The following is a 41,572-nucleotide window of genomic DNA, read 5'->3' on the forward strand; positions in this document are numbered from 1 at the left end:
CAAATAAAATCGGATTCAATCCGAAAAAGAAGACAGTTGTATTTTCAACAGAAATTAATAAATTTATAACCCTAAATACTCCTTAAGGATTTATTCCAAAATGTCCAAGTTAGTTTGAAGACGTACAATGCCGATGATTCGGATCCGTATTATGACAATCAACATTGTGTCCCGGCGAAATTTTCATGGCTTCGGCTCTTGGAGAAATGTAAGGAATACCCTTCGCTCCCGCACGATTGTATCGTGTGTGAGATAAATAAAAACCCTCGCAACTTGCGAGGGCTTTGTGTTTTATATTTTTAAGTTTAGAAGCTATAATAAAAGCATCGATAGTAGCAAATATGCAAACATCCAACTCTTTTATTTTTTTTAAGTATCAATTCAAAATTCTACTCCGAAAACTTAAAAACAAACTCATTTCGAGGATCTTTCTTATAAGCATCTTTTTGAGTAATAGGCGAGATACCGAAAAGAGAAGAATAGGTTTTTACTTTTACCGTTTTATTATCCGGATAAAATTCAAGAATTCTGAGCCAGCCATCACCTCCGTTGCCATTACGGTGACCACCGCCTTCACTCTGCATATCAAAAAGCATCTGGTTTACGTTTTTCCCATAATTGTTGGGATCAACACGGAAACCTTCTCCGGAGATATGACCGCTTAATACCAATTGCATATTCTGAGAAGGCTGTATCAGTTTTTCCCAGATCTGTTCGCCGTTGTTAGACTTTGGAAGGGTAATGGTCTTTGATTTTTGAGGCACATTATCCACCAAAAAGGGTTCATACATAAACCATGAATTTTTTTTATTGGTTCTCATATCCTTTTCATTCAAAAAAGCATGGGTTACCAAAACTGATCGGTGGTTTTTGTATTGAGGCATATCAAGAACTTTTTTTGCCCATTCTAAAGTTTGATTTCTGGGTGCAAATTCCAGACTGAAAAACAAATAGTCTAAACCATTTAAATTTTTAAGCTCTAAAACAGAATTTTCCATACTCGGAGCTCCTGCATCATTAAAAAAGTTTTGAGCTAAATGTTTTTGGTTTAAATTATTAAAATTGGAAGGAAAGAATTCATTATAACGCGAAAATCTTCTGCCTTCGTCATTAATGCTGAAATCATGATTTCCCGTTGCTGCAACATACGGAACTTTTCCATTGAGCCTTCCCAAAATTGACTGCACCGATTTCCATTGATCATCTGCACTTTGGTCTCCGTCATATCCTTGATTGAGAATGTTGTTATGTTCCACCAGATCGCCGACCTGGCAAACCATTTTAATATTGAGTGAAGAAATGTTATCCTCAATCCACCTTACCATCAGATCCAAAATAGGCTGGTTTTTGTTCCATTTTACGTAATTTTGTGTATCAGGAATGAGAATGATGCTCCACGATTTTTCATGATCTAATGCAGGAGCCTGAAATTTTTCTTGTCCGAATGCTATTGCAAAAACAAACAGCAGTAGCAGCGATATATTCTTTTTCATAATTAATATCCGGGATTTTGTTTTAAAGAAGGGTTTGCATCCATTTCCGATTGTGGGATCGGCCAGTATTCATCTTTGTTTATTCTGTAAACCACTTCCTGAGTTGTAAAATACGTTGAAGCCTTTGAATGATTGTAGATCGGGTTTGCGCTTTCATCAAAACCTGTAATTGCAGCTTTTGTCCAGCTGTTTGCATTACGGTTCAGGTATAAATAGCCGTTCATCACATTATTTGCAATACCCCAACGTCTGATGTCGTACCATCTCAATCCGTCGTTTGCCAATTCTACTTTTCTTTCATAGCGAAGTGCTTTTCTTAATTGAGCCTGAGACATTCCCGTACTTAAAGGCGGCATTTTTGAACGTACTCTAATTTGATTAATCACATCATACACCGAATTATCCAGCTGATTCAATTCAATTTTTGCTTCCGCGTAAATCAACATCAATTCCGGCAATCTGAAAATCCCGACATTTAAATCTGAATTTCCGCTGACTGAGGTAGAATTAAAATCAGCGATGTCAACTACTTTTCTCCACAGATAACCACTGAAAGAACGATAGGCATTCGTAGCGTCGGCATTGGCAACCTGTGTTGGAGCTCCGGCTGACCAATAGTTATTTACTTTTGTGAAAGAAGTGTTCGGTTCAAATTGATAACCTAAATATCTTGAATGCGGTCGTACGGCGAACATATCAAGACGCGGATCTCTGTTTTTAAAAGGATTGGCTTCATCATACAATGGTGATTCCAATATGGAAAGTCCATCGGTCATTTCATAAGAATCAATGAGATTCTGGGTAGGACCCCAATAGCAGACTCCTTTTCCTAAACGGGAAGCCGCATAATATTGCTGATTATGCAGATATCCGGGAACATTCATATTGTATTCTGCAACCCAGATCCATTCTTTGCTGCTGGAAAAACCGGTATGACCGAAGATATTGCTTGGATCAGGCTCTCCAACAGTATGATCTTTACCTGCATAATTCACAGAAGCATTGAAAGATGTCAAACTATGAACTCCCGCTGCCAAATCCAAAGCCTGTTTGGAAGTAAGAGCGGCATCTGCATATTTTTTAGAATACAATTCGATTCTTGCCTTTAACAATAAAGCCGCAATACGGGAAGCACGTACATTTCCGAATTGGGATTGCGATACCGGAAGCTGAGGCGCAACTGCTCCAAGTTCATCAATAATAAATTGCTGAATTTCTGTAACAGATGTTCTGGCAACATTAGCATTTTCAAGCGTAACGGCGGATTTTATTAAAGGAACATCACCGTAAAGCTCAATGAGCTGAGAATAAGCATAAGCACGGATAAATCTGAGTTCAGATCCCAGTTCAGTTTTTTGAGCGGCAGTAATTCCTGAAATTCCATCGAGCTTATCGAGTACCGCGTGGCATCTTGCAATGGTTTTATAATGAATTTCCCATGGTTTTATGGTTAATGCATTAGTTGTCGTAATAGAGCTTGTAATGGGAGAGGTGTAATTGGTTCCCGGTCTTGCGTAACCGATGTCTGTAATATTATCCATCACATGCCAGATTGGGGTACTTGCGGCATCCAGAGTGCTTAAATTTCTATACGCAGCAAAAAGTCCCATTTTTCCTTCATCGTAAGAAGCCGGGAAAGTGCCGGATGTTGGTCCGTTGAGCGGTTCTAAATCCATATCGGAGCTTGAGCACGACGTGATTATGAGCAATAAAAATATTTTTAAAAAGTTTTTCATTTTTTTTAGATTAAAATTTAACATCAATACCGAATGAGATTGTTTTTACCTGTGGATAATAATTTCCGCCACCCAAAGCAACACCGTCGGAACTTGCTGCGTTGTAATTGATTTCCGGGTCGTATCCTTCGTAGAATTTTGTGAATGTCAGAAGGTTTTGTCCGTTCAAATAGATATACATACTCTGCAGAAAAGTATTTTCTATGAAAGATTTAGGCAATTCATACCCGATTTGTACGTTTTTTAGACGCATATAGGCTGCGCTTCTCATCCACATCGTTGAATTTTGTGTGTTATTTGTTGAGGTTAAAGAAACACGCGGAAATTGAGCATCGGTATTTTCGGGTGTCCAATAATCGAGTTGCCAAGGTTTCACGGCACTTGAATTTACGGCAGGAATGACATAATGCGAATCCAGATAACCATCAGCTTTTCCAACTCCCTGAATCAATCCGGATAATCTGAATCCTTTCCAGGAAAATCCCATATTAAATCCGTAAGTGTATCTTGGAACGGTACTTCCGATAATGGTTCTGTCGGCATCTGTAATTTTTCCGTCTCCGATCGGGTTTCCGTTTGCATCAAACGCTCCGGCTATATCTTTGTATCTGATGTCTCCGGGTTTTAAAGTTCCAAATTGGGTTGGTCCTGCATCGATCTCCGCCTGATTTTGGTATAAACCATCAGCAATAAATCCATAAATGGAATTTACGGATGAACCGACCTGTTGACGAAGAATTGTTCCGGAAGACTGGCCTTTCATGTCTATAATTTCGTTTTTGACATCCGAAAGATTAAAACCGATATTCATTTTAAAATCTCCCCATTTTTCATTGTACTGCGCACCAATTTCCCAACCTTTGTTGCTAACTGTTGCCGCATTTTGAACCGGGGCTTCCAAACCTGTAAGCTGAGAAGTGTTTAATCTTAAAAGAATTCCGTCTGTTTTTTTATCATAAATATCAAAAGACACATCTAATTTTCTCCATAGAGAAAGATCAACACCAACGCCCGACATGGTAGTTTCTTCCCATTTCAGATTAGGATTAGACATGATTAATTGCTGGATCGTCTGATAAACCACTCCATTCATAGAAGTCCCTCCCAATGATAAAGGCTCTGAAAACGGATAATATGACGAACTGATATTCTGATTTCCTAATTTACCCCAAGATCCTCTGAATTTTAACTGACTGACTGTTCCTCTCAAACCTTCGAAAAAGTTTTCTCTTGAAACCACCCAACCCGCAGAAAATGATGGGAAAAATGCCCATCTGTTTTTACCGATAAACCTTGACGTCCCATCATATCTTACATTGGCTTCAAATAAATATTTTTGATTGTAATTGTAATTTAATCTTCCAAAAGCGGAAACCAACAACCATTCGTATTCTGCTCCTGCATTATCTTTGGTTTCATTATCTGCTCCCGCATCCAGAACTTCGTAATTGTCATAGAGAAAATCTCTTCTGTATCCGGAGAGTATTTTCTCATTATACGTTTCCCTTGATGCTCCTGCGAGAAGCTCAAAACTATGTTTGCCAAAATCTTTTTTTGCATTAGCCTGAAACTGGTAAGTTCCGTAAAACTGTCGTCTTGCGGATTCTGTAAGCTCTGTAAAAGTGTTTGCAGCACCCGCTTCAGTTCCGTCTTCGTAATAGGTTGGAACACTTTTTCTGAAAAGATGAATGTTGGTTGTGAGATAGCGTGGAGCAACAAGACCTTTTAAAGTAAGCCATTCTGCAGGTTTATAAGAAACATTCAGATTTCCGATCAATTCTACATTGTTTTGTTTACGGTTTCCACCATTTTCGATAAAACCTACAGGGTTGATTTTTACCCAACCGTCGGAATAATTATTCCCATAGTAAATCGGGATATTCGTGGGCATTCTTCCGAGATAATTCCAGATTGTGCCTTCATCGGCAATCTGCTTTCTATCTTTGTTGACGAATGATAAATCCATTCTGATGTTCCATTGATCATTGGGTGTAATATCCATATTATTACGGAAAGTAAACCTGCTAAAATCAGTGTTTTTAATGATTCCATCCTGTTGCAGATAGCCAAATGAGGGTGCAACACTTATAATCCCTGACTTTGCTGATAACGATAAATAATGATCCTGTAGAAATCCGCTGCCCTGAAGGATTGCTTTCTGCCAGTCATAATTATTTGGATCTTTGTTGTATGCCTGCGTAAAGGCATTTATTGCATCGTCACTGTAGATCTTTGTCCCATTATCGTTCATACTTGCATCATTAAAAACTTTCATGTAGGTAAGACCGTCTGTAACTTTGGGTATGGCAGTAGCCATTTGCCATCCCGAGTACATTCTATATTGTGCGGAAAGTTGATCTCCCTTTGCTCGTTTTGTTGTAACGAGAATTACTCCGCTTGCTGCTCTTGAACCATATATTGCAGAAGAAGCGGCATCTTTCAGCACGGAAATAGATTCAATCATATTAGCATCAACATCATTGATATTTCCTGCAACACCATCAATAATCACCAAAGGATTGCTGTCTGAACCTCCAAAACTATTGATTCCTCGGATTCTGATATTTCCTGCATCGCCGCCCGGAGCGCCTGTTTGTGTCGTCACCGTAACACCCGGTGCAAGTCCCTGTAAAGCATTGCCTGCTGAAACTATTGGCTGTCCTTCTGCTACCGAACCTTTTACAACGGCTACCGAACCTGTGATAATCGATTTTTTTTGGGTTCCGTACCCGACAATCACAACTTCGTCTATTTTTTTCTCCTGTTGGCTTACCGTATCTTTTTTAGTTTCTAAATCATTTTTAACAAACGAATTTTTAGAAACCAGCTTTCGTAAACTTACCGTGTTGTTCTGAATCTGATAGTCTAAAGGAACATTCTTCTTCAGATAATCTAAACTTTGCTGTAATGATGAATAATTGATTTTGCTTTCATCCACCCAAATGTTTTTAAAATCTGAGGCAGAATAAAAGAATTTTGTTTTGGTAGATTTTTCTAATTTTTTAAGTATTTTAACTAATGATTCCTGCCTCTGATTGTTGCTTACAGGTGTATTTACCTGAGTTTGGGCAGAATTGAACGCAGGTATTCCCATTGCCATGAGTAAAGCAATAGAAATTGCAGTTTTTTTCATAAATTTGATGAATTAATTTATTATTCTTTAGCGAGTATTTTGAATTAATTACAGCACTGATAACGCCACATTATTGGTGCTTTTTTATTTTTAATCTAGGATTATTTCAGTTTCATTTTTAAAAGTAGTTTTTAGGTTGAACGGATAATTTATGATGGAAAGAATTTCATTCAGATTTCCGGAGAACGATCCTGAAACCTGGTTCTTAGCAATTGTATTGGGATATTTTATTTCTACACCATATGTATTTTCTATTACATTAATGGCATCTTCGAAAGTTGCATTTTCAAAAGTAAAAGGTCTTGCCACGCTCGTTGCATAATAATGCAAATCACTACTTGTCGGGGAAGTACTCCAGTTTTCATGAGGGAGAAGATAGGTAAGCTTACCGTTGTGGTTAATTTTCACTTTTCCTTCAAGCAGTTGTACTTTTTTCTCTTCGGTGGTTTGGTCTACCAAAAATTTTGTTCCCAAAACTTCAACATTAAAATCACCGGCATTCACAATGAAAGGTTTAGATTTATCTTTTTCAACCGAGAAAAAACCTTTTCCTTCGAGTGTTACATTTCGGTATTTTTTTCCAAAATCTTTATCTAAAGACAATTTGCTGTGAGGTTCGAGGGTAATCATACTGTTATCGGGTAATCTGAAAGTTTTAGGAACTTCATTCGTCTGCATAGTAATTTCCGGTACGACTTTTTTCGTTTCGTTTAATGCAAAATCTTTATAAAAAAACATAATTCCGAATAAAGGCACTAAAACAGCTGCAGCGATCCAATAGAATTTTTGTCTGTGAGTTCGCTTAATTCTGCTTTCAATTCCCCTCCAGATTCTGGAATCGGTTACGGAATCTATTTCCTGTTTTTCTTCGGAAACGGTCTTCCAAATTTTCTCAAAGTGTTTTTGCTCATCTTTCATACATTTATAATTACGCAGCTACATAAAAATATCCACCCCGAAGAGATGGATTTAATAATTTGTTTACAGTGCTTAATATTTGGTTAAAACAGATTCAGGTTTGCCTTGATGTACCGGATGACTTTATTAACCTGCTTTTCTACGGCTGTTTTCGAGATGTTGTTTTCTTTTGCGATCTGAGAATAGCTTATTTTATCCAGCTTATTTAGGTAAAAAAAAGATCTGCTTCTTTCGGGAAGGTCTTCAAGAAGATTATGTATTTTTCGAAGTTGTTCTTCTTTAAATTCATGATCGGTTTTTTCGGTATCGGCTTCATCTTTTATCAGGCTTTCATCCGAGAAAGTGAAAAGCATTTTATTTTTCCTGTAAAAATTAGCGACTTCCTGTTGAGCTGTTTTGAAGATAATAGATTCTAAAGTTTGAGCGTTTTTAAGAGAGGAAGAATGTTTCCAGAGATGCACAAAAACCTCCTGAACAACATCTTCTACGTCTTCCATATTCGAGATAAACTTCCGTACAAAAAAGTACACCTGGTGTTTGTACTCTAAATATATTTCTTTAAAATAATCCATTATAAAGAACCACATTGTTTCAATGCAGGCAAAAATAATCAATTCGAAGCAGGCCAATATCAAGTATATATTAAATTTAAAACTGATGAATTTTTCTTATCACTTTCTTCAGTAAATACAAATTATTATTCTTCTTTTTTGTATTATTACAAATTAATGAAATGACTTTTAAAATTGTTTCAGATGAAGAAATTCGTAAGGCTGAACTTCAATTAGATTTAAACGAACTAAAAATTACAGGAGCAGGACATTAATTTTATTTAAAAAAACATGAATACAGATTCCCATTACAAGCTAAAACACTTTATTCCGTGGACGCGAACTAAAATCTACCAAATGCTTGTTTTAAGCACAATTCCTACTCTTATTTTTTACTTTTTTGGCTGGACGTGGCTTGCAATTCCCTGGGTTCCCGTAGCATTATTGGGTACAGCGACAGCCTTTATCTCCGGTTTTAAAAATACTCAAACCTATAACAGAACATGGGAAGCAAGACAAATTTATGGTGCAATAATCAACAGCAGTCGTGCTTTAGGAATTATGGTGAAAGATTTTGTACGATCTGGCGATAAAGCAAAAGAATCTGAGCTTCACAAAGAAATTATCTACAGACATTTTGCGTGGCTTACTGCAGTGAGGTTTCAGCTAAGGGAAACGAAAAGCTGGGAAAATGTGAAAACCAGAAGCTATTATAAAGAATATCTGCAGTATTATAAAGTCCCGGAGTGGGAGACTAAGCTTTCTGATGAGCTTAAACCTTTTCTTTCTCAAGAAGAATTGAAGTATATCTTAACGACAAAAAACAGAGCAACACAGATTCTTGCCTCTCAGTCTGACCATTTAAGAAAACTGAATGAAGAAGGTTCTATCTCAGATTATAATTATGTGGCTTTAGAAAACCAGCTGAAAGATTTGTACGATCAGCAAGGGAAATGTGAAAGAATAAAAAACTTTCCTTATCCAAGACAGTTTACGAGCGTTAATTTGTACTTTACCAATATGCTTTGCTTTTTACTTCCTCTGGGTTTTATCGGTGAGTTTGCAAAGATGACAGAGAAGTTTGGAGAGCATATTATCTGGTTTGCGATTCCGTTCAGTGTTTTTATAGGGTGGGTTTTTCTTGTTTTGGAGCAAATCGGGGAGAGTTCAGAAAATCCTTTTGAAGGAAATCCGAATGATATTCCGATTACGCAGATCAGTAGAAATATTGAGATTGATCTTCGGGAAATGCTTGGTGAAACAGATCTTCCGCCTGCATTACAACCGGTCAACAACATTTTGATGTAGCGAAATTTAAAAATTGTATTTGAATTTGCAGTTTATTAATCAAAACTGAATAAGTTTCGTGAAAATAATAGAATTGATAATCTGTAATTTATAATTATTTTGAATAAAATTCATACTTAAAGTTTGCAGATATTGAAAAAAGCTATATATTTGCAACCACAATAATCGAGGGTAATACTTCAGAATATTGTGAAAAGATTCGGTAGTTCAGCTGGTTAGAATGCCGCCCTGTCACGGCGGAGGTCGCGGGTTCGAGTCCCGTCCGGATCGCAAAAGTTTTACAATTTTAACTTTAATAAAATTGATCCGGTAGTTCAGCTGGTTAGAATGCCGCCCTGTCACGGCGGAGGTCGCGGGTTCGAGTCCCGTCCGGATCGCAATCCTGTTTCATTAAGAAACAGGATTTTTTTTGCAAATACATTTTTATTTTCTTCCTAAGTTTTGTATTTGATCCTTTGGATTCCTGATCCGTATTGATTATTAATCTTCTTATTAAACCAAATTTTTTTTACGCTTAAAATTGTTTTTCAAAGGTACAATCAGAATTTTTTATGATTTTATAATTTTTGCGTGCTTCGTTTGTAGGATGATTAGTAAAATATCTAGTATTTATTTAATTGTTTGAAAATGAATTGTTTGAAATTATATTTTATTGCAATTTTTACAAATTTTTACGTCATTATTTATAAATGATTCCGACATGTACTTGCCAATAAAATTTTGTGATAATATATTTGCCATAAATAAATGAAACACCAAATCATTACATAATAATTTTCATCATTCAGTTTTCATGTAGAACATCAGGGTTCATATTATCTAGGGAATGAGCCCTGTTCTCTACAATTAATGAAAATACTATTAAATGAATATGAAATCAAGATAGACACCAACATTTACATTTTATTAATAGAAAAACAGAATCTTCGAGAAGATTCTGTTTTCATTTGTAGCAGAGGCGTTAAAAGTCATCAGCATATTGCTGTTTAAATTCATAAATATTCTAATTTGATATTCTATTGTTTCTAAATATTTTTTATTCACCGATGTTAGAATTTTGAGAGTTTGTTATAATTAATTTAACAAATATTTATTCATAAGGAAACATTGGCAGGTAACCACAGGATAGCCAGACTACTCATTAACTATACTTTTATGAAAATTAAAAAGGATGATTGTTGTCATTCTTTTCTAATTTTTGACCCGATTCTTTAATGGAACATATAAAACAAGTAAAAAATTTTTAAACCAATCACAACGTATACATGAAAAAGACGATAATTACGCTCGGTCTTTTAATCGGTACTGTTAACTTAGTATTCGCACAGGAAAATCAGACGAACGGTGTGGCTAAGGATACAACGAAAAAGACTAAAGATATTGAGGAAGTAGTCATTATTGCTTACGGAACTCAGAAAAAAGGAGAAGTTACCGGTTCTGTAGGAAGGGTAAATGCCGAAAGTTTCAAAGATCGCCCGATTGCCAGAGTTGATCAGGCTCTAACCGGACAGATTGCAGGGGTAAAAACCCGTTCTACAACAGGAAAACCCGGTGAACCTTTAGAGATCAGAGTTCGTGGTTCAGCTTCAATATCGGCAAGTAATTCACCTCTTTACGTAATCGACGGGATGGTTGCCGATGATATGGCCAATGTTTCTCCCGATGATGTGCAATCGATTGAAGTATTAAAAGATGCCGCTTCTAGCGGAATGTACGGTTCGAGAGGTTCAAATGGAGTTGTGATTGTAACTACTAAAAAAGGAGCGTCAGGAAAACCTACATTCTCATTCTCCCAGTATTATGGTGTTCAGACCATCGAAAAAAAGCTCGATATAATGAACAGTGCAGAGTGGATTGATTATGCGACAGAAGCCATCAATAAAAGATGGGAAGCTTTAGCCCCCGGGAATTCCGCATCCGACAGCTATGAAAAAAGAGCAAGTTATTTCAACTTAGCAAATACCTACGATTATAATTTAGCCAATATCACCTATATGATTGATCCTAGATGGGGAACCAATCAGGTGGCATATATCGATTGGCAGGATGAGTTTTATCGTCCGGCAGCCATTCAGAACTATCAATTAGCAGTAAGAGGCGGAAATAAAAATATGAAATATGCTATTTCGGCAGCTTACTTTGATCAGGAAGGATTGGCTTTGAATACGGGTTTCAACAGATTTAATCTAAGTGCGGCGATCGATGTTAATATTTCAGATAAATGGAAAGCCGGAGTTACCTTGCGACCAAGTTATTCCCAAAGTTACGGAGCTGCAGTAGACGGAAAAGATAATGCAGCGCACAAAATGCTTTCAATGGTTCCTGTAGCAGAATTATCTGCAGGACTTTACACCAACTTCTGGAAAAACCTTCAATACAGATGGGCAGGTTCTACACAAAGTCCGATAGGTATTTTAGAAAATACAACAAATGATACGGATGAATTTCGTTTATTATCCAGCTTATATATGTCTTACGACATTACTCCGGATTTAAATTTTAAAATTTCGGGAGGGGCAACGAATAATTTCAATACCAATACAGGTTATATCCCAACATTTAATTTGGTAACAAATATTCCGGGACAGGTAAGTATTGCGAGCCGAAGAACGGTAAATTACAACAGATATTTAGGAGAAGCTTTATTAAACTATAAAAAGACCTTCGGAAATCACAGCATTGCTGCTCTTGCGGGTTACAGTGCAGAAAATTACAGAACAACATCACAGTACAACCGTAACAAAGGCTTTGCGAATGATGATCTTAAAACATTCAACTTTACGCAATCTGCATCGGTGTTAAATTCAGAATATACCGCTTCAGAATGGATGTTGGTTTCAATGTTTGGTCGTGTGAACTACGACTACAAAAAGAAATATATGTTATCAGCAAGTGTTCGTAGAGATGGATCTTCAAGATTTGGCTGGAATAATCTTTGGGGAACTTTCGCCGCATTTGGTGGAGCCTGGAAGATCGATGAAGAAGAATTTTTAAAAGATACTAGTTGGCTGAGCAACCTAAAACTGAGATACAGTTGGGGAGAAAACGGAAACAATTCCATCGGAGATTACCGTGCTTTCGGAACATTGGCAGGCGGAAATTACTCTTTTGGAGGAAGTTTATCAAACGGTTTGATACCCAATACGATAGAAAATCCTGATCTAACCTGGGAAAAAACACAATCATCAGATTTTGGTCTTGAACTGGGATTATTCAACAGAATTAATTTAACGGCAGATTATTATATTAAAAAAACCAAAGATCTTCTTCTGCAGGAACCGATACTTGCAACAACAGGCTATACAACGATGTGGAGAAACGTAGGCTCTGTTCAGAATAAAGGTCTGGAATTAGAATTAAATACAAAAAACTTAACAGGAGCATTCAAGTGGAATACTTCTGCAAATATCTCATTCAACAGCAATAAAGTACTGCAATTGGGAAGCAATAATAAACCAATTCCTACAGGCTTTAGCGACCTTACCAACATTATCCAGGTAGGTGAAGAGCTGAACTCTTTTTACCTTTATGAAGCAATAGGAGTATTGTCTACAGCAGATATCAATAATTCAGCTGTTGCAAAAACCAACGGTGCAATTGCCGGAGATGTGAAGTACAGAGATTTTAACGGAGATGGTAAAATTGACGAAAATGACCGTCATATCATCGGTAGTCCGACTCCTGATTATTATTGGGGTTTCACCAATACATTTTCTTTTAAAGGATTTGATCTTTCATTATTCTTCCAGGGACAAAAAGGAGGCTATAGCTATGCTTTATTAGGTCGTGCAATCGATCGCACCAGTATGGGGACTACAAACAATGTGATGGGCAACTGGGCAAACCGTTGGCGTTCCGATGAAAATCCGGGAGACGGAAAAACTCCAAGATTGGACGGAACTACAGGAAGCCTTTTAGATACAAGATGGTTGTATGATGCCACTTACATTCAGCTGAAAAATGTGACGTTGGGTTACAACTTCCCACAGGAATTGGTTGAAAAACTGAAAATATCAAACCTGAGACTCTATGTAAGTTTAGAAAATGTATGGCGAAAAGATCATTATTACGGAGGTTACAACCCTGAATCTGTGCAGTCAGACGGTACCGATTACGGAGCATATCCTAATGCGAAAGTATATATGATGGGTTTAAACTTTAATTTCTAAATTTTTAAAAATGAAAACAACTAAAATAAATAAATACCGATTACAATTTAATATGAAAAACATTGGTAAAATGTTAATCTTCGGAGCATTAACTTTAGGTACAGTAAGCTGCGAAGATGATCTGATGCTGGAACCTGAAAACAATATTACCCAAACTTCTTTCTATACAACTGAACTTCAGATTCAGCAGGCGGTTTCCGGAGTATATTCTGCAATGATCAATGCGTCGTCAAGAGGCGGTTTTGATGTTAATTTTTATTTACTGGCATCAGAAGTCCGTTCCAATAATTACAATGCAATTTTACAAAATGGTAACAGAGATTATTACGCAATCAACCGTTTTCAGGATACTTCCTCTACCGAAGAAATGCAGGTGCTTTGGGAAGATGCGTATCAGATGATTACGTATGCAAATAAAATCTTATCCAGAATTGATGAAGTTCCTTTTGCCAATACTGCAACTAAAGAACAATATCGCTCAGAAACCCGTTTTCTACGTGCTTATGCCTATTTTGAACTGATGCGTAGTTTCGGTAAAGTTCCTTTGGTTACAAAACCGGTGAGCCCGGAAGAGGCTGCGCAGATCCAGAGAACAGATCTGGCAACGCTTTATGATTTCGTGACTTCAGAAATTGAAGCTTCGGTAGGTGGTCTCAAAGATATTTATGACAACGCAAATAAAGGCCGTGTGACAAAATCTGCTGCTCATGCGATGTTGGGAAGAATTTATCTTACAGGATCGGGTTATCCTTTAAATAACAGTTCTTACGTTGCCAAAGCTAAAGATCATTTGTTTACGGTAATTCAGGGTGAAGGTCAGTTTGTAACTTTTGCACCTACTTATGCTGATTTATTTAAAAGTGCAAACGATAACAAGTACCATATTTTTGAAATACAGCATATCAGCGGCGGTTTGTCACAAGGCTCTTATCTTCCGAGCTATGTTTCTCCGAATTTTGGTACGGCAGATCCGTTGTACAATGCTCAGAGCAGTTTATACAGTGCAAGTGAATTGGGTGTTTCGCAATCACTCATTAATGCATATGAACCGGGAGATCTTAGAAAAGCTGTTACAGTTAAAACCCAATTTATAGCCGCTAACGGACAGCCGGATAATGCTAATTATTTTATCAAGTTCAGAGAGCCGGGAAAAGTGATTACCAACAGATACGACTGGCCAATTAATTTTCCGATCATCAGATATGAAGATGTTCTTTTGATGTATGCAGAGGTTTTAAATACGCAGGGAAGTACAAGTGCTGCAGTTCCGTATGTGAACAAAATTCGCCAGAGAGCTGGTCTTACTCCGCTTTCAACATCAATTTCGGCATCCGATTTTACAACAGCTCTTCGTAAAGAAACAAGAGTAGAATTTGCAGGAGAAGGCGTTTACTGGCACGATCTGGTACGTTGGAATATCGCAGTAAGCGTAATCAATCAGGCTGCAGCCGACCTGAATTACAATTATACCATCACAACGAACGATTATCTGTATCAGATTCCTCTTTCACAAATTCAGTTGGGAGGATACGAACAGAATCCTTAGAACTTACAGTTATTTTAAAATTATATTTTAGTCAAGAAATCTTCCGGAAACGGAAGGTTTTTTGTTTTTTCCCACCTTGGTGTAAAAATTCGCGATATTTTTTTAATTTTAAAGGATAATAATTTTGCACAGATGAGAAAATTTATTCTTATTTCCATTTTTAAAGCGTGGTTGTTTTCATCAGTCATTTCTATACTCTTACTGTATTTATATTTGGATGCTATAAAAAGACCTGAAGAAAAATATCGTCATATGTGCGATATGAGTGGTCTGGCTTACGGATTAATTATCATATGGCTTTTATTTCTGAGCCTGTTTTCTTTTTCTGCTTTATTGAGCTGTAGAAAAACTTTTCAGAAATCTGCTTCAAAATTTTTGTGCTGGTTTTTGTTGCCGTTCTTATTTTGCATCGTATTTTTTATTGCCTTTTCAGAAAGTGGTTTCGATAAAGAAAACATAATTCTTTCATTGATTTCATGTCTTCCTTGGTTTTCTTTTTGGGGATTTTACTATTATCAGTTTAATAAAAAATTTAAAAGTGATGAAAATGTATAAAGCTCTTTTTATTGTTGTCTTATTTTTTGCCTTTCATATCAAAGCCCAGCCATTTACTTTAAAATCGGTTGGTGAGAAAAAACCATTCAGTCTGGAAATTTATTACGGAACCAAAGGGAAAGGAGCTTTTGTACAGTATAAAGGCCAGAAAGGAATTATTCCTTTAAAAATAAAGAGCTACAAAATCGATGACAGTCAACGGGAATACGGTCAGCCGGATTTCACTTCTTATGTTTGGGATGAAATTGTAGACGGAAAAGTGAACGGAACCTATTATCTATCAGAAGGACTTCGGGATGTTTTTGATGTAAAATATATCAGGAAAAGCGACAGCAAGGTTTTTAAACTCGAATTTCATGAAGATAAAAGTGAAGAATATGATGGGGTAAACCGCCTTTTCTTACATCATGCGATAATCTCGTATAATACCTTTTATAATAATTTATTGACGATAAAATATTCTGAAAACGATCAATTTAAAACTGAATTACCGGATATCGACAGTCCTAATTTTTCCCGCCATGCAATCATTGATGATTATAATTTTGATGGCTATGATGATATTTCTTTCTCAATTCCCGATGCAGGAATGGGAGTTTACAGAACCTTTACCGTTTTTATTTTTGATCCTGCGACAAAAAAGTTTAAAAAGTTGAAAGAGCCGGATTTCAGTAAAGCAAAATGTTCTTGTTTTTGTGATCTTAAATTAGATAAAGTTAAAAAAGAGGTTTCCAGTGCATGCAGAGGCGGTGCAAGATGGTGGAAAGATGTTTATCAGTACAAAAACGGAAATTTGGTTTGGCTTCGGTCTGGAGAAGCAGAATAAAAAAAGCATTACCATCTTTCGAAAGTAATGCTGTTCTCAGTTTTCGTTTGAAAACGTTATTTCATGATTTTATCGGTAATGGCAGTTTTAATTCTACCACTGTTATTTATGATTTTTATTTTAAAATTGTTTTCTTTTGACGAACTGTTTACTACATAAAGTTCGTTTTTAAAATCGATTTTTGTTACAACAGAATCGTTTTTCGGGAGAACTTTTGTTTGGTTCTTATTAGTTACATACTTCAGATCATCAGTTTTGGACGTGTTATATAAAACCACATTTAGATTTTCTTTTGATGAATTTTTGATCTGAAGGTTTTTCTGTGCAGGAATTGGCCACTGATTTCTGTATAAATGTCTCCCTTTTGAAATCTGGAATGACGATAAGATTAAAGTTAAAGCAAAAACCGCTGTAGCAGAGTAAACTGTTGTCTTTTTCATTGTTTGGTAAATGTTTTGATTTGAATTAATTCAATATTTAATGAATTATTGCAAATATATAATTTCTTTGATGAAATGAAAGATATTTTATGTAGATTTAATCAAGACTTATAGAATTAAAAAAACGTAACCATGAGAATTTAGGTCTGATATTTGTAAGTCTTATCAAACTCAAATGAACCATCGTACTTTATGAAAAACATGACTTTGAAAAGATCAATCATTTACACATTATTTTTCGCATTGTTTCTTACTTCCTGTAAAAAGGATGAGGTCGCAAGCAGTGATCCGCAAACTCCATCTTCAGAAGAAATTGCAAAAAATACGTCTGATCCGGATTCTATCAAAACAAAACCGGTTGAAGAATCTGCACCGCCAATGATGCAGGAAAATGGCTTCTACAATGCTTTTGCCATTCCGAAAGATAAAAAGCTGAGAGATTCGCTGTATGCAGTTTTCAGTAAAAAATATAGTGAAAGAGAGCGATATGCAATTTTGGCATTAAACCGTTTAGATTCAAAAAGCAAATGGAATTCTGATACCCTAGTTGTACCCGCAAAAATAGATACGACCTTAATGGCATACTCACCTTTCCCATTACAGCTTGATGTTTTGAGTGATGTGAAGAAATTTGTGATATTTTCGTATCCGATTCAGGCTTATGCCGTGTATTCGAACGGGGCATTGGTAAAATGGGGACCGACAAGTATGGGGAAAAAATCGGCTCAGACTGATCGAGGATTAATGTTTGCGAATTGGAAAAAGAAACTGGCAATTTCCACCGTCAAAAGCGAATGGAAACTTCCATATAATTTTAATATTCACAACACCCACGGAATCGGATGGCATCAGTATGATTTGCCGGGTTATCCTGCATCACATTCATGTTTAAGATTATTGATGAAGGATGCAATCTGGCTATACAATTACGCCGATACCTGGATTTTGAATCCGGGTGGAGCAACAACGAAGGCAAAAGGAACTCCGGTGATGGTTTTTGGTGATTATCCGTGGGGAAAAAGAAAACCCTGGAGAAACCTTCTAAATGATCCTAATGCCAACAATATTTCTGTGGAAGAAATGACGAAAATGATTCAGCCCAATGTTGAGAAAATGATTTTTGAGCAGACCAATCGTGAAAAAGTTGCCGATTCGATCCAGACAGCAAAAGCTTCAGAAGCAGCGGCTGTTCAGGAAACTGAAGTTTCAGAAAATTAAATGGTTTTTTCAAATTTTAAAGTAGATTCCTCCGCAAATTTGCGGAGTTTTTTCATTTCGTCTTTTGCTTTACTTTGCCCAAATCTCGCAGCAGCGTAAGTCGCAGCAATAAAAATAAGCATCAGAAAAGAAGCGTTCAAAGCCCATGGATATTCATTGCTGTTAATTTGATTTTCTACATAATACATGGTAAAAAAAGTCATCCACATAATGGTAAAAAGGAAATAGAGAAACATAAAAAAAGTCCATACTGCCGAACTTGGTCCGAAAACTCCTCGGATGACGGTAATTTCTTCATCAAGCTCTGTTCGAAGTGCTAAACACGGCTTCCAATAGTTGTCATCTTTGGTCAATACAGAAATTGTCGCCACTTCTTTATTTACATTTCCTGTAAATTCGTCTTTGTGTTCTGCCAGATAATTTTTCAGATTTTCCGCATAAGATTCTTTGCTGAGATGGGTGTACATTTTAAATCTAGGTCTGTTTCTTATTTTATCTAAGGTGGTTTCTTTGGTTTCCATATTTTATTCTTGATAAGGGATTGGGTCTTCTAATGTGAAGGAGAATTTCAGTTCCACGCCTTTTCTATCAATAGTCATGCTAATTGTTTTGCCTTCTTCCGATTTCATCATTTCCATGATCTTGTTTAAGGTCATATCAGCGGTTTTTCTTCCGTTGATAACGATTAATTTATCGTCTTTTTTGAGTCCGGCTTTGTAAGCTGGAGAATCTTTTCGAACTCCGGCGATTGAAAACAATGGTTTTAAAATAAATTTATACTGCAAATTACTATTGTATAATTCACCGTTTCCGGCGGTGGATTTTTCGTTTAAAGTTCTGAACGTTAAATAATCTTTTTCCCATTGAAGCCCGTCTTGCTTAAAATCGAGTCCGCTCATATTAAAATGAAAAGGATCATCATAATTTCTGTTTTTTCTGAGATATAATTTTTCCTTCTGATAGTCGAAAGCTACGGTGAATCTTCTCATAATATCGCCTCCGAGAGAACCTTTCCTGTCTTTCACCAAGTTTAGATGCTGAATAGAATATTCATCGGGCATTGCAGTCAAAGGTTTTTCAAATTTAAAATCACCTAGATAAAAATTATGGATGCGGCTTCGTTTTCCATAAATATCACCGTTGAAACCTCTTCCCAAAAAATCTTCAATATTAGGACGATTGTAAACAAAATCTTTTATCAGAGTCGGAAATAACCAGATTGCATCACTATTGCCAAGATCAATCAGAAGTTTTGATGTTTTCTTTTCATTGGTCATTTCTACCTCGGTATCAATGTAAGGTTTACTTTTTTCAATAGAAATAGGCAGTTCATCAAATTTTTGAACTTTTTTTAGAAATAACTGTTGATCTTTAAAAACAGTAATTTTCTTTGAGCTGTAATCGATGATTACGGGATAATCTTTAAAAAAATGATAACCTAAAATACCGTTGACGGGAATTCCAACATGTGGAGAAATATTAAAATCTTCATCCAGAATAATGTAAAGCATTAATGAACTATTGACGATGTGGTTTCCGATCTTGGCAATATTACGGTCAGATTTAAAACCTTCAATGCTTGCATTTCCTCCCAATCCTGAAAATTTCATTTTTTCCATTGAGGGAAGTGTCATTTCTTTATTTTCTAAACTGAAAATTGTGTTTTCGGCGACTCCGGTATCCAGAAGAAATGTGAGCTCAACTCCGTTTACAGTCATCGGAATAAAGATCAGATTATTGATAAACTTAAAAGGAATAACAACTTTTCTGGCGTTTTTTATTTCAAAATTATTCTGGGCATTCATGAAAATGCTCAAAAACAAAATTGACATTAAAAACCATGATTTCATTTACTGAATTTAGTAAAATATATCACATGTAACAAAAAAAACATTCTTCGGAAAGAATGTTTATTATTTTGAAAATCTTAAATAATGTTATTTTGAGAAGAATTCCATCAGATCGATATAGTTTTTCTGATTGACTCCATGACCGCTCATATATTCTCTGAATGTAAAATATGCGCTCAGATCATAAAGCATGTCTGCTGCTTTTCTTCCCCACTCCAAAGGAATAATGGCATCATCGGTTCCGTGAGAAACGAAGAAACGCAGATTTTGAAGCTTCTTTTTGTCTTTTACAATGTCAGTAAGCAACTTTTCTTCAGGATAACAGCTTAGGCAGGCCACTTTACTGAATAAATCAGGATATTGCAAAGCTAAGGCATAACATAAAATCCCACCCTGGCTGAAACCGCACAAATGTGTTTTACCAGTCGTAAGACCATAGTTGTTTACAATTTTCATGATGTTTTCAGTAACTGCCGCTAATGATTCTTTTGCCTGATCGATGTCAATAAATTTTTCAGGGTTATTAAAATCGATATCATACCATGAGTATCCTTCAAACTGAGTGGTTTTTGGAGCTCTGAAACTCACGATGATCCAGTCTTCCGGAAGGCTTTCTCTGAAACTGAAAAGATCCTGCTCATTGCTTCCGTAACCATGAAGCATAAATAGGATGGAAGTATCGGGTGTAATATTTTCGGGTTCTCTTACAATGTAATCTAAATTCATACAGCAAATATAATTATTAATGAATGATTTTTTAATTGATAATTAATGAACTTAAAATATTTGAAATCTATATAAACAACTGCGTAAAAGTCTTTTGTTGATTTGATATTATTTAGAAATCTTTATTGGAAATTTTACATAAAAGTTATTTTTATATTGATAAAAAACCTATATTTGAAACATTAAAAAATCTATTTGGAGAAATGAAGCAATTTTACAAATCAAAAAATTTACTTAGACTTTCATTTTTAGCAGTGATATTACTTTCAGTGGCTTCTGTTTTTAATTCTTGTAAAGATGATGAAGAAGATGAGTTTCAGGATCACCTGGTACAATTTGAAGCAAAAATAGTTAACGGAGGTACGGCTCCAACTCCTCCTGTGAGCACTTTCAAATCCATTGTAAGTCAGGTAGGAATTAAGCAGGAAACTTTATATGATTCTCCTGGTTTGGTATGGACGAGCGGTGAGTTTTTTGTAAACTCAAGCCAGTCGCAGTTGAATTTAGCTGCAAATGCAAACCTTCTAAATGCTGATTCTAAACTGATCGTATCCATCTATATCGATGGTGAGATTGCAGAAACAGATACCATCGAAGGAAGCGGAACGAAAGAGGTTGCAGTTGCACACAGCTTTCTTGAATTATAATTGAATAAAATTATATATATAAAACCTCCGGATTTTTCGGAGGTTTTTTTGTTTAGATACTTTCCTTGTGCATAATTCCCCATTTTTCCAGTTCTTCAATGACGGGTTTTAATTTGTAACCGATTTCTGTTAATTCATACTCAACTCTGGGCGGAACTTCTGCGAAAACCGTTCTTGTAATAATTTTATCTTCCTCCAATCTTCGCAATTGGAGTGTGAGCATTCGTTCTGTTATGTTTCCCAGGCTTTTTCTTAATTCGCCAAATCTCAGTTTTCCGTTGATTAAATAACTGCAAATAGCGAGAGACCATTGTCCGCCTATCATTTTTGATGCATAGAGTTCCGGACATTCGTCTGTGAGCGCTTTTTTGTTGGCAAAATTGGTTGAGGTTTCTTTTATTTTAGTCATACTTACATTTTTTATAGTACCATACAATGGGTTGCTAATATCGTAAATGTAAGTTACGGCTATTATTTTTGTAAAAGAAATTTTAAAATATGAAAACATTAATTATAGTAACACACCCTAAAATGGAGGAATCTTTAATCAATAAAAGATGGGTGGAAGAATTAAATAAATATCCTGAAAAATATAAGGTTCATCAATTGTATGAAAATTATCCTGATGAAATTATTGATATTAAAAAAGAACAGGAACTAGTTGAAGCCTATGATAAAATTGTTTTCCAGTTTCCGTTTTACTGGTTCAGCAGTCCTTCTTTGCTTAAGAAATGGTTTGATGAAGTTCTTTTGCACGGCTGGGCTTACGGAAGTAAAAGCGGATATAAAGTGGGTGGAAAAAAGGTTGCTTTGGCAATATCTGCAGGTGTGTATAACGAAGATTTCAGTGCTGATGGAAAGTATAGACATACGGTGATAGAATTTACGAGACCGTTTGAACTGAGCTTTGAGTATGTGAAAGCCGATTATCAGAAGCCTTTTGTTTATTATGGTCTGGAGCATAATGTTTCTAAAGAATGGATTGAAAAAAGCGTTCCTCTTTATTTGAATTTTATCGATAATCTGTAAACATTCATCTAAAGTAAACTGTCGATAATCTTTTGTCGACAGTTTGCTTTATCTTTGTTTCATTTTAAATCAATAAAACCTAAACTTCATTTGAAGAATCTTAAATATTATTTAGCTGCCATTTTTGCTTTTGCCATTTGGGGTACATTTAGTCTGGTCTTAAAGCCATTACATGATTATGCTTCTTTAGACATTCTTTTTTACAGGGTTTTCAGCTGTGCGGTTATTATGTCGGTGGTATCATTGCTATTCAGACGAACGAAGCTGAAAGAGAATCTGAAAATTTTCAAAGGTTTTGACAAAAAAAATAAGCAGAAAGTAATCGGATTAAATATTCTGAGTAGCATTTTGCTCACCGGAAACTGGTTTTCATTTATTTATGTAATGAATCATATCAGTGTAAGAGCAACTTCTGTTGCCTATCTTGTTTGCCCGATTATTACAACGATTCTGGCATTTTTTATCCTGCGAGAAAAGCTTACAAGATTACAATGGCTCTCAGTCTTTCTGAGTGCGGTTGGTTGTGTTTTGCTCTCGTATTCGAATTTGATTGATATGGTTTACAGCAGTGTTATTGGGGCTACTTATGCATGTTATCTTATCATTCAAAGTACCAATTCTAAATTTGATAAATTTTTGATACTGAACTTTCATATGATTTTAGCATCATTTATTTTATTGCCTTTTTTTCCAGCCTATTCTGGGCCGATCCCGTCAGATTTTCAATTCTATCTGTATGTCGAAATTATCGCTGTAATGTATACAATTGTTCCGTTATTACTAAATCTGTATGCTTTATCGGGAATAGCTTCTTCTAAAGTTGGAATGATTTTAAATATCAATCCGATTATTGCATTTATTTTGGCGGGAGCTGTTTTTCATGAATCACTCGGACTTTTACAGATCATATCGTATTCAATTATTTTTATTGCAGTTATTGTGTTTAATGCAAAAGAAATTTTCAGGTTGAAAACTGAGGAAGCTGTTTAAGTTTAATTATAAAAAATAGTCTCCTGACAAACAGTTGTCAGCAGTTTATATTAACTTTATCGTAAAATTTGTTACAATGAGTTATTGTTCAGCGATTGAAAGAATGCAACCTGAAAGCAGGAAAGAACTGCATAAAAATTACCACGATAATCACTACGGATTTCCGATTCATAATGACAATGAGCTTTTTGGAAGATTAATTATGGAAATCAATCAGGCTGGTTTGAGCTGGGAAACTATTTTAAAAAAAGAAGGAAGTTTCAGAAAAGCTTACGATCAGTTTGATATTAAAAAAGTGGCTTCTTATTCAGAAGAAGACAGAGAAAGATTACTGAATGATCCCGGGATTATAAGAAATAAATTAAAAGTAAACGCTGCGATCGAAAACGCAAAAACCATTATTCAGCTACAACAGGAATTCGGCTCGTTTGAAAAATGGCTCGAACATCATCATCCAAAGACTTTACCGGAATGGATGAAACTTTTTAAAAAGACGTTTAAATTTACAGGCGGAGAAATCGTGAATGAATTTCTGATGAGCATTGGTTATTTAAAAGGAGCTCATGCAGAAGGATGTTCTGTGAATGATGAAATTCTGAAACATAATCCGATGTGGAAAAATTTAGGTTAGGGTTGAGTTTAATTTTCATCTAAAATTTTGCAAAATTTTAGATTCTTTTATTTGTAGTTTTAATTTCGGCGGCGGCTTTGCCGCCGCCGAAATTAAAACTATCTAAGATTTCTTACTGTAACATCAGGTTTTTCACCCTGTGGAACGATAAAAATTGCATCATCATTAATCGTGTCTCCCACATCAAAATAATAACTTCCAATAACAGGAAGAATACTGGTCGTCATTTTTCCAGATTTATCATAAGCAGAATATGAAACATTAATGGTCTGCGCTTTCATTTTAAGCTGAATTTTTTTTGAAGTCAGCTTTGCTCCTGTTGCGTTGATGCAGTCCAGCTCTACAATTCCGATATTCGTAACGATTTGCGGATAAGAAGTTAAACGGATATTATAAGATTTATCAGAATTATTTTTAACGGAAGCCGAAACTTTATATCGGTCAAATGCTTTTCCGTGAACATCAATGCTTTCTTTATTGGTGAGGTTGAAGCTTACCTTCATTCCGTTTACATCAATACTCTCACCATCGGAAATTTTTTGAGCCTGACAAAAATTACTGAAACTTAAGAATGTAAGAACAAAGAATAAAAGAATTGAACTTTTCATAGGGTTTTTAGTTTTGTGGTTGGTAGTGTAAAGATAATGAAATAGTTTCATTTTTTTTTATATTAATTCCATAGTGTGATAAAAACGAGTAAATCACTTTTAAACATTGTCATTCCGACGAAGGCGGAGTCTCAAAGTATTTATTACAATTGGCTTTAAATTTCTTTTAAATTAGTGTAGAATTTAACCGTTTTTATGCTTCGAATAACCCAATTCATACTATTTGTTCAAAATCAGATTAATTCTCCTTTCCGCCTCTTCTTCAGAAATTCCATCATAACAATCTCTCACGAAACGGTCGTCATGAGAATTATGCGGAAGAACCAATGGTCGCCCCAAAGAATTGTCTACTTCTACATTTGTTGGGATGGAATCATAGTCATAATCAGGCAAATAATTAGCTAACCATCCGAAATAAACAGCAGTAAATTCTTTATTATCATAGTTATCAACATATTCATTAAAGCTTTTTTCGCCTAGAGAAACCCAGACTCCGTATTCAAGATTTTGGCAACCATCAATCACGTTCTGTATGAGAACTGCTCGTATAAAATAAAAGGTTTCAGTATCACATCTGATGATACAAAAATCAGAAGTTAATTCAGAATTTTTCTTTTCTTCATCAGAAAGATCCATATACAGAGATGGTGAATCATAGGCAATTGCGGGCCATTCTTCTTTTTCTTCGCCACAGCATGAGCAGATGTATTTCATATTTTAATATTTCTCAATTTGACTTTTCAAACGTTCAATTAACATCGTAATAATTCGTTTATTAAAAACCTTATTGTCAGAATTATAGATCTTCATTTCCTCTAAAATAAACATACCAATCGTCATTCCAATAAGAGTGTTTTTTAATACCAAATCGTTTTGTAGACTTTGTTCAATAAACATATATTTCTTCGGTGTAGATAACAAATTAAACTCTGCATTTTGTCGAGTTGCATAATTTGTAAAAAACGAAAGATACAAATCATTCTGTAATTTTAAAATAGGACGTAAAGTCTGGTTTTGAAACTTTTCTTCCAAAGTTGTAGTTTCTGAAATAGGAATGTTTAAAGATTCTCGTAAATCGATTTTGGTTGCTATCATTTATATTGATTTCAATTATTTATAATGCAGATAAAAAGTTATAATTTTAATATCAAATACATTCCATTTTATTTTAAGGATATGAATGATGGAAATTGCTCAAAATATAAGAATTGATAGAATACTAATGATAAAGAATTGCTTTTTTAATCTTTTGTAGCATAATAATGGTCAACAATAAGAAAATTCTTTCTGCTAAATAGGCAGATATAATCTTTTATGAAATGAAATAGCAATCTGTATTGATGGATTCATGTTTCGAAAAATATAAAAGTAATAAATAAAATAAAATTTTATGTTCTTATAATTATCTCTCCTTCTTTTTGTTGGAGGAAATTGTTCCCGCCATTTTTCTTTTTACCTTTTATATACTTTAAGCCACCAACTTTAAAATTCAATTTTACTTTGGGTTTTATGGTGATTATAATCAATCCATCTTTTGCCATATCTCCGCCCAAAGTTGGCGCATTTTCTTTGTTTAGAAGTCTGATTGATTTGATGTTTTGGCTTTTCAGTATCTCATCAGTAAATTCCTTCACAAGATAATTATCAACAATATCTAAACGATAACTATAAAATTGTTTTGAATAGACAGTTATTAGAATTGAATAAGGCTTTTCATTCTGAGTTCTTCCATTTAAGTGTAACAAATCTTTACGGTTAAACTTCACTGTATCAGAAAGAATTTTTTGTTTTAAGCTATCAATAAATGGTTTAACCTTTTCATTTTCTATTAAATTCGACGGTATTATATTAGTTCTTGTTTGTGCAGTATATTGAAAGCTATAGCATAAAATCAAAATAAAAATTAGAATTCTACTTTTCAAACGTTTGTATGTCATAATTTATATAATTATTTAATTAAATATAATGATTTTGTTTTGTAATATGATCACCCCACCGTCGGCGTATCCTCTTCCTTCAAAATCTTTTTCTCTTTCATGGTAACCATCATGCGTTCGTATTTATATTTCGTCCAGTCGAATTGGTTGAGGAAATCGAGGGCGGCAACAAATCCGGCATTGAAAAGCTGTTCTTTTTCCTCTCTTTTCATAAAGAAATTCAGCCAGTTGCTCGTTCCGCAGTTGACAGTTTTTATGCTGTAGAGATTGTAGAATGAGTTCTTGGTGAGGAAAGATTTATCGTTGAAACCACGCAAAGTATCAATGATATTTCCGGTGTAGGAAAGGGGAGTTCTCATGATTTGTTCGCTGGTTTTTCCTTTTTCCTTCAGTATGTCAGACTCGCTTGTGAGCTGTACACCGAATAGCGGAAGTCTCGGATAAAAAATATCGTGCATGTGAAAGACATCAATCGGAAAATTGGAAATACTTCCGCCATCGATAAAAATCCCGACAGGATAAATGTTTTCTTTGGTGGTATTCATCCAGAATTTCCAGGCGTATTTTACCGAATCATCGTCTTTGTTGATGAGCTTTTGCATCGGTTCGAAAAAGAAAGGAACAGACATCGAGGCACGAACAAATTCTGCCGGACTAATATGTTTTAATTCTTCCTCAGACCAATATAAATTGGCCATCGTAGGAAGCTCAACTTTTATTTTGGCATTGATGTCGGTTGTAACGACAATATATTCAGATTTGAGCTGATAAAACGGATTGTTCTTATAATAATCATTGTTTTCGACGCTTTCAAAGTATATTCTATATCGGGTTTCATCGATGTGCTCGAGATTATTCATCTTGATTTCTTCAATTCCGTTAAGAGCGTTGGTGTAAAATTCCATACCGTTGCCGTAACGGTAATTAAGATTGAGTTTATGGTCTTTCTGAATAAATTTTTTGTTGAGTTCAGCCACCGTTTTAATTCCGAAATCATCCAGCACTTTTTTCATTGTTTCTTCAAAAACATTTCCGGGATTCAGTCCGCTGTTGCTTTTTGTGAAATTGTGATAAAGTTTTTTGAGGATTAAAAGAATGATAATCAAAGGAACAAGCGGAATCAAGAAGTAAAGTTTGGCTTCACGTGTGGTTTCAGAAGATAAAATAAATGGCAAAGTGACCAATCCAATTGTGAGAACAATAGCGATGATCAAACTTATTTTAAAGAAATTTTTGTTGTTGAGCATTGCATGAATGGTACTTTTTACATAGCTTTTTCCATCCATAAAATCTGCAAAATTCCAGTTAAATAATATTTCTTTGATGATTTCGCTTTTGGCTTCTTCTTTGGTTTTGCAGGCAGCAATCAGCATGGTGTTGATGGCTCCTGCGCTGGTTCCGGCAACTTTCAGAAAACGGATTCCAAAAATTTCCAAGCCGTACAAATAACCAACCAACGCACTTCCCCAAACTCCGCCTCCTTCCTGTACAAATTCTATATATTGATTTCCTTCAGCATCCAGAAGGTCAGAGAATTCTCTGTTCGAAATATTTTCGTGCAGTGCTTTCAATTTTTCTTTGGATTCCTGAGAAAGTACATTTTCATCAAGGATTTTTTGGAGGGTTTCGGGTTTCATGATTTTGGTTTGGTGTTTTGTTGGTTAAGCGCAAAGGCGCAAAGTTTTTGGTGAAATTATTTTGTTATAAGGCGCAAGAAAATCAAAGATTTTCAAAATATTCTCAATCAATTTATCTTGATAAAATCCTTGCGCCTTAATAGTTTTAAGTTTTATAAATTTCCTTGTGTCTTTGCGTTTAACCTATATAATTTTTCTCTCGCAGATTGAGCTGATTTTGCAGATAAATGAATGAAAAAAATCTGCGTTATCTGTTAAATCTGCGAGAATATCTTACCATTGCTTTCTTCTGGCATAAATAAAAGTAATAATCACAATTAATCCCATTACACCTAAAGTATAAAAATATCCTTGCTTGGTATGTAATTCAGGCATATTGTCGAAGTTCATACCATACAAACCGGCAATAAATGTGATGGGTAAAAAGTAAACCGAATAAATTGCCAGAACTTTCATCACCTGATTCGCTTTTTGATCAGACAACGCCAGAAACATTGAAATAAGGTTGGTAATCTGAATATTTAAATGATCAAAATCGGCAACAACATCTTTGTGCTTATCTTTTAAATCTACAAATTCAGAATCGGGAAGATTGAGCAGTTTAAACTTATCAATAGCATCGGTAGAAACAGTCAAAACCCTCGAATTCAAGCCTGATTTTCTTTTTAATTTATAAAGCCTGCGAATCTGATTGGTGTGATTGGTATTTTTAAGGAAGATTTCGTTTTCGATATTATCCATGGTTTCAAATAAACTCAAAGATTCATCGTCAAAACTTTTCATGATGACCAAAGCGATTTTTAAAGCGATTTTTTCCGGAGAACAAACTTCCTGATGTAATGAAAGTTCTTTCTTGGTTTCAGAAATACTCAATGCCTTCATTCTATGAATCGTAATAATCGTATTATCTAAAAGGAAAATTCCGATTTTGGTACTGATGTCGCTTATCGTGTTCAGGTTTTTTCTTTCCAGTTCGGTACTTTCACGCAAAAGGAAAAATTTCACATTTCCATCTTCCTCATACTTGGGTAAATGATTGGGATCTAAAGTATCTTCAAGAAGGAGATTGTTGATTTCGTAGCGTTCGTGAAGGTATTTCATATCTTCTGCAGCAGGCGCTTCCACGTCTATCCATTCGCATCCCGAATCTCTGTAAATTGTTTCTATTGGCATAAAGTAAATTTACTGTAAAAATTGAAATTGTATGTATTAAATAAATTTTATCTTTACCAAAATTAGAAAATCGATATGATTAAAAGTACAATAAAGGGGATCGGATTTCACGTTCCGGATCATGTTGTTACCAATGATGATTTAGCGAAACTGATGACCACCAATGATGAATGGATTACCGAGCGCACCGGAATTAAAGAAAGGAGGCACAGAGAAAATAGAAATGATGCGCAGGAAACTACAGCATACTTAGGTTTCAAAGCTTCAGAAAAAGCATTACAGCACGCTGGTTTATCAGCAAAAGATATCGATTATATTGTTTTTGCAACACTTTCACCGGATTATTATTTCCCTGGATGCGGCGTTTTGTTGCAGGATATGTTAGGGTGCGATACCATCGGAGCATTGGATGTAAGAAACCAATGTTCGGGCTTTGTCTATGCGATGAGTGTTGCGAATGCTTTTATTAAATCAGGAACCTATAAAAATATTCTGGTTGTAGGTGCTGAAATTCATTCTTTCGGACTTGATTTTTCTGATGAAGGAAGAGGAGTTTCCGTGATTTTCGGAGATGGAGCAGGAGCGATTGTACTTTCTGCAACGGAAGATGAAAACGCGGGAGATATTTTGGCCGTAAATATGCATTCTGAAGGAAAATTTGCCGATGAATTATGCACTCAGTTTCCGGGATCTAAGTTCGGTTGGAGTGACAGAATGAGAAAAGAACCGGAGAATGTGACCAATAAAGAAGTTTACCCGATCATGAACGGAAATTTTGTTTTCAAACATGCCGTAACAAGATTCCCCGAAACCATGCAGGAAGCTTTGGATAAAGCCGGAAAAACGATTGAAGATCTGGATATGTTTATTCCGCATCAGGCAAATTTGAGAATTGCTCAGTTCGTACAGCAGAAATTTGGATTGCCTGATGAAAAAATCCACAATAATATTCAGAAATACGGAAACACAACAGCAGCTTCTATTCCGATTGCTTTGAGTGAAGCGATAGAATTGGGCAAAATCAAAAGGGGAGATTTGGTTCTTCTTTCTGCTTTTGGAAGTGGGTTTACCTGGGGAAGTGTTTTGTTTGAGTATTAGAATAAAAAAAATGCCACGAATGCACGAATGAAATCTTTATTTTAAATGAATAATTCGTGCATTCGTGGAAAAAAAAATCCGAGGAACTAATTTATTCTTCGGATTTTCTTATGTTTTTAAATTAAAGATTAAAGGCTCTTCAATAGCTTTTCGGTGTCTCCAGTATCTTCACCAGCAGCTTTCCCAAGCTCCACTGATTTTTGTGCCCAGATTTTAGCGTTTTTCTTATCACCGATTTTATTGTAAAGGTTCGCTAAAGTATCTGTGTTGGCATAGCTTTCTTTTTTCGTTACAGATTCCTGTGCCCATTTTACGGCAGTTTCCAAAGAAGATTTTGTCGTAACGTTTTCAAAGAAATTCCATGCTAAAGAGTTTAACTGATCTGCATTTAAAGCCGAAACATCCTGATTAAGCTCAAGTGTTAGCTTTTCATAAGTTGCAATGTCCTTATCTTTCAAAGCTCTGCTAGCTTTTACTCTTTTCAGAAGGTTTTCAGATTCATCTTTTGTCATGAATTTTTGAGTTCCAGTAAGGAAATAAGCTTCATCCAACTTTTTGGTTGTTGTATTGTAAGCTTTTGCCATTACTGTATTCACTTTTACATTTTTATCCATTGCAGCATATTGTTGCTCAGGAAGCATTTTTGTAATATCAGCTTTTCTTTCTGTAAAAACCTTGTAAGCTGCACCATCCGTGCTCTTCATTGCCTGAAAAAGAAGACCAAGGTTATCCTGATTAAATTCAGGTTTAGCAGCAAAATAACGCTCGATTACCTTATTAGAAAAATCGGTGTCATTATAAATAGTAAGATTGGCAAGATTTAATAAAAATTCAGGATCTTTTTCGCCTTTTTCGAATTTTTGTTTCAAAGCAGTCAGTCTTTTGTTTGGATCTCCTGCATCCATTGCAAACTGGATGAAATCTTTTTCTTCAACATATCCGATGGTTCTGTGAACTTCTTCACCGTCTCCGTTGATGAAAAGATAGGTAGGAAATACTTTTACATTGTATTTTTTGGCCAGATCAATTCCTTCACCTTTTTCCATGTCGATTTTTGCATTTACAAAATGTTCGTTGTAATAATCACCAACAGGTTTTAAAGGGAAAATATTTTTCACCATTAATTTACATGGTCCGCACCAAACGGCATAGGCATCAATAAAAACAAGTTTGTTTTCTTTCTTTGCTTTTGCTAAAATAGTTTTGAAGTTGCTGCCTTCTTCAAATTTAATTCCCTGTGCAAATGCAAGTGCTGCAAAGAACAGGAGTGATAATATCGCTGTTTTTTTCATGAATTTTTTTTGTTGGATACAAATGTAATAATTAAGTTAAATAATTATTCTCTTTTTGATGAAAATAAGATAAAAGCATTAAAAATTATCCAAAAATAAATCCGTAGTAATTTATGCTACGGATTGTTTGTTACCTTGAACCTCCCACTTGTGTATTGGGTTTTGTTTCTTTACTGCTGTAATCTGTCGGTGATGCTGCCGTGTCTTTTAAACTTTTCGGGGTGTCAGTTTCCGGAGTTGTGGGTTCAGAATTGGCTACGGCAGAATCTCCCAGATGATTTCTTAATGAATCTTTGTTGTGTTCTGCTTTAAATTCTTCTCTGTTTTCTTTTTTGTCGGCACAGCTTCCTAAAGTGACTAAAGCTATAATTGCTCCTATTCCTAATTTTTTCATAGTTAAAATATAATGGTTGATGTATCAAATATAAAAAATCTGCTGAAATTTTCAGCAGATCTTGTGTTATTCAAAGCAAATTGCCTATCGCATTGGTGTTGTTGCTGTATCAACAGGCATTTTCATGGTATCCGGACTTTGCATTGGTGTGGAAGTTGCGGTTGTGTCAACTGTTGTAGTTGTTACATTCATTGAATCTTTTTCTGATGACATTGAAGGTTCTTTTGAACCACAGCTTGTCGCGACTAAGCCTAATATGAAGGCTGTTAACATTAATTTTTTCATAATATTTTATTTTTATGGTGGAATTAATGAAACTCAATTATCATTCCAAAAACTGTGATGTTTTTATTAAAAATGAATAAAATTTGTTAAAAAATGCTCTTTTGTAATTTTTTGTCGTAGTTCTACTACATGAAATCGTAGAATTACTACAAATTTTTAAATTTCGTTCTCAAAATATAAAATGTACTTGTAGAGGTTCTATCTTTGAACCATAAAATCAAACAAAAAATACTAACGAATTAAAATTTACGCATCATGGCAGCAAATTCAAGAGGAATCTTAAAATTCAACGGCGGTGAAGGACAAAAATTATTGAAGCTGAACTACAGCGTTTCAAGATCTACGGATGTTTCGGGACGTGTAGCATCAGATCCTTCCAATGCGATCATCAAATTAACGGTTGAGGCAACAGAGAAATCTGACATTCTTGAATCATTGTTAAACGGAAAATACAAACCTACAACAGGTGAAGTTACCTTCAACAAATCTCACGAAGAAGGAACATTGATTACTTTGAACTGGGAAAACGGTTATGTGATTCAGCACGAAGTAGATTTCGACGCAGTAGACGAAAACTCAATGCTGATCAGCTTTGTAGTGAGTGCAGAAAAAATCAACTACGGAGGTGGAGCTTATGAAGGACTTTGGCCGTCAAGCTAAAATCATTAACGCTTTTAAGTATTGATTATACAAAGTAAGAGGCTGTCTTTTGAGGACAGCCTTTTTTGCTATTTAATAGTAGTGTATAATTTTAAAACTGTTAGAGAATGTTTGAAATGGAAATGATCATTCTTATTTTAAATAAAATGGTGAAAAAAATTGCTAATCTCCACTTGTTAATATATGCTAATTTTTCCTAAATAATCTTAATGAATTTTTCGCTTAAATGTGAAAATTTCTGCTGAATGTGTTTGTGAAGTACTTTAAATAAAAGGTTTTTTATGATTTTACTGTGTAGTCGTAGTTTTACTACAACAAATCGTAGTATTACTACAAAATATGAGATTTCCATAATTTGTTCGTTATAACGGAATCAATGGCTCTATCTTTGAATCAAACAAATCACAAAATATTAATTAATTAAAATTTACCATTATGGCAGCGAACTCAAGAGGAATCTTAAAATTCAACGGAAGCGAAGGACAAAAATTACTAAAGCTTAATTACAGCGTTTCAAGATCTACAGACGTTTCAGGACGCGTAGCTTCAGATCCTTCCAATGCAATCATCAAATTAACTATTGAAGCGACAGAGAAATCTGACATCCTGGAAAGCTTACTTAATGGTAAGTATAAACCAACTTCAGGTGAAGTTACATTCAACAAGTCTCACGAAGAAGGAACATTGATTACTCTGAACTGGGAGAACGGTTATGTGATCCAGCACGAAGTAGACTTCGACGCAGTAGACGAAAATTCAATGTTAATCAGCTTTGTAGTAAGCGCAGAAAAAATCAATTATGGAAATTCTGCTTACGAAGGTATTTGGCCGGGAGTATAATTTCCTGCTACAATAATGCAAAATGTGTATGGGTAAAATTATTCATACACATTTGTATTCTACAGTAATTTCTTTCTTAAAGTTAATTTTTCACTACTCAAAGCTTTATTCATGAATCAGAATGACGTTCAGGAATTTCTCGATTTTGGTGCGTTTAAATATGCTTGGTACAGAAATGGAAGGTATTCTGTAAATGTGAAGTCATACCTCACTTTAGGCAACGGAAAAGCCAACGAAACGGAAACTGAAGAAATCTGGGAAATCGTTCCCGGAGAATACAGACACCTCGAAATTTTTATTTCAAATAAAAAGTACATTCATTTTGATTCTCAGATGAAACCTTTTTATGAAATTATCGATCAGGTAAATTCTGCAACAAGTCATCTTTCTGTCTTTTTAGACGAAGATAAAATCATTGAAAAAGTAGAAAATGAAAACGAAATTACCGAAAAATGGGAGGAGATAAAACGCAAAGAACTGCGTTTTTTACAGCTGGTGAAAGATTCTTATAACGAAATTATCGGCATTTACGATAAAGAATTTGAAAGAATTGAAGATAATATAAAAGCAAATCTTCTTTACCAGATCATATTTTATCCGTTTCCGGAAGCCGGAGTTAATTTTAAAAATGAAGGTGAATTTAAAGAAAGAGAATTTCTTTCAACACTTTTTCCGGGTGAGAAAATTGTTTACAGTTCAGATTATCAGTTTCAGAACGATAAAGATCATTACCGGATGAATGTAAAAGGAAAAGTAAAAAGCCACACCGGAGATTTTGAAGAAATTTATGCTTCGAAATATCAGAAAGCTTTAGATATTCCTTTAGATTATGATTTGATGATGGAAGGAGAATATCATTATAATCATGATTCGGTTTTATCAGAAGTTATTTTTCATGTGAAAGAGAAGCTTAATGATAAAATGTTGTATGTCTGCAGATATCATATTCAATTAATACAATAAATATGAGCCAACTGTATATCGCACAAGAAACTCCGCTGATGTGCACAAGCGGAAGACGTTTGATTGGGATCGGGGTCAGCTCGCAATCTACTGTTTACCTGAAAGGTGGTTCAAAATTGGTTGCTACCGAAGAAGACCGTTTCAAAGATAATTTTATCTGTCCGCAAATGATGGTTGCAGGAGCTGTTGCCGGAATTGGAATTGCCGCTGCATTTGGTGGTGGTTTATTCGTTCTTGCAGCAGCAGCATGGGCAGGAAGTGCACTCATTGACGACTGTCTGAATATTTGCTCATTTCTTACAAAAGCAAGCGACTGGAGTAATACTCATCCAAAAGTAAGAGTAGAAGGCAAAAAACCGCTCCTTCAGAATTCTACGTTAAATTGTTTTTTAGGTGGAACGGTGAAATTTCATCTTCCCACAGCGGCGCAGATTGAGGAGCTGAGTAATGCTGCAGCAATGGCCCAGGATTCTTATAATGATAATTCGGATGATGCTGCACAAATAGGAGATTATACAAGAATCAATACAGATAATCAAGATGAGCTGGATGCAATTTTTGGTGCCGGAAATCTTAAAACAGAAGATTTTGATACCAATGAAACCGACGGATTCTTTGCATCTCTGTATTATAATGAAAAAACAAATAAATATTTTGTCGCTTTCCGTGGTTCTGAACCAAAAGGAGCACAGTTTTATCACGACTGGTTTATAGAAGATGGCGGACAGGCATTCGGTTTTCAGACTCCCCAAATTCAAAAAACAATGGATTTAGCTGACAAAATGGATGAGGCTACCAACGGAAATGTTGCCTTCACAGGACACTCTCTGGGCGGAGGAAACAGTGCAATGGCTTCCTACTACACAGGATTGCCGGCTTACACTTTCAACACAAGAGGCGTTCATGATAATACGCTTAATTATTTAGACGAACATGGTGCTGTGGGATCAACTTCAAATATTACAAATTACAGTACTAGTAACGATATTCTTAATGCTCTTCAGAATAACAGAGAAGGTCTGTTATCCACCCTTGCAATTTCAAGAATTCCCGGACTGAATAATTTAGCACTTTTCGGAGGTTTAACAGGTGCAGTTCCTCGTGCATTAGGAGAACAAAACGAAATTTTCGGATACATCCCGGATAATGAAGGAATGAATCTGAAAACCTTCGGAAGCGGTCACAGTGCGTATGCAGATGCCGTTGAAGCGATGATTGCGACAATTAATATGAATGTAATTGCAACAAACTCATAATTCATGAAAAAAATAATTTTTTTAATCTTTTTTACCATGACCTTATTTTCCTGTCAGGACACCAGATCCAGAAAAACTCAAAATAAAGAACAATATCCTCCACAAAAATTATTTGAAGGTGCACAACTTGATGCTGCTCAGAAAATTTTTAATGAAGATCATTCTGGTTTAGGAAAGGAATTAAAAGATAATCCGAGTGTGGTGAACCAACTGAGTGATGTGAAAAGCTACGGATATACTCTACTGATGTACGCCTCTATTCTTGAGAATCTTGAAGCAATGAAAATTCTTTTAGATAATGGAGCTGACCCAAATATTGTTATTCCTCATCGTTTTATGACTCCATTATCACACGCTGTAGGAACAAACAATGATGAAATGGCAAAGCTTTTATTTAAATATAAGGCAAACCCCAATCCTGCAGTAGGTAATAGCCCGCTTCGTGCCGCAATGTTTTTGGGAAATGTACAAACAGAGAAAAAAATGATTGATTTTTTGCTGGATAATGGTGCGGATATTAATCATATTTCTTACTTGGGTGATAATATAATGGAAGCCGCAGCAAGAAGTAATATCGAAACTGCACAATATTTGATGGAAAAAGGAGGTAACCCGAAAATAAAAGATACTGAACTTTCTCCGATGGCTCTTTATCTAGATTCTCAGGATAAGAAAGGAGCCAGAGTGAAAAATTCTAAAAATGCATCTTATTTTGATAAGATTTCATTATTAAAAAAACAGCTTACAGAAAAATACAATATTGTTTTTCCTGTAAAAAGAAATGAAAAAGCAGAAGCAGAACTCAACGTAAAGTTATATGAAAATCTTAATGAAAAAGATAAGAAAACAGTAAATTTCAATAACAGTTATGGTGAAAACCGCTATAAAAAAGATAAGGAAATGGCGGCTCAGTAAATGTTATGAAAATCAAATAACGATAATCGTAGTTTTACTACAAAAATTAATTTTATGATGATTTAATTTTTATAAAAACATCACTATTATTAAATTTAAGATATATAAGATGAGAATGTTATCAAGATTTCGTTTTTTTAAATCGAATTCTGTTGAACTAAAACATGTCAGAAAAAGAAAGAACCTAATTCACAAGTATAAAGAAAATTATTATGTTTCAGGATAATACTACAACACCGAAAATGCCGCAAGACGTAACGTCGAATGCCGTGCAGAATCTAAAAGAAGAAGCAACTTCAAATGTTGTCAGCAAATCGACTGAGAAAATTAAGGAAGCTGGGTCTAAGATTACAGAGCCTATAAATTCGGTAAAAGATTCTTCAGGAATGTTTATGAATCAGGTTGCTCAAACAAACAATCCCTCTTTAGTGGAAGACAAAGTCTGGTCAAATCAGCCTACCTCAAAAATTCATAATGCATTGGCGATTGCGACCAGCCAGATTTTGGGCATCAACAGAGTTGTAAAGCTTGATGTGATTGTCGAGGGAAAAGAAATTAAACATTTTAAACATTTTAAACTTCATCAAAGTGCCACAAAACATCATGAATTCAGCATTACCCTTGCTCATGATACTCTTGGCGCACCTGAAAATCATAATCTTGAAGAGGCTCAAAACTTTTTAGGGAAAAGACTTACGGTTATTTTCAAATACAAAGATGTGATCGACGGCCCTGAAAGAAATTTCGTGGGAGTGATTACTGAAGTTGGCTTCAGTCAGGAAAAAGGTAGTTTGGGAAATATTGTTCTGAGCGGTTTTAGCCCGACTGTACTTTTAGATGCAGCTCCACATATTCAGAGTTTTGGTGGAGCACAGCCAATCAGCTTAAACAGTATTGCCGATCATGTTATAAAAGAAGGTTTGGGCGGAAATAAATTTGATTTCAGAGTTGATGCTCAATACGGAAATGTTTCTTACAGTTCGCAATATGAAGAAACGCACTATAATTATTTAGCGAGAATTGCCGAAGCTTATGGTGAGCAGTTTTTCTATGACGGAGAAGTTTTGCATTTCGGAAAACTTCCGCCTGCAGAACAACCGGTAAAGCTTACCTATGGAAGTAATGTGAGTGATATTAAGGTAAAAATGAAGGCGCAGCACGTGAATCCGTCATTCTACGGCTATAACAGTAGCAAAAACGAAAAACTGACAACAGGAAGTTCAAAAATTACACATGCATCAGATATTGCAAAACGTGCTTACGAAATTTCAGAAAAAACATTTACAACACCATCTCTCAGAGTAGCTCCGATAAAAGCAGCATCTTTTATGGATATCGATGCTTCACAAAAGGGAACGGCAGGAAGCAACGCCTCACAGGTATTTATTACTTCAGGAGAAACAACAGTTCCGTTTTTATATCCGGGTTGTACTGCAGATGTGGAAATGAGAAAACCGGATACCAATCAGACTTCATATTTTACGAAGCTGATGATGATTGAAGTTACTCATGAAGTAGATGCAAGAGGTTATTACACAGGAAATTTTGAAGCCATTGCTGCCGACAGCGGATATATTCCCCGTCCGGAATTTGAAAGTCCCAGAGCGGAAGCTCAATTTGCTAAAGTAACCGAAAATGCTGATCCGTTGAATCAGGGAAGAGTAAAAGTGCAGTTTGACTGGCAAAGTGGGCAAGATACTTCAGAATTTATCAGAGTAATGACTCCCGACGCAGGAAGCAGTGATAAAGTAAATAAAAATCGCGGATTTATGGCGATTCCTGAAATTGGAGATCAGGTGATTGTTAGTTTTGTGCATCAACATCCTGACCGACCGTTCGTGATGGGCGGAATGTTTCACGGCGGAGTTGGTGGCGGAGGCGGCGCCGGAAATAATATTAAAAGTTTAAGCAGCAAAAGTGGAAACATAATCTGCCTGAATGATGGAGCCGGTATTGAAATCAAAGATAGAAACGGTAATCATGTGACACTGAGCGGAACAGGAGATGTTACCACTTTTGTAAGCAATGATAACAAGGAGGATATTGGGAATAATCATACCACGAATGTTAAGACTAAATCAACCGTTACAATTGGGGAAGAAAAAAGTATTCTTACAATGGATAATTTAGGGAATGTCAGCGTGAAAAGTATCAACGAAATAAAATTAGAGACAGGTAGTAGTTCTATTGTCATGAAAAAAGATGGTACGATTGATATTAAAGGAGTTAATATTACAATTGCAGGCTCAGTAATCAAAATTAATGGATCAACTTCGGTTACTGCAGATAATTCTTCAGATACATCGTGTTCCGCATCAGGTATTAATGTTTCTCCGTCAATTATTTCAATCAATAATCCAAATCAGGTAGATATTAATTAGTAAATGAAAATTATAAAATATAAGATTGAACAAGGAGAAAATTTAACGTCTATTGCAGATAAATTTAATGTAGATACTGAAGAATTGAAGAAGTTTCATAACACGCATTCGGGTTTTTCAAACATGATTTTATCTGATAGTATACCTCTTCACCTTAATACTATTTTTATTGAACAGAAAAAGTTTGAAGATTCATTTATTAAAAATGGGAAAATGGAAAGTTTAAATTTTGAAGGTGTTGCCAGATACAGGAGCGAGCAGCTTAATATGAGCAGAATAAATAATGAAATTATTACACTTTCGGCAAACACGATCTATGAATTTTTAGTAAAAAAAGCAGAAAATACAAATGTTTTTGAGGTGGAACTTACAGATTCTGATTTTTCAGTGGAACCGGCAATCTATGAATCAGGTTTTTTGTTTGCACAAAAATTAGAAAAACTAAAATTACCGATTAGATTTAATATTTCGGATGAAGCTTTTATAAAGGAGATTTTCAACCATAAAGAAATAGAAAACAGATGGAACAAGTTTCGTGATTATGAATTACAGAATACAGACATTTATCAACAGCTAATTTCCCAATCTCCAAAGCAAGCCGAAGATATTATTAATACTGGAAATAAAGAATTTCTTGATCAGGATAACTTCATTAAAATGATGGATAAAAATCTTTTTTTCCATCTCTTCACGAAGTCTTTTTTAGGAGATCAGCTTCAGAACTACAGACTTCAGCAGTTTTCTCAGATCTTCCCTAATGTAGATCTACAAACAGATGTGACGAAATCTATTGTTCGTGAAGATGAAAATACAGCTACTTACCGACTTGTAGGAGCTTTAAACAGAGAAAATATTTCTGAAGAAAATTTGAAAAATATGTATGATAGTATTTATAAATCAAGTTTAAAATTTAATTACACAGCTTTCGATTTTATTTATAGAATTACATATACAGTTGATAAAGAAACCGGACTTTTACAGGAAGGAAAAGTTTCTATTGCAGAAAAAATTAAGAATAATTTTGAAGTAATTACCGAGTATAACATTAAAAAAGTTGAACTTTAAAGAAAACGATGGAAAAAAAATATGAATTTAGGCAATTTAGTATTTTAGTCTGGGCTATTACTTTGCTGGTGTTTTTTATTGGACTAATCGCTTTCATAAGCACAGATTTTATTTATAGGATTTTTAGTAGTACAACACAGCAAACCTATATCTTAATTTTTGCTTTATCTATTGCGTTATTTATAATTGTAGGGATTAATCTTTATTTTTCGAAAATAATTTCAATCTCGGTAAAAGAAGATTCGATTGTAGTTAGCAATACCAAAGCAAATACAAATATAATATTATCAAAGAATAGTATTATTAATTACAACTTAAATATCACCCGAAAAGGGATGTTAGATATATTGAGGATCAAACTAGCTGATAAAAACCTGTATTTTTGGTTAGGAGACGTTAGTCTTAATCAGGAAAATAGAAGTGATGCTTCCAATAAAGAAAATCTACAGCATCAACTCAAAATACTATTACCTAGTAAGAATGTGAAAACTTCTATGGATAATATGATCTTGTTTTTTGCTAATAAATTTCCATTTATCGTGCTGTTTGTAGCATTAGTAATATTGATTTGTGGATTTTTTTATATAATTAACTTGTAATCAATGAGATAAAAATTATCATTTTTTAATTAGAAAAATAATTTTCTTTATGAAAAATTATTAAAAAATACAATGAACAACGATACTATTACCATATCTGTTTTTAATACAAAATATAGTTTTTGGGCAACAATATTTACTATTCTCTTTTTATTGCCATCAGTTATATTATTAATAAAATATCTAAATATTAGATATACTAGCAATCAAACTCATCTAATTATATTATGTCTTTGCTTAATATTTGGATTTTTAATTGTCGTAATGAAAAGTACAATGCAAAAAGTAGATATTTATAAAACTGATACTAATTATTTTATAAAATATCACAATGGCAAAACATTTTTATTATCAGATCAAATGGTCTATAATATTTATGATTACTATTCCAGAAAAGCTTTTATGCTAAGAATTTCAGATGAAAAACTAACAAAATTTTTGTTATCTCCGGATATGAGTATAAAACCTGAAATTGATTTTTTTTTTAAGGATTGTATAAAAAAGAAAAATAAGAAAGATTTTGTAGCATTAGCATTTCCGATAATTATGAGTTTTGCATATTTTCTTCTTAGTATAACCCGTAGTGCATTATAAAAAAAGTTATTCATGTTACAAAAATTTGTAAATTGTATTGACTACCAATCAAATACATTCATGAATAACCTAGATGCAATTTACGATTTTATTCTCACAAAATTGAGAG

Annotated in this window: 39 protein-coding genes and 2 tRNA genes; 22 read left to right on the forward strand and 19 right to left on the reverse strand. The window is 34.8% G+C overall.

Features of this window, described 5'->3' with window-relative positions; translation table 11 throughout:
- Positions 1 to 389: 389 nt before the first annotated feature.
- The 5 genes from BA768_RS12250 to BA768_RS12270 all read right to left on the reverse strand — a co-directional run bounded on the left by BA768_RS12250 (position 390) and on the right by BA768_RS12270 (position 7,867).
- Positions 390 to 1,493 (reverse strand): metallophosphoesterase, encoded by a 1,104-nt coding sequence (locus BA768_RS12250; protein WP_065720979.1) that lies wholly within the window; start codon positions 1,491 to 1,493, stop codon positions 390 to 392.
- Positions 1,494 to 1,495: 2 nt separating this feature from the next.
- Positions 1,496 to 3,169: a RagB/SusD family nutrient uptake outer membrane protein gene (locus tag BA768_RS12255; RefSeq protein WP_083206667.1), complete on the reverse strand. Its 1,674-nt coding sequence runs from the start codon at positions 3,167 to 3,169 to the stop codon at positions 1,496 to 1,498.
- 70 nt (positions 3,170 to 3,239) lie between these two features.
- On the reverse strand, positions 3,240 to 6,362 hold the full coding sequence (locus BA768_RS12260) for a SusC/RagA family TonB-linked outer membrane protein (RefSeq protein ID WP_083206668.1): 3,123 nt from the start codon (positions 6,360 to 6,362) through the stop codon (positions 3,240 to 3,242).
- Positions 6,363 to 6,452: 90 nt separating this feature from the next.
- Positions 6,453 to 7,280, reverse strand: coding sequence for a FecR family protein (locus tag BA768_RS12265; RefSeq protein WP_051883095.1), 828 nt, complete (start codon positions 7,278 to 7,280; stop codon positions 6,453 to 6,455).
- An 83-nt stretch (positions 7,281 to 7,363) separates the two neighbouring features.
- Complete coding sequence (locus BA768_RS12270) at positions 7,364 to 7,867, reverse strand: RNA polymerase sigma factor (protein ID WP_083206669.1); 504 nt, start codon at positions 7,865 to 7,867, stop codon at positions 7,364 to 7,366.
- 321 nt (positions 7,868 to 8,188) lie between these two features.
- Here BA768_RS12270 and BA768_RS12275 point away from each other — a divergent pair, with 321 nt between their 5' ends.
- The 7 genes from BA768_RS12275 (at position 8,189) to BA768_RS12305 (ending at position 16,235) form a co-directional block, all read left to right on the forward strand.
- Positions 8,189 to 9,139 carry a bestrophin family protein gene (locus tag BA768_RS12275; protein ID WP_228388406.1) on the forward strand — a complete coding sequence of 317 codons (951 nt, stop codon included), beginning with the start codon at positions 8,189 to 8,191 and terminating at the stop codon, positions 9,137 to 9,139.
- Positions 9,140 to 9,335: 196 nt separating this feature from the next.
- A tRNA-Asp gene (locus BA768_RS12280) sits at positions 9,336 to 9,409 on the forward strand.
- A 33-nt stretch (positions 9,410 to 9,442) separates the two neighbouring features.
- Positions 9,443 to 9,516: transfer RNA gene (locus BA768_RS12285), tRNA-Asp, on the forward strand.
- Positions 9,517 to 10,404: 888 nt separating this feature from the next.
- Positions 10,405 to 13,308 (forward strand): SusC/RagA family TonB-linked outer membrane protein, encoded by a 2,904-nt coding sequence (locus BA768_RS12290; protein ID WP_065720982.1) that lies wholly within the window; start codon positions 10,405 to 10,407, stop codon positions 13,306 to 13,308.
- A gap of 10 nt (positions 13,309 to 13,318) precedes the next feature.
- Positions 13,319 to 14,854 carry a RagB/SusD family nutrient uptake outer membrane protein gene (locus BA768_RS12295; RefSeq protein ID WP_065720983.1) on the forward strand — a complete coding sequence of 512 codons (1,536 nt, stop codon included), beginning with the start codon at positions 13,319 to 13,321 and terminating at the stop codon, positions 14,852 to 14,854.
- 132 nt (positions 14,855 to 14,986) lie between these two features.
- Entirely contained in the window at positions 14,987 to 15,409 is a 423-nt protein-coding gene (locus BA768_RS12300) for a hypothetical protein (RefSeq protein ID WP_065720984.1), read from the forward strand.
- Complete coding sequence (locus BA768_RS12305) at positions 15,396 to 16,235, forward strand: XAC2610-related protein (RefSeq protein WP_065720985.1); 840 nt, start codon at positions 15,396 to 15,398, stop codon at positions 16,233 to 16,235. Before BA768_RS12300 ends, BA768_RS12305 begins: the two co-directional genes overlap by 14 nt.
- Before the next feature lie 56 nt (positions 16,236 to 16,291).
- On the opposite strand, the gene BA768_RS12310 is transcribed toward BA768_RS12305, so the two are convergent.
- Positions 16,292 to 16,675: a hypothetical protein gene (locus BA768_RS12310; protein ID WP_065720986.1), complete on the reverse strand. Its 384-nt coding sequence runs from the start codon at positions 16,673 to 16,675 to the stop codon at positions 16,292 to 16,294.
- 207 nt (positions 16,676 to 16,882) lie between these two features.
- Here BA768_RS12310 and BA768_RS12315 point away from each other — a divergent pair, with 207 nt between their 5' ends.
- Positions 16,883 to 17,893: a L,D-transpeptidase gene (locus BA768_RS12315; protein ID WP_065721004.1), complete on the forward strand. Its 1,011-nt coding sequence runs from the start codon at positions 16,883 to 16,885 to the stop codon at positions 17,891 to 17,893.
- Here BA768_RS12315 and BA768_RS12320 read toward each other — a convergent pair.
- The 3 genes from BA768_RS12320 to BA768_RS12330 form a co-directional block, all read right to left on the reverse strand.
- Positions 17,890 to 18,414 carry a hypothetical protein gene (locus BA768_RS12320; protein WP_065720987.1) on the reverse strand — a complete coding sequence of 175 codons (525 nt, stop codon included), beginning with the start codon at positions 18,412 to 18,414 and terminating at the stop codon, positions 17,890 to 17,892. The two genes, BA768_RS12315 and BA768_RS12320, sit on opposite strands and share 4 nt — an antisense overlap.
- Before the next feature lie 3 nt (positions 18,415 to 18,417).
- Positions 18,418 to 19,725: a retropepsin-like aspartic protease gene (locus BA768_RS12325; protein ID WP_228388407.1), complete on the reverse strand. Its 1,308-nt coding sequence runs from the start codon at positions 19,723 to 19,725 to the stop codon at positions 18,418 to 18,420.
- A 105-nt stretch (positions 19,726 to 19,830) separates the two neighbouring features.
- Positions 19,831 to 20,469 (reverse strand): alpha/beta hydrolase, encoded by a 639-nt coding sequence (locus tag BA768_RS12330; RefSeq protein WP_065720989.1) that lies wholly within the window; start codon positions 20,467 to 20,469, stop codon positions 19,831 to 19,833.
- Positions 20,470 to 20,672: 203 nt separating this feature from the next.
- Here BA768_RS12330 and BA768_RS12335 point away from each other — a divergent pair, with 203 nt between their 5' ends.
- Entirely contained in the window at positions 20,673 to 21,116 is a 444-nt protein-coding gene (locus BA768_RS12335) for a hypothetical protein (RefSeq protein WP_065721005.1), read from the forward strand.
- Between the two features lie 52 nt (positions 21,117 to 21,168).
- Here BA768_RS12335 and BA768_RS12340 read toward each other — a convergent pair whose 3' ends face one another.
- Complete coding sequence (locus tag BA768_RS12340) at positions 21,169 to 21,525, reverse strand: winged helix-turn-helix transcriptional regulator (protein WP_034679716.1); 357 nt, start codon at positions 21,523 to 21,525, stop codon at positions 21,169 to 21,171.
- An 89-nt stretch (positions 21,526 to 21,614) separates the two neighbouring features.
- Here BA768_RS12340 and BA768_RS12345 point away from each other — a divergent pair, with 89 nt between their 5' ends.
- The 3 genes from BA768_RS12345 (at position 21,615) to BA768_RS12355 (ending at position 23,766) form a co-directional block, all read left to right on the forward strand.
- On the forward strand, positions 21,615 to 22,145 hold the full coding sequence (locus BA768_RS12345; RefSeq protein ID WP_065720990.1) for an NAD(P)H-dependent oxidoreductase: 531 nt from the start codon (positions 21,615 to 21,617) through the stop codon (positions 22,143 to 22,145).
- Positions 22,146 to 22,235: 90 nt separating this feature from the next.
- Positions 22,236 to 23,135, forward strand: a complete 900-nt coding sequence (locus BA768_RS12350; RefSeq protein WP_065721006.1) for an EamA family transporter — start codon at positions 22,236 to 22,238, stop codon at positions 23,133 to 23,135.
- A gap of 76 nt (positions 23,136 to 23,211) precedes the next feature.
- Positions 23,212 to 23,766, forward strand: coding sequence for a DNA-3-methyladenine glycosylase I (locus tag BA768_RS12355; protein WP_065720991.1), 555 nt, complete (start codon positions 23,212 to 23,214; stop codon positions 23,764 to 23,766).
- 98 nt (positions 23,767 to 23,864) lie between these two features.
- Here the strand turns inward: BA768_RS12355 and BA768_RS12360 are convergent, their stop codons facing one another.
- The 6 genes from BA768_RS12360 to BA768_RS12385 all read right to left on the reverse strand — a co-directional run bounded on the left by BA768_RS12360 (position 23,865) and on the right by BA768_RS12385 (position 29,121).
- Positions 23,865 to 24,425 (reverse strand): hypothetical protein, encoded by a 561-nt coding sequence (locus BA768_RS12360; protein ID WP_123947110.1) that lies wholly within the window; start codon positions 24,423 to 24,425, stop codon positions 23,865 to 23,867.
- A gap of 168 nt (positions 24,426 to 24,593) precedes the next feature.
- Positions 24,594 to 25,088, reverse strand: a complete 495-nt coding sequence (locus BA768_RS12365) for a DUF2199 domain-containing protein (RefSeq protein WP_065720993.1) — start codon at positions 25,086 to 25,088, stop codon at positions 24,594 to 24,596.
- A gap of 3 nt (positions 25,089 to 25,091) precedes the next feature.
- Positions 25,092 to 25,469, reverse strand: a complete 378-nt coding sequence (locus BA768_RS12370; protein WP_065720994.1) for a hypothetical protein — start codon at positions 25,467 to 25,469, stop codon at positions 25,092 to 25,094.
- Between the two features lie 293 nt (positions 25,470 to 25,762).
- A complete protein-coding gene (locus BA768_RS12375) occupies positions 25,763 to 26,311 on the reverse strand; it encodes a hypothetical protein (protein ID WP_065720995.1) in 549 nt (182 codons plus the stop codon).
- Between the two features lie 50 nt (positions 26,312 to 26,361).
- The gene (locus BA768_RS12380; RefSeq protein WP_065720996.1) at positions 26,362 to 27,948 is read right to left on the reverse strand and encodes a patatin-like phospholipase family protein; all 1,587 of its coding nucleotides are present in this window, start codon (positions 27,946 to 27,948) and stop codon (positions 26,362 to 26,364) included.
- Between the two features lie 273 nt (positions 27,949 to 28,221).
- Positions 28,222 to 29,121, reverse strand: coding sequence for a CorA family divalent cation transporter (locus tag BA768_RS12385; RefSeq protein WP_065720997.1), 900 nt, complete (start codon positions 29,119 to 29,121; stop codon positions 28,222 to 28,224).
- A gap of 75 nt (positions 29,122 to 29,196) precedes the next feature.
- Here BA768_RS12385 and BA768_RS12390 point away from each other — a divergent pair, with 75 nt between their 5' ends.
- Positions 29,197 to 30,219, forward strand: coding sequence for a 3-oxoacyl-ACP synthase III family protein (locus tag BA768_RS12390; protein WP_065720998.1), 1,023 nt, complete (start codon positions 29,197 to 29,199; stop codon positions 30,217 to 30,219).
- Between the two features lie 128 nt (positions 30,220 to 30,347).
- Here BA768_RS12390 and BA768_RS12395 read toward each other — a convergent pair whose 3' ends face one another.
- The 3 genes from BA768_RS12395 to BA768_RS21060 all read right to left on the reverse strand — a co-directional run bounded on the left by BA768_RS12395 (position 30,348) and on the right by BA768_RS21060 (position 32,190).
- Positions 30,348 to 31,511 (reverse strand): thioredoxin family protein, encoded by a 1,164-nt coding sequence (locus tag BA768_RS12395; protein ID WP_065720999.1) that lies wholly within the window; start codon positions 31,509 to 31,511, stop codon positions 30,348 to 30,350.
- 130 nt (positions 31,512 to 31,641) lie between these two features.
- On the reverse strand, positions 31,642 to 31,905 hold the full coding sequence (locus BA768_RS12400) for a hypothetical protein (protein WP_034679689.1): 264 nt from the start codon (positions 31,903 to 31,905) through the stop codon (positions 31,642 to 31,644).
- Between the two features lie 84 nt (positions 31,906 to 31,989).
- Entirely contained in the window at positions 31,990 to 32,190 is a 201-nt protein-coding gene (locus tag BA768_RS21060) for a cytochrome C551 (RefSeq protein ID WP_117601850.1), read from the reverse strand.
- 255 nt (positions 32,191 to 32,445) lie between these two features.
- Between BA768_RS21060 and tssD (BA768_RS12410) the strand changes: the two genes are divergently transcribed.
- The 9 genes from tssD (BA768_RS12410) (at position 32,446) to BA768_RS12450 (ending at position 41,463) form a co-directional block, all read left to right on the forward strand.
- Entirely contained in the window at positions 32,446 to 32,850 is a 405-nt protein-coding gene (gene tssD / locus BA768_RS12410) for a type VI secretion system tube protein TssD (protein ID WP_034674687.1), read from the forward strand.
- A gap of 435 nt (positions 32,851 to 33,285) precedes the next feature.
- On the forward strand, positions 33,286 to 33,690 hold the full coding sequence (gene tssD, locus BA768_RS12415; RefSeq protein WP_034679686.1) for a type VI secretion system tube protein TssD: 405 nt from the start codon (positions 33,286 to 33,288) through the stop codon (positions 33,688 to 33,690).
- Positions 33,691 to 33,801: 111 nt separating this feature from the next.
- Complete coding sequence (locus tag BA768_RS12420) at positions 33,802 to 34,653, forward strand: hypothetical protein (RefSeq protein ID WP_065721000.1); 852 nt, start codon at positions 33,802 to 33,804, stop codon at positions 34,651 to 34,653.
- Positions 34,654 to 34,655: 2 nt separating this feature from the next.
- Positions 34,656 to 35,909, forward strand: a complete 1,254-nt coding sequence (locus tag BA768_RS12425) for a PAAR-like protein (RefSeq protein WP_034679684.1) — start codon at positions 34,656 to 34,658, stop codon at positions 35,907 to 35,909.
- 3 nt (positions 35,910 to 35,912) lie between these two features.
- Entirely contained in the window at positions 35,913 to 36,824 is a 912-nt protein-coding gene (locus tag BA768_RS12430; protein WP_228388408.1) for an ankyrin repeat domain-containing protein, read from the forward strand.
- Between the two features lie 212 nt (positions 36,825 to 37,036).
- Positions 37,037 to 39,205 carry a type VI secretion system Vgr family protein gene (locus BA768_RS12435; RefSeq protein WP_034679681.1) on the forward strand — a complete coding sequence of 723 codons (2,169 nt, stop codon included), beginning with the start codon at positions 37,037 to 37,039 and terminating at the stop codon, positions 39,203 to 39,205.
- Between the two features lie 3 nt (positions 39,206 to 39,208).
- Positions 39,209 to 40,270 carry a LysM peptidoglycan-binding domain-containing protein gene (locus tag BA768_RS12440; RefSeq protein WP_034679678.1) on the forward strand — a complete coding sequence of 354 codons (1,062 nt, stop codon included), beginning with the start codon at positions 39,209 to 39,211 and terminating at the stop codon, positions 40,268 to 40,270.
- Positions 40,271 to 40,278: 8 nt separating this feature from the next.
- The gene (locus tag BA768_RS12445; RefSeq protein WP_034679675.1) at positions 40,279 to 40,869 is read left to right on the forward strand and encodes a hypothetical protein; all 591 of its coding nucleotides are present in this window, start codon (positions 40,279 to 40,281) and stop codon (positions 40,867 to 40,869) included.
- 72 nt (positions 40,870 to 40,941) lie between these two features.
- The gene (locus tag BA768_RS12450; protein ID WP_065721001.1) at positions 40,942 to 41,463 is read left to right on the forward strand and encodes a hypothetical protein; all 522 of its coding nucleotides are present in this window, start codon (positions 40,942 to 40,944) and stop codon (positions 41,461 to 41,463) included.
- The last annotated feature ends 109 nt before the right edge of the window (positions 41,464 to 41,572 follow it).

The organism is Chryseobacterium sp. CBo1, from assembly GCF_001693475.1.
Classification (GTDB): Bacteria; Bacteroidota; Bacteroidia; order Flavobacteriales; family Weeksellaceae; genus Chryseobacterium; species Chryseobacterium formosense.

Excerpts from the sequence above, each read along its gene's own strand:
- BA768_RS12250 (WP_065720979.1), bottom strand. The coding sequence starts at position 1,493 with ATGAAAAAGAATATATCGCTGCTACTGCTGTTTGTTTTTGCAATAGCA.
- BA768_RS12255 (WP_083206667.1), bottom strand. The coding sequence starts at position 3,169 with ATGGATTTAGAACCGCTCAACGGACCAACATCCGGCACTTTCCCGGCT.
- BA768_RS12260 (WP_083206668.1), bottom strand. The coding sequence starts at position 6,362 with ATGAAAAAAACTGCAATTTCTATTGCTTTACTCATGGCAATGGGAATA.
- BA768_RS12265 (WP_051883095.1), bottom strand. The coding sequence starts at position 7,280 with ATGAAAGATGAGCAAAAACACTTTGAGAAAATTTGGAAGACCGTTTCC.
- BA768_RS12270 (WP_083206669.1), bottom strand. The coding sequence starts at position 7,867 with ATGTGGTTCTTTATAATGGATTATTTTAAAGAAATATATTTAGAGTAC.
- BA768_RS12275 (WP_228388406.1), top strand. The coding sequence starts at position 8,189 with ATGCTTGTTTTAAGCACAATTCCTACTCTTATTTTTTACTTTTTTGGC.
- BA768_RS12290 (WP_065720982.1), top strand. The coding sequence starts at position 10,405 with ATGAAAAAGACGATAATTACGCTCGGTCTTTTAATCGGTACTGTTAAC.
- BA768_RS12295 (WP_065720983.1), top strand. The coding sequence starts at position 13,319 with ATGAAAACAACTAAAATAAATAAATACCGATTACAATTTAATATGAAA.
- BA768_RS12300 (WP_065720984.1), top strand. The coding sequence starts at position 14,987 with ATGAGAAAATTTATTCTTATTTCCATTTTTAAAGCGTGGTTGTTTTCA.
- BA768_RS12305 (WP_065720985.1), top strand. The coding sequence starts at position 15,396 with ATGAAAATGTATAAAGCTCTTTTTATTGTTGTCTTATTTTTTGCCTTT.
- BA768_RS12310 (WP_065720986.1), bottom strand. The coding sequence starts at position 16,675 with ATGAAAAAGACAACAGTTTACTCTGCTACAGCGGTTTTTGCTTTAACT.
- BA768_RS12320 (WP_065720987.1), bottom strand. The coding sequence starts at position 18,414 with ATGGAAACCAAAGAAACCACCTTAGATAAAATAAGAAACAGACCTAGA.
- BA768_RS12325 (WP_228388407.1), bottom strand. The coding sequence starts at position 19,725 with ATGTCAATTTTGTTTTTGAGCATTTTCATGAATGCCCAGAATAATTTT.
- BA768_RS12330 (WP_065720989.1), bottom strand. The coding sequence starts at position 20,469 with ATGAATTTAGATTACATTGTAAGAGAACCCGAAAATATTACACCCGAT.
- BA768_RS12335 (WP_065721005.1), top strand. The coding sequence starts at position 20,673 with ATGAAGCAATTTTACAAATCAAAAAATTTACTTAGACTTTCATTTTTA.
- BA768_RS12340 (WP_034679716.1), bottom strand. The coding sequence starts at position 21,525 with ATGACTAAAATAAAAGAAACCTCAACCAATTTTGCCAACAAAAAAGCG.
- BA768_RS12345 (WP_065720990.1), top strand. The coding sequence starts at position 21,615 with ATGAAAACATTAATTATAGTAACACACCCTAAAATGGAGGAATCTTTA.
- BA768_RS12355 (WP_065720991.1), top strand. The coding sequence starts at position 23,212 with ATGAGTTATTGTTCAGCGATTGAAAGAATGCAACCTGAAAGCAGGAAA.
- BA768_RS12360 (WP_123947110.1), bottom strand. The coding sequence starts at position 24,425 with ATGAAACTATTTCATTATCTTTACACTACCAACCACAAAACTAAAAAC.
- BA768_RS12365 (WP_065720993.1), bottom strand. The coding sequence starts at position 25,088 with ATGAAATACATCTGCTCATGCTGTGGCGAAGAAAAAGAAGAATGGCCC.
- BA768_RS12370 (WP_065720994.1), bottom strand. The coding sequence starts at position 25,469 with ATGATAGCAACCAAAATCGATTTACGAGAATCTTTAAACATTCCTATT.
- BA768_RS12375 (WP_065720995.1), bottom strand. The coding sequence starts at position 26,311 with ATGACATACAAACGTTTGAAAAGTAGAATTCTAATTTTTATTTTGATT.
- BA768_RS12380 (WP_065720996.1), bottom strand. The coding sequence starts at position 27,948 with ATGAAACCCGAAACCCTCCAAAAAATCCTTGATGAAAATGTACTTTCT.
- BA768_RS12385 (WP_065720997.1), bottom strand. The coding sequence starts at position 29,121 with ATGCCAATAGAAACAATTTACAGAGATTCGGGATGCGAATGGATAGAC.
- BA768_RS12390 (WP_065720998.1), top strand. The coding sequence starts at position 29,197 with ATGATTAAAAGTACAATAAAGGGGATCGGATTTCACGTTCCGGATCAT.
- BA768_RS12395 (WP_065720999.1), bottom strand. The coding sequence starts at position 31,511 with ATGAAAAAAACAGCGATATTATCACTCCTGTTCTTTGCAGCACTTGCA.
- BA768_RS12400 (WP_034679689.1), bottom strand. The coding sequence starts at position 31,905 with ATGAAAAAATTAGGAATAGGAGCAATTATAGCTTTAGTCACTTTAGGA.
- BA768_RS21060 (WP_117601850.1), bottom strand. The coding sequence starts at position 32,190 with ATGAAAAAATTAATGTTAACAGCCTTCATATTAGGCTTAGTCGCGACA.
- tssD (WP_034674687.1), top strand. The coding sequence starts at position 32,446 with ATGGCAGCAAATTCAAGAGGAATCTTAAAATTCAACGGCGGTGAAGGA.
- tssD (WP_034679686.1), top strand. The coding sequence starts at position 33,286 with ATGGCAGCGAACTCAAGAGGAATCTTAAAATTCAACGGAAGCGAAGGA.
- BA768_RS12420 (WP_065721000.1), top strand. The coding sequence starts at position 33,802 with ATGAATCAGAATGACGTTCAGGAATTTCTCGATTTTGGTGCGTTTAAA.
- BA768_RS12425 (WP_034679684.1), top strand. The coding sequence starts at position 34,656 with ATGAGCCAACTGTATATCGCACAAGAAACTCCGCTGATGTGCACAAGC.
- BA768_RS12430 (WP_228388408.1), top strand. The coding sequence starts at position 35,913 with ATGAAAAAAATAATTTTTTTAATCTTTTTTACCATGACCTTATTTTCC.
- BA768_RS12435 (WP_034679681.1), top strand. The coding sequence starts at position 37,037 with ATGTTTCAGGATAATACTACAACACCGAAAATGCCGCAAGACGTAACG.
- BA768_RS12440 (WP_034679678.1), top strand. The coding sequence starts at position 39,209 with ATGAAAATTATAAAATATAAGATTGAACAAGGAGAAAATTTAACGTCT.
- BA768_RS12445 (WP_034679675.1), top strand. The coding sequence starts at position 40,279 with ATGGAAAAAAAATATGAATTTAGGCAATTTAGTATTTTAGTCTGGGCT.
- BA768_RS12450 (WP_065721001.1), top strand. The coding sequence starts at position 40,942 with ATGAACAACGATACTATTACCATATCTGTTTTTAATACAAAATATAGT.